This is a genomic window from Xylanibacter caecicola (genome assembly GCF_013166515.1).
In the GTDB taxonomy this organism is placed as follows: Bacteria; Bacteroidota; Bacteroidia; order Bacteroidales; family Bacteroidaceae; genus Prevotella; species Prevotella caecicola.
The window spans coordinates 1-57,671 of the sequence record NZ_JABKKJ010000015.1 but is presented as its reverse complement, the minus strand read 5'-3'; the positions used below and the strand labels follow the sequence as shown (position 1 = coordinate 57,671).

The window sequence follows — 57,671 nt, the reverse complement described above, 5'->3', positions numbered from 1 at the left end:
TATATAAAGAGGAATTATCGAACTCATCCAACCTTGGCAGTGTATGATATCCGGTGCCCAACGAAGTTTCTTTACTGTCTCCAGCACGCCTCTTGCAAAAAACACGGCACGCTCTCCATTGTCCGTATACTCCACACCGTTCTCATCCTCTGCCATCAACCTTTTTGTAAAATAATCATCATTGTCTATAAAATAGACTTGTATCCGTGTTGCAGGTATGGACGCAACCTTTATAATCAGCGGATGATCCGTCTCGTCTATGATAAGCATCATGCGCGACAGGCGTATTACTTCATGAAGCTGCCCGCGACGCTCATTGATGTTACCCCATTTAGGCATGAAAGTCCTTATTTCATATCCTTTTTCTTGTATACTTTGGGGAAGATATCTTCCCATGTGCGACAATTCGCTTTCAGGAACATAGGGAACTATCTCTTGATTGATAAATAAAACTTTCTTTGCCGTCATGATAGTAAATATTTAAACTCTGCAAAGATACAAAAAAACTTTGTAAAGAAGACAACTTTTTACTTTATTTACGGAAATGTACAGGATTGCAGATATCTTTTTAAAGATATTCTTTCTCATTTAAGAAAAATGTTGTTATTTTGCACCCTTAATTGAAATTAAGACGTCAAAATCAAGAATAATGAAAGTTTTTCGTAAAATTGTTGATTTGCAAAACGAGCTGTTTGAAGCACGTAAAAAGAAACAATCCATAGGTCTTGTTCCCACTATGGGCGCATTACATGAGGGACACGCCTCGCTTGTAAGGCGCAGCGTGAAAGAAAATGACATAACTGTCGTTTCTGTTTTTCTTAATCCCACACAGTTCAACAACCCCAACGACTTGGCTACATATCCGCGTACATTGGAGAAAGACTGTGACTTACTGGAAAAGAACGGTGCGGACTATGTCTTTGCACCGACAGCAGAAGAGATGTACCCTACACCGGACAAGCGTCAGTTTGAGTTTCCGCCGGTATCTACCGTTATGGAAGGCAAGCACAGACCGGGGCATTTCAACGGTGTATGTCAGGTTGTAAGCCGTTTGTTTTATATCACTCGTCCGCAACGTGCATATTTCGGAGAAAAAGACTGGCAACAGATAGCTGTAGTAAAGGCTATGGTAAAACGCCTCAAACTGAACATAGACATCGTCGAATGCCCCATAATAAGGGAAAGCGACGGGCTTGCACTTTCTTCGAGAAACACGCTGCTTGCTCCGGAAGAAAGAGCCATCGCGCCCAATATATTCAAATATCTTAATGAAAGTATAGAGTTTGCAAAGACCCACAGCCTTAAGGATACTCACAATCAGGTCGTGTCTCAGATTAATGCGACAGACGGACTGGAGGTCGAATATTTCTCCATCGTAGACGGAAACACCCTGCAAGACATCGAAAAGTGGGAGGATTCCAACTACATTGTAGGATGTATCACTGTATATTGCGGAAAGAAACCGGTGCGCCTTATCGACCATATCAAATATAAAGAATATTAGTATTATCCCCTTAAAAAGGGCAAAACAATACAACTATGATGATTGAAGTTCTGAAAAGCAAGCTCCATTGCGTCAAGATAACGGAAGCTAATCTCAACTATATGGGAAGCATCACGATCGATGAAGACTTGATGGATGCGGCAAACCTCATTGCAGGAGAAAAAGTTCAGATTGTAAACAACAACAACGGTGAACGTATTGAGACGTATATAATAAAAGGTGAACGCGGAAGCGGTTGTATCTGCCTTAACGGTGCGGCGGCACGCAAGTGCGTTGTCGGCGACACAGTCATAATAATCGCCTATGCACTTATGGATTTTGAAGAGGCAAATACTTTCAAACCGACAGTGGTGTTTCCTGAAAACAACAAAATTGTAAAATAAGAACACGGCAAAACAAACCGCCATACAAAATAAAAGGTCTGCAGTTATAATCAAACTTGCAGACCTTTATTATAAAGTCTTCCGGACTTTTGTTCTAACATTATTTATTCAATCACCACCAGAGGAGTGTCTTCCATTACACTTTCACCCTCCTGTACCAATATAGAAGTAACCTTTCCGCCCTTTTCCGCTTCAAGATTATTAGCCATTTTCATTGCCTCAAGCACAACAACAGTATCTCCGGCTTTAACATCGTCGCCGACATTCACTTTTATCTCAGTGATAATACCCGGAAGTGGAGACTTGAGAGCATTGCTCATGTTCGCTCTCGGATTGTTTGTATTGACCGGAGCGGCAGGCTGTGCCACCGGCTTTACCACAACTTTTTTCTTTTCAGGTTCCGGTTCTTTTTCCATTTCCACCTTGAACACTTCACCGTTTACAGTAACATCGGCAATGTTATCAACGATGTCGCCTATGGCAACTTCATATTTATTTCCGTTGATTGTATATTTATAATCTTTCATATCTTGGGCTTTTATTTAGGACTGTCCGTCATTTTAAGCATGTGCGACTCCCAGTCAGAACGTCTGTTCTTTATCGTAATGACTCCGGACTCCTTGTCGTGTACGTTGTTTCCCTTAAACTCGTGCATTGCCAAGGCAATGGCTGCATACACTTCATTGTTAATCTTTCCCATACTTAATATTGTTAAACAGCATCCCTGCAGGGCGTCCGGAATGGACGCCCGACACCGGATACCATATTTTACATAGGAATATTACCGTGCTTCTTTGCAGGCAGACCGTCACGCTTCGTAGCAAGCTGTGCCAATGCGCGACAGATACGGAAACGTGTGTTCCGCGGTTCGATGACATCATCTATATAGCCATACTTGGCTGCCTGATACGGATTGGCAAACATTTCGGTATATTCTTCCTCTTTCTTTGCAAGGAAAGCCTTGGGGTCTTCCTGCTCTTTTGCCTCCTTTGCACTAAGCACGGCTACGGCTCCGCTTGCTCCCATTACGGCAATCTCGGCAGAGGGCCATGCATAGTTTACATCCGTACGCAACTGCTTGCATCCCATCACGATATGACTTCCGCCATAGCTCTTACGCAGTGTAACGGTAACCTTTGGCACTGTAGCCTCGCCGTAAGCGTAAAGCAGCTTGGCACCGTGCAGGATTACAGCATTGTACTCCTGACCCGTGCCCGGCAGGAAGCCCGGAACATCCACAAGACTTACGATAGGTATGTTGAACGCATCGCAGAAACGAACGAAACGTGCTCCCTTGCGGCTTGCATTAACGTCAAGCACACCGGCATAGCACGAAGGCTGGTTTGCAACAATACCGACACTCTGACCGTTGAAGCGGGCAAAACCTACGATGATGTTCTTTGCAAACTTAGGCTGTACCTCGAAGAACTCGCCGTTATCGGTGATGGCACCTATAACCTTGTACATGTCGTATGCCATGTTCGGGTCTTCCGGAATTATCTCGTTCAGGAGATCTTCCATACGGTTTATAGGGTCATCGCATTCCTTACGCGGAGTTTCCTCCATGTTGTTCGACGGAATATAGCTCATCAGAGTCTTTATCATCTCCATTGCTTCCTCTTCTGTCGATGCCGTGAAATGCGTCACACCGCTCTTTGTCGAGTGAACACTCGCACCACCAAGATGCTCCTGGTCGATATCTTCACCTGTAACGGTCTTGACAACCTTCGGTCCGGTGAGGAACATGTACGAAGTGTTCTCCATCATAAGAGTAAAGTCTGTCAACGCCGGAGAGTAAACAGCGCCACCGGCACACGGTCCGAATATACCGCTGATCTGCGGAATTACGCCCGAAGCAAGTATGTTGCGCTCAAAAATCTCGGCATATCCTGCAAGCGCGCAGATACCTTCCTGTATACGTGCGCCACCCGAGTCGTTGATACCTATCACCGGAGCACCCATCTTCATAGCCATATCCATGACCTTGCAGATTTTCTGTGCCATCGTTTCAGAAAGCGAACCTCCGTTTACGGTGAAGTCCTGTGCAAAGATATATACAAGACGACCGTCTATCGTACCGCTTCCGGCAACTACACCATCACCGAGGAACTGCTTCTTTTCCATACCGAAGTTTGTACAACGGTGCAGTTTGAACATATCAACTTCCTCGAAACTGCCTTCATCGAGAAGCATGTCTATACGCTCGCGGGCTGTATATTTGCCACGTGCATGCTGCTTGTCGATGGCTTTTTCTCCGCCACCGAGACGTGCCTGTTCACGTTTGGCGATAAGCTCTTTGATTTTTTCTAATTGCTTGCTCATAACTATTATGATTATGTATTGTCTTTTTCTTGTTCTTTTATCTTATTTAATGCTCGCAAAGCTCTGTAAGAATGCCGCATGTAGATTTCGGATGCAAGAATGCTATGTTAAGGTTCTCCGCACCTTTGCGCGGTGCTTTGTCTATAAGACGCACACCCTTGCCGTCGCACTCTGCCAGTGCATTTGCCACTCCGTCTTCTACACAGAATGCTACGTGGTGAACACCGTGGTTGCCTTTGTCCAGCCACTTCTGTATTGTACTGTCCGGAGATGTCGGTTCGAGCAGTTCGATCTTCACTTCTCCGCACTTAAGGAAAGCAGTCTTCACCTTCTGGTCGGCTACTTCCTCCACTGCATAACAGTCCAGACCCAATATTTCCTTGAAATAAGGCAAAGCCTCTTCAATGCTGGGAACAGCTATTCCCAAATGTTCGATGTGTGAAATTTTCATATAGTACGTATATATTATTATAATTTATGCAAAGTTACATATTTTATTCCAATGCACAAATATTTTATTTGTTTTTAGCAACCTGCCCACTACCTTGCATGAAACGGTATGCTGCCGCCTATAAAAGTGTCAGAACTCCACAAGCACCTTGGCGTTTATCTGTCTTCCCGTCAGATAGTTCGGCACGGCATACTGGTGGTTTGTAACGTCGGTTATCCAGTAATACGAGTTGACATTGTTTATGCCGAGAAGGTTAAGGCAGTCTGCACCGAGCCAGATGTTCTTGAACACGGACTTGCGTTCGCGCTTTTCGTTGTTCAACAGACGGTAACTCATACCTATGTCGGCACGCTTGTATGCCGGCGCACGGAACGGCTGCACGTCGAGACTGCGGTGTGGAGGACCGAAAGGCAGACCGTCGGCGAAGGCAAGTTTGAGAGACATCTTCCATTTGTCCGTGCCGGGGAAATAGTCCGTGAAGAAAAGGTTCAGCGAATAACGCTGGTCCGAAGGCATGGGGATGCTTTTTCCGCGAAGGTTCATCTTGGTATTCATCACAGACAGGCTCACCCACGAGTCGGTACCGGGCACAAACTCGCCGTAAAGCTTCACATCGACTCCCGCGATGTGTCCGCTGCACTGCTCGCTTGCGTCGTAAACCACCTTCACATTGTTCACGCTGTAAGGCACAAGATTGGACAGAGCCTTGTAATATGCCTCTGCCGTGAACTTGAACGGGCGCGAGTTCACCTTGAAACGGTAGTCCATTCCTGCAATGAAATGAATGGAACGCTGGCTCTTTATCTTGTCGTTCAGCCTTGCGTATGTCACCCCGTCCACCGTAGATGTGTCGCGCAACTCCTTGAAGAACGGCGCCTGATAATACAGTCCTGCCGCAAGACGTATCGTCATGTCGTGATTGAACGCCGGTACAATGCCAAGCGAAACGCGCGGACTGACGATGCTCTCACGGTTGAAGTTCCAGTGGCTGAAACGTATACCGTAGTTCAGCGTGAAGAAAGTGTGCTCGCCCTTGCTGCTGAACTTGTACGTATCCTGTACGTATGTCTCAAAGCGGTTGGCGTCGAGCGTGTTTCTTGCACTCAGCGTGTAGATGAGATTAAGGTTCTCGCCCGTATGCGGAATGTTGTAACCGCTCGAGTCGCGCATCTCATACTCCTTGCTCTTCTCCGCTATATGCTCCATTTTATATGTCAGTCCGGCAAGGATGTTATGTCTTTTGGTCTTATGGCTAAGGGCAAGTTTCACGCTTTTTACCGTTGCCTTGAGATAGTTGCGGGCATGCTCCATGTAGGTTCCCACACCGAGATTCTCGCTTGTCTCGGTCTGTGTAAGCCAATACTGCCCCTGTATGTCATACTTCTCCTGCTCGTCGGTCTTGAATGCCGAGGCTATAAGCGACAGTTTCGTCTTCTCTCCGAAGTTGCGTGTGACGCTCAACGTGCCGAAGAACGTGCGGAAAAGGTCTTTCTCCTTACCGTCGAAATAGACACGGAACGACTTTACGTTTTCCATCGTACCGAACTTTGTCTCACGGTCTTCGGGCGTAAAGTTGTAGTGATTGTCCGATATGTCGCCGATAAAGTCTATCGTCCAACGCTTGTTGGGACTGTATCTCAGGAATGTCTGATAGTCGAGGAAGTTGGGATTGTACTCTCCTTTCGTGTCGAGCGAACCGAGAAGATAGCGGTTTGTCTTGTATCTTATGCCGTTGCTCCATGAAAACTTCTTCGTGCTGAAACCCACGTATGCACTTGCGCCGAGAAGACTTGCCGCAACATTGGCTTCGAACTTCTTGGGTGTCTTGTACGTAATGTCCAGCGCCGAGGACATCTTGTCGCCGTATTTTGCCTCGAAACCGCCCGTAGAGAAACCTATCGACTCCACCATATCGGGGTTTATTATGGACAATCCTTCCTGCTGACCGCTGCGGACAAGGAACGGACGGTATATCTCCACATTATTTATATATACACTGTTCTCGTCGAAGCTACCTCCACGGACATTGTATTGTGATGACAACTCGCTGTGCGTTGACACTCCCGCCTGCGACTGTATAAGCTCTTCAACGGCGTTTCCTGTTGCCGACGGCGTGCTCTTGGCGTTCTTTATGTCAAGCTGTTCCGTAGTTCCGGTCTGACGCTTCCGCTCTACCACCATCACTTCTCCCAACTGATTGTCGCTGTACAGTTGTATCTGGAGTGTCTGTCTGCCTTTGGGTCTGCGCAAAACTCGTGTCTTGGTCTTGTAACCCACCATGGAGAACCTCACGACCACACTGTCTGCCGAGTGCAACTGTATGGAGAACTCTCCTTTAAGATTGGTCATGGCGATCTTTCCCTGCTTGACCACAGCGACAGTGGCAAGCTCGAGAGGGTTCATCTCCTCGTCCATCACCTTTCCCTGTAGGGTAAACGACTGTGCATTAAGCCCTGTAATGCACGCAAATATTATGATTATCGTAAGAAATATTTTCCGTTCCATCTTGTATATAACGCTTTCCGCCTTTATATATTGTATGCACGCTTTTTATAGATTTCCATTAACGCCGTCAAACAGCAGCATCGGCGGCTTATAAGGTGGCTCGCTTCACCATATATCACAATGTCATCATTTGCGCAATATTCCTTTCTTTATGACATTACGCAAGCCCCAAATAAGCGGGGTTCTTGAAAATAATTTATCTCTTGCCGCAAATTCCTCACGTATTTATGTGCAACCACAAGTCATTGTGCATCAGATTATTACAAACATTATTGCTAATATGTGCAATAAAACAAGAGAAATAAGACCTTAAAAACGCCGTTTTCTACCGTAAAGTATGCCATTTTGGGTCGTTAATGTACGCATTTAGCACCCGTAAGTGTGCCACTTATGAATGCAAAGTGCGCCACTTTCCACTCAAAAACGGCATACTTAGCATCGTTTTCATGCAAAATTCCACTATGAAACGGCAGTCTAAACATTCTTTAACATCTCTTTCAACAAAACAGAACGATGTTTTTTACGTGACATTATGTCATGTATTTCAAGCATATACATTGCATACTGTTATTTCTTTACAAGAAGATAAGGGGAGATATACAGGAAGATAAAGGGGAGATAAAGGACGTATGCCTTGTTGTTTATCACAAAACATTTGTCCTTTATCTCCCCTTTATCTCCTTATTTATCTTCCCCTATCTCCTTATAAAATCACTTCAAGCTGCTCAAACGCGCTATATATTTGCCTAAAATATCAAACTCGATGTTCACAACCGTTCCGCACTTTATGTCACAGAAGTTGGTATGCTCCATTGTATATGGTATTATTGCAACCTTGAACGTGCTCTCCGTGGGATTGCATACGGTAAGAGACACGCCGTTTACGGTGACGCTTCCCTTGTCAACCGTGAAGTATCCGCGCTCCGCCATAGCCTTGTCGTAGTCATACTTGAACGTGAAATAACTGCTTCCGTCCGCATCTTCAATGTCTATGCAACGTGCCGTACGATCCACATGTCCCTGCACGATGTGCCCGTCAAGCCGTCCGTTCATCATCATCGAACGCTCTACATTTACACGACTGCCCTCTTCAAGCTGCCCGAGATTTGAGCAGCGCAGCGTCTCTTTCATTGCCGTAACCGTATATCTGCCGTCCTTTATGTCCACAACCGTCAGACATACGCCGTTATGGCTCACGCTCTGGTCTATTTTAAGTTCGTCGGCAAACCTACATTCAAGCGTAATATCCACATTCTCGCCGTTTCTTTTCATCGAAACGACGGTTGCCATTTCTTCTACAATTCCGGAAAACATTATGATTTATATTTATGGTGTTTATAATTTACGGGGCTAAGCCCGGATAAGTATCATCAAAGTATTGTCAACACGGCAGAGAATAAAAAAATGGAACGTACCGGTGATGCGATGAAACTCCGAGTATTATATGATTTGAGAGCTCTTCGCCTTTGTAATCCACCGGCTTTACAGCTATACCTTTATGATATTGTGGCCCGCCATCAGCAAAAGAAGTCTTCTCGGTTTTCTGTTTTAATTTGATGAGTATCCCAATCTAACCGATACGCTCCAATGTCTATGCCTTAAAAGTGTCGCTGCACGTCATGCAAAATAAAACTTGCATAAGAATACAGGAACGACTTTTCTTTATGCAAAGATACTAAGATATTCTTTAAATACAAAAATATCACCGCATCTTTTCCTGTATCTTATGCAAGTTAAATATATATAAGTACGGCACAAGCCGTAACACTTATTTATTTAATCAGTGACACTGAACGCTTTATGAACGTATCGAGAGCCGCACCCTTCAGCATTCCGTTCTGCAACAGGGCAAGGTCTATAAGCTGATGCACGATGTCATTGCCCTTGGCATAGTCTTTCAGCACCGTCTCTCTCTTCTCGTTCTGCTCCGTTATCGCCTTCTCCGTAGCCTGCAAGTCGTCCTTTTCCTCCTGACTTATCTCCTCGGGCTTCTTGTCTTTCTGCGACTGGTTGAGTGCATCCCTGCGCGCTTTAAGTCCCTTTATCTCGCTGTCGATGGGTTTAAGAGCCTCCGCACATGCGTTCTCTTCGTCTTTCAGCACGCTCTTTATAAGCTCATGGCTGCTGTTAAGCACCAGGCTGTAGCTGTCCGGCATCTGCGAATAGAACTCCATACCGCTCTGCAGGCGGCTCATTTCCTTCATACGACGCATATATTCGCTTTGGGTAATAACGATGGGCTGTGCCGTTTCGCCCAGTGCCTGCACCTCCACGTTGAAGTTAGCCTTGTCGATGGCAGGCATCTGAGAGCGGAACACGAGTGACAAATTGTCACACTCGTCCTTGCCAAGTTCCTGCTTCGGCGCATCTTCCTTCACGATGAGACGCTCCACGATGTCAGAGTCTACACGTGTAAAGCGGCTCTTCTCCAGTTTCTGCTCCAGCATTGAAACGACGTGAACATCCAATTGCCCGTCGAGCAACAGCACGCTGTAGCCCTTTGCCTTTGCAGCCTCTATATACGAGTACTGCTCTTCGCGGTCCGTGGCATAGAGATATACAAGCTGTCCGTCCTTGTCTGTCTGTCCGTCTTTTATGAGTTGTCTGTATTCATCAAACGTGAAATACTTGCCGTCAACGTCCTTCATCAGCGCAAAGTCCTTCGCACGGTCGTAGAAATCTTCCTGAGACAGCATTCCGTAGTTGATGAAAATCTTCAGATTGTCCCACTTCTCCTCATAGTCCTTGCGGTTTTCCTTGAATATTCCGTTAAGACGGTCAGCCACTTTCTTTGTTATATATGTCGATATCTTCTTTACGTCGCGGTCGCTCTGCAGGTAACTTCTGCTTACATTCAGCGGAATGTCGGGCGAGTCTATCACACCATGCAGAAGTGTAAGGAAGTCCGGCACGATGCCTTCCACCTGATCTGTGACAAACACCTGGTTGCAATACAGCTGTATCTTGTTGCGCTGCAGGTCGAGATTGGACTGCACGCGCGGGAAATAGAGTATTCCCGTGAGGTTGAACGGATAGTCCACGTTAAGGTGTATCCAGAACAAAGGCTCGTCCTGCATGGGATACAGTTCGCGATAGAAACTCTTATAGTCCTCGTCCTTAAGCGTGCTCGGTGTCTTTGTCCACAGCGGTTCCACCTTATTTATAATGTTATCTTCGGCTGTTTCCACCTGCTTGCCGTCCTTCCACTCGGTCTTCTTGCCAAATGCCACGGCAACAGGCATGAACTTGCAATACTTGTTAAGCAGCGTTTCTATACGTGCTTTCTCAAGAAACTCCTTGCAGTCATCGTCTATATATAATATAATGTCAGAACCGTGCTCAGCCCTTTCGGCATTGTCTATCTCAAATTCGGGACTTCCGTCGCAGCTCCACTTCACTGCCTGTGCGCCCTCTTTATAGCTCTTTGTCACAATCTCTACTTTCTTGCTTACCATGAACGAACTGTAGAAGCCCAATCCGAAGTGTCCTATTATAGAGCTTGCGTTGTCCTTATATTTGTCAAGGAAGTCGTTTACACCGGAGAATGCAATCTGATTGATATACCTGTTTATCTCGTCTTCGGTCATTCCGATACCGTGATCGTTTATCGTAAGCGTACCCTTGTCGGCATCGAGAGATATGCGCACCGTCAGATCGCCAAGCTCTCCCTTGAACTCTCCCTTGTCGGCAAGCGTCTTCATCTTCTGCGTTGCATCCACTGCGTTGCTCACCATCTCGCGGAGAAATATCTCATGATCAGAATACAAGAACTTTTTTATTACGGGGAAAATGTTCTCGGTCGTAACCCCGATATTACCTTTCTGCATAGTTTTATTGTTTTATTTATAATGTCTACAATGCCATTATGCAAATAATGTGCCAAAAAACAAAGACACCGGAAATGGCATAAAACGGCATTTCCGTATATGAATTGTTATCAAAAAAGTATGAAAATAGTGCAGAGCGTATAAATTATTGCATTTCTATAAACCTCCTATTCGGAAAATTCAGTATCTTTGCGATGCTTAACAAACTGAAAAACATCCATACAAGACATGGAAAACTTAAAACCTGATTTTACTGTCATTGCAGACTTCTACACCTGTCATTATGAAGAACTGGTGGCTTTTGTAAGCAGCCGCATCCTTAATAATGAAGAGGCGGAGGATATTGTACAGAATGTCTTTATGAGACTATTGAACACCGACAAGATGATTACCGTCGTCACACTGCCCAACCTTGTATATACAATAGCACGGAACATGATATACGACTATTGGCGCCACCGCAAGTCGGTGGACGAATACGAACACTACATCGCATGCCGGATGTTGCAGGAACGCAACAACTACATGTCGGTATATTCGATTAATGACATAGCGGAAGTGCTTGAACGCGGAATTGCCAGATTGGCAGACAAGCAACAGGTGATATACAGAATGAGTATATACGGCGGACTTAAGATTTCCGAAATATCGGATACTCTGGATATAAACTACAAGAGTGCTGAAAACAGGTTGGGACTTGCACGCAAGGAAATCAGACGCTACATGGCGCGAATGTTGGCATAAACAAATTAAGGTTAATTATATTTGGTAAATTACATTAAGGTTAATCATTCAATAGGTTTTTAAGGTATAAGCTCCTGCCTGCGTAGTGATACGCCGGGCAGGAGCGTCTTTTTATCTCCTCTTTTTACCGGGTCTGTTCCCTGCTTTCTTCAGTGCCTGATGGTGGAAACGGTGCTCTGCCTTCAACACATCATACACCTTTCCTGCCGGAAGTATCTTCATAAACTTATTGTGATACTGGCGCTCAAGCTCCTTTATCTGCAGGTCAAGCTCGTCGGTCTTTTGTATCACTCTCTTGCATTCTTCGTCCGTAGCCGGCTTTGAATGCCTGTAAGTCTTCATCTTATCGAAAAGTGCACGTTTCTTTTTGTGCAGTTCGGTATATAAAGGAAAGAACCTGGCAGCCTCTTTAGGCGTAAGCCTTGCCTCTTTGGTGATGAATTTCTGCAACTCGGCATGGAACTGCTGCGGATTGAAATTGCCGTTCCTTGCATTTACGCATACCGCACAAATCATCAAAACCAATATAAATGTAATCTTTTTCATAATAACAGTATTTATTCACCCGACAGATAAGAATACAGATCCTGATTATCCAGCATGGCGTAGTCTGCCACTTCTTCAATATATGTGTCTTCATTATACATATATTGTGACTTAACGTTCGTGGCATCCGCCACTGCACCGGCATCACGAGACATGTAATATGCCGAGCCTACGCACAGAACACCGCACATACATGCGGCTGCGGCAAGCAGGCGCAGACGTCTTTTCCTGTTTGCAGTGCCTGACGTCAGGCGCACCTCGCACGCAGGAAGAGCCTCCGTAATACGCCCGGAAAGGCTGTCAAAATATCCTTCGGGCACCTTGAAAGGCTGTTTATCACCCACAGCCTGCCTTAACAGTTCTTCTTCTTTCATTGTCGTTTTCTTTGTATCTATGACATTATAAACCATAAAAGGTTTAATCCTTCTATACTGCAAAATCGCCTTTTTCCGCAAGATAGTCGTGTATTTTCTTCACAGCAATGTGATATGACGCTTTAAGAGCGCCTTCCGAAGTGGAAAGCATGCGGCTCATCTCACTGTATTTCATCTCGTCGAAATAGCGCAGGTTGAACACCGTCCGCTGCACATCAGGCAACAGCGACACGGCTTCATACAGCAGTGCCTGTGCTTTGTCGCCGTCAAAATAATCATCGGCAACGAGCTTTTCGGCAACAGAAACACCGCTCATGGCTTCTTCCTCACGCTTCTTCTTACCCACATGGTTAAGAGATTCGTTTATCGCTATGCTGAAAAGCCAAGTCGAAAGTTTTGACTTGCCATGAAAGCTGTCAAGGTTTTTCCATGCTTTCATAAAAGTGTTCTGAAGCACATCGTCGGCGTCTTCATGATACAACACAAAGTGCCGTATCTTCCAATACAGGCTTTCGCCATACTCCCTGACTATCATATCAAAAGCACGGCGGTAGTTTTTCTTGTCCGAAAGCAGTCCGACAATAATGCTGTCTTTGTTTTCTTCCATGTCACTACCTGATATAAGGACGAAGCTGCTCTGCCGTCACATCGTCAAAACCATAAATATCTTCATAGGAAACAAGCCTTCCGCCACTGCCGTAATACACGGTATAATAGGTTATGAACAGCGGTATCTGCGGGTCTATCCTGACATTGTTTATCTTTTTCTTCCTGTCAATCACAGGCTTTCCGCCTGACTTGTCATCAGGATCAAGGCTCATCGTATACTTTATTCTTTCTGCCAAAGAACTGTTCTTGTCTGAAAGCATGAACACGGCAAGGTCGTAAGGACGCTCCACACGCACACATCCATGACTTACGGCACGCATCGCCGACTTGAAAAGCCATGGTGCCGACGTGTCATGAAGAAACACGGAAAAGTTGTTTTCAAAGCGGAATATTATACGTCCGAGCGAGTTTTTAGGTCCTCCCTCCTGCACAATATATTGCTCTCCTTGGGTTATCTTTGAATAGGAAGCCTCCTCCGGCGGCAGTTTTCCGAGTTTCTTGTCATATACAAACATTCCCTGCGAGTACATATATCCGGTTCTTCCCACGTATCCCACAGCTATACTCTTGGGCACAATCCACTGCGGATTGACATCCATACGCATCAACGAACTTGAAAGCAGCGGCGTCTTTGTCTTCTTTGCACCGCAGCAAACACGCATTGAGAGCACACTGTCGCCGTCGACCGCACGCAGGCTATATGACGGAATGTTCACCGACACATGCTTACGTGTGTCATCCGGCATGACGGCAAGCCGCCACCGGCAACGCTCTATGTTGCACAATGTCTTCATACGTTCGGCTGTTGTCAGACTGCCGTCGTTGAGATGATTTACAAGCATGCCGTAGAGTTCACCCTTGGGAAGAAGTCCCGAGATATAAATTCCCATACTGTCCGTATCGATACAAGCAAGCGACCTTGCACAAAAAGCGCTGTCCGGACGCTTCACACGCAAGTCGCAGAGCCTCTTCCATTTCAATCCGGCAGAGTCGTTTGACAGTGTGTCAAGCCTGTTATACAGCATGTTGGGATTAAGAAAGCCGAAGTGCTGGCATGATACATACCGCAGATACGAGCGCGTAAGATTATATTCAAGCCGTGCAAGTATACGGTTTATCGGTCGCGACACGCCGTCAACGTCGAGTGTTCTTACGGTCTCAAGGTCGGCGACAATCTGTTCCGCACGGAAAAGACGCGGGTTTATACCGCTTTTATCCACATCGGCAAGATATTCAAGAAGAGTGTCGGCACTCGCCGTAATGCCGCCGTAACTTATCCACATAAAAGGCTTGTCGCCCCCATAATACTTGCGCACGAACCTGTCAGACGGCAACGACTGACCGTCGGCACGCATCATGTCGGCAATATATGCCCTGATACTGTCGCTGTCTATAAATAAACGATTGTCCTTAAAGCCGGAAAAAGCCTCAACGGTTATGTCCTTGTTCGGGTTGTCATCACCAATTTTGCACGACGAAAAGCATGCCGACAAGAAAATAAGAAAATATGCAAACCTTGACAAAATACAGAGAGAAAACTATTTTACAGATATCTTCCGTGCCGTATTTCCTACCTTGACAATATAACAGCCTTTGGGAAAATTCAACTCGTAACGGCGGTCTGCCCCATCAACTTTTATTGTCATCACCCTGACACCTGCCACATTATATATATGCAGAACCTGTCCGTTGGCCCCCACAACGTGAAGTGTGGAACCCTTTACGGATATGACTATATTCTGATAATCGTTGTCGATTATCTCAACCGCAGTACCGGCATTGCCTGCAAGGGGACATATCCCCATCAAAGCAACTGCAAATATTATAGCAAATAATCTCTTTGTCATCGCATATAGTTTTCCTTTGGCAAAGATAATAAATTGTCATGACCCCACAAAATTTAAGAAGTCTTTTTTGCTTTTCAGCGGTTCCGAATGCCGGCAAATATCATTCCCGCATGGCAAAACACCGGAAATGAGCATTTCTAAACGTCAAAAAATTTCATCTCCGATGCCAGAAAAGTATTTGGAAAAACATCACAGGCTTCTTTAAGAAGCACCTCCTCGTTGTTGTAACGTGCAGAGAAGTGCCCCAATATCAGTTTGCCAGCACCGGCGTCTTTAGCCACCTGTGCCGCCTGACGCGCCGTACTGTGATAATAAAGCGCTGCGCGTTTGATATCTTCCTCGCAGTATGTGGCTTCATGATACAGCATATCGACGCCTTTCAAGTGCTCGTGCAGCGTCGGAATATACTTTGTATCCGAGCAATAGGCATACGCACGCGGCTTGTCGGCAGGAGCCGTAAGACGGATGTTTGGAACAACCGTGCCGTCCGGCAACGTCCAGTCTGCACCGTTTTTGATGTTGTTGAGATAGCATTGCGGTATGCCGTAGAAGTCGGTCATATCCCTGCGGATGTGCGGAAGCGACGGTTTCTCACGGAAAACAAAGCCGCAACAGTTTGTCCTGTGATTAAGAGGAACGGTCGTCACCGTAAGACTGCGGTCGTCGTATATGGTATCCGACACGGTCGTATCAACTCCGTGAAACACCACATTATAGTCCATACGGTTACAGAACATGTCAAGTTGCATGGTGAAAAGCAGCTCATACTCTGCCGGAGCATATACATGCAACGGAGCCGTGCGCCCAAGCATGCCGAGAGTGGAAATCATTCCCAACAGACCGAAGCAATGATCGCCATGCAGATGTGATATGAACACGGCGGCAATCTTGTTGAAATGTACATGAGCACGACGCAACTGCACCTGCGTACCCTCACCACAGTCTATCATAAATGTCTTTCCCCGCAGTTCCACAACCTGCGAGGAAGCGTAGTGCTTTTGTGTAGGCAGCGCACTTCCGCATCCCAATATCTTGACTGTAAACGGTTGCATGGATTGTACAATTAATCTGTTTTCACGACGCTCACCTACTTTATCATCCTCTTATAGGCATAAATGCCCTTGTTGTTTTCAAGACAGAGTGAATCCGGACCCAACGAATAGATGTCGAAAGTATCTGCCGAAATCACCAGTCTGCCGTTATGTATGCTCCATTCGGTATACGGATGGGGTTCTGTAACGTTACTTATCACAGCTCCTCCCTCCTGAAGTTCAAAGCGCCGGTCTATGCTTGTCCATGTTCCGAGCAACGTTGTAAGGTTCAGAACCCTTGACGCCACGTTGTCTCCGTCGGCATTTCTGAACGCAGTCACGGCAAGGCGGTCGCCTACAAGCAGTCCTCCACGCACAACGTCCTCGCCGTCTTCCGTATCGACAGCCAGTGTCAGCGTGTCGCCTTTGTCGGTGATGAGTTCGAGCGTGTGCATGGCTGTACCCTCACCGCATCTGCCGTAAATGGTGGTATCCTCAACTTCCACGGCTTCTGTAACAAACTCCGGACCTCCGGCAGGCTTGTTCTTCGTGTCGTTACACGCAACGACCAAAAGCGCAAACACCGGGAATGCCAACATCCATTTTACATTTTTCATCGTTCTACGGTTTTAGTGTTCCTTCTCTTTTGCCTCATTCCAAAGGGCATCCATCTCTGCAAGCGTCATGTCTTTCAGCGGTTTGCCCATCTTTATACTGTGCTCCTCAATATAGTTGAATCGACTGATGAACTTGCGGTTGGTCTTCTCGAGCGCCGTATCAGGGTTCAGTTTATAAAGCCGTCCGGCATTTATGATACTGAAGATAAAGTCGCCCAATTCTTCGAGCGAGCGTTCCTTGTCACCCTTTGCAAGCTCCGCCTCCAGTTCGCCAAGTTCTTCACGCACCTTGTTCCATACATCGCCGCGGTCTTCCCAATCAAATCCCACGTTCCGTGCCTTATCCTGTATTCGGTAAGCCTTTATCAACGAAGGCAGCGCATCGGGCACTCCGGACAGCACGCTCTTGTTTCCGTCTTTTTCTTTCAGTTTTATCTGTTCCCAGTTCTCTATCACCTGCTGCGCCGTATTAGCCTCCGGCGTGTCCGAACCGGCGCCGTCTGCACCGTATGGAAGTGGACGAGGGGCTGGAGAACCTATCTGCGACGGGTGGTATACATGTGGATGACGGAATATCAACTTGTCGGTAAGTTTGTTGCATACATCCGCCATATCAAACTGTTCCTGCTCGCTGCCGATCTTTGCATAGAAGCATACGTGCAGCAAAACGTCGCCAAGTTCCTTGCATATATTCATATTATCATTACGGGAAAGGGCGTCGCACAGCTCGTAAGTCTCCTCTATCGTATTGGGTCTCAGGCTTTCGTTCGTCTGTTTCTTGTCCCACGGACACTTCTCACGCAACTCATCGAGAACATCCAGCAGGCGCCCGAAAGCTTCCATTTTCTCCTGTCTTGTGTGCATAAATAGCTGTTCAATATTAAACGTATATATATGTTATTATTCTCCAAAGGTACTGCTATTTTGTGAAACATCACACCAAAACAGATATATTTTGCATTATTTTACGAACAACGAGATAGGTGAAAAGGAGATAAATGAAGATATGGGGAGATAAGAGGAGATAGAAGACAAATGTCAGGATGACATCCCCTGTTTTCTGATATGCCACCTTTCGGCTTCCAAAAGGGTACCTTTCAGACTCCCAAAGGTGCCCTTTTAGAAGCTGAAAGACGGCATATTGGAGCGTAAAAGGTATCATTCTGATTATCAAGACTTTAAAAAGCGACACTAACGGGGCGTATAAACGGTTCTCAACAGCCGCTGTGTCTGCCGAAAATCACAACTTTTCGGACAATGCGCAACAAACCGTAAACAGCAAAGACAAGTGCATATATCATCCAAACCTGCACCGGCTGTATGCTTATATCAGATATGTCGCCTCCGGGAAGTGCCGACAAGCGTTCGACGGCGGTGTTCATAAAAGAAACCACAAAAGACAATACACCGACTGCAAAATGCTGCACCACCGGGACAAACGGCACGACAAACAGCAACATGGCACCGTAGAGAACGACTGTGGCGATAGGAACGACAATAAAATTGGCAAGAAGGAAGTATATGGAGATACGCCCGAAACAAAGCATCACAAGCGGTGCCACGCCTGCCTGTGCCGCAACGGAGACTGCCGTCATCTGCCACAAACGCCGTGTAAAGGCATTACTGCGCCATCCGACCGGCACATTATTATATATACGACCATAAAAGACAAGGATAAAAAAGACTGCCATGAAAGACATCTGAAAGCCCAAATCGAAAAGATCCGACGGGCAGACGGCAAGCATAATGAGGGCTGCGGCTGAGAGAGCATTGAGCGACATGCGTTCGCGAGAGGATATAACGGCAAGGGCATATATGGTAACCATAACGGCGGAACGTATTGCCGACGGCGGCATGCCCGTAACAAACACATACACCCATACGGCAGACAGCACCAGCAGATGACCCGAAGCACGGAAGCGGTGCCATACGAACAGGCATGACAATATGGCATATATTATACCTATATGCAAACCTGAAAGGGCAAGGATGTGGGAGGCTCCTGCCGCAGAATAGTGCTCGCGCAACTCTTGGGACATGTCTTCCTTTGCCCCGAGTGTCATTGCCGACACCACGGCAAGCACGTCACCGTCAAGTCCGAGCTGCCTGTAACGCAGGAGCAGGCGCGCTCTGTATTTCAAGGCAATGAGCCGTGCACGGTCTATGAACGAAAGTTTCCCGATATCGGCATGCGCCCGTTGCCATCCGGTCTTGTATATGAAAGTCTGTCCCGAATATCCGTGATGCACCAAATAGCGGGCATAGTCGAACGTCGCACCGGCATAGTTACGAGGTTTCTCGATGACAGACGATGCCACGATACCGTCTCCGACACGCAGCGAACAGGCATCGGCATCGCGCAGAATGTTTGCCTTCAGCTTTATCGGGCGCGGCATGCTTGTAACAAGAATGTCGCATCTCACCACCTTTCCTCTCGCAACAGGAGCGCTTGCAACCACAGCGCGGTAGCACGTATTGCCCGCATTGAAACCACAGTCTTGTGTAAAAAGGCGTACCGAAAGCATGCTGCCGCCTGCGAAAAAGCTCGATACGAAGATGAAGAATGTCTGCCACACGGCATGACGGAACAGCAGAACGGAGATGCAAAGAGAGCAAAAGGCAGCGGCTATCCACATCCAAGATGCTGCAAGCTCCATGCAACGGTCGCTTGTCATGATGCCAAGTGCAAAGAACAAGGTTATGCGGAGAATAGGAAAAAGCTGCAACTTTCCGTTTGTTTTCATAGCCGGATTATTAATGTAGGTTACATGGATAACACCTGCCTGTCGCGGACGGAACTGCCTGAAATGACGGAAAAAGCTTATCCTGATACAAAGATAATTGAAATATTGACATTTATCACTGAAACAGAGATATTTTTTTGATTATCCGAAAATTAGCATTACTTTTGCAACATGATATTTTATTTATCCGGAACAGGCAATACACACTGGGCGGCAAGCTATATATGCGATGCCACCGGCGACAGAATGGTGAACATTGCGGATGCCATTAAGGGTAACAATACATATACACTCGACAAGGACGAACGCATCGGTTTCTGCTTTCCGGTGCACGGCTGGCGACCGCCGGTGCTTGTCCGCAGGTTCATTGAAGACCTTAATATCGTCAATCCCGACGGACATTTCTGCTATGCCTTATGCACGGCAGGCGACAATATAGGCGAGACAATAGACATTCTGCGTGCCGATCTGAAAAAGAAAGGCATAAAAATAGACAGTGCTTTCTCGCTGATAATGCCCGAGTCGTATGTGGGTCTGCCGTTCATGGACGTGGACACTCCGGAGAAAGAACGGCAGAAGAAAGAGCTGGCGGCAAAGGAGCTGGAGGAATATACACCTTATATATTATATAGAAGGAGTGGTTTTGAACATCTTGACATCGGGCGTTGGCCCCGCATCAACAGCAGGGTCATAGGCGGTTTCTTCACCAATTTTCTCATCACCGACAAGCCTTTCCGCGTGGACACACGACGATGTATTGAATGCGGAACCTGTGCCGGGGTGTGTCCGGTAGGCGACATAAAAGGCGGAAAGGGGCTTATGCCCGAGTGGCGGCACAACGGTTTGTGCCTTACATGTCTTAGCTGTTATCACCATTGTCCAGTACACGCCATCGAATTTGGCGGCAGAACAAAGAATAAAGGACAATACTATTTTGACAAGAACAAACAATAAATAAAATAAAACACGAGATGAAAAGATTTACTTTATTTATCTTATTATCACTGTATGTCATCTGCGGACGTGCGGCAAAGGCTCACAGTCTGCCTGTAACGGTGACACAGAGCGACGGAACGCAGCTCACCGTGATATGTCACGGTGATGAGGACTTTCACTATTACACAACCGTTGACGGTGTGATATTGCATCAAATCGGTACAAGTTTCTACATCGCAGCCATCGACGAGAAGGACGAAAGGATGTCCACCGGGCAGCTTGCGCACAACAAAGAGATGCGCAGCACCGTGGAAACAAGACTGATAGAAAAACAGAACAGGGAGATGTTCTACAAAAAGGCGGATGTATTGAAAAAGAAAGCGCGTGTGATGAGAGAGCCTATACAAGGCGGAACAAGACTGTTTCCGCACACCGGCAAACCGCGCACGCTGGTGATTCTCGCCGAGTTCAGCGACACACCTTTCAAAATAAATTCGCCTAAAGAGGCGTTTAATGAGTATCTTAACGCCGAAGGAGAACTGAAAGACTATGGCAACTTCAATCATAAGAACTACGGAAGTGTAAGGAAATACTTCAAGGACATGAGCTTCGGACAGTTCGAACCGCAGTTCGATGTGTACGGACCGGTGAAGCTTGACAATCCGTTGGCTTACTACGGAGAGGACACAAATAACAGAACCGACCGTATGGACAGGCTCATTCCGGATGTCTGCAAGGCGGCAGACGGACTTGTGGACTTCAGCGACTATGATGCAGACGGAGACGGTTACGTTGACCTTATATATATAATATATGCCGGATATGCACAAAGTATAACAGGCAACAGCAGCGATTGTATATGGCCCAAGTCAGGTTCGGGAAGTTTCAGCGGCACATACGACAACAAAAAGATATACCGCTATGGGGTAAGCAACGAGCTTAGCGACACCCCGGCTAAAGACTATACGAGAATTAACGGCATCGGACTGTTCTGCCATGAGTTCTCACACACGATGGGAATGCCCGATCTTTATGCAACAAATAAAGTGTGTCAGAATGCAGACAACCAGCAGCTTGAATACTGGAGCATCATGGACGGCGGCACATATACTGCCAACGGACGTGTCCCGACGGCATATACGGCTTGGGAAAGAGAGGCATTCGGATGGTTTGAGATAGGCACCCTCGAAAACAAAGGGAGCGTAAGTCTCAGCACTATTGACAATGGCGGAAAGGCTTACCGCATAATGAACGATAACGACAAGACGGGCAATGAATATCTCATCGTGCAGAATATACAGAAGGAAGGCTGGAACAGTCAGCAGTTGGGACACGGCATGCTGGTGTTTCATGTGGACTACGACGCAAACGCGTTCAACATCTCTTACAACAGCGTAAACAACACTCTCGGACACCCGAGAATGACAATCATACCGGCAGACGGCAGACTCATGACACAGGCAAGTGCCACAGCCGAGGCTACCAAGGATGTTTCCGCCGCCACTTTATACAAGACGAGCATGGAAGCCGACCCGTTCCCCGGCACAAAAAACGTGACATCGCTCACTGACGAGGCTCCGGTAAAACCGCTCGTATATACTTCACAACCGCTAAACAAGCCTCTTCTGAACATAAAGGAGAATACAGAAACGGGCGTGGTGACGTTCGATTTCATTGAGGCAGGCGACCCTACTGGCATAGACAAGCCGACTGTATCCGAGCAGAAGGACATCGACAAGCGCATATTCTCCGTCGACGGACGGTATGTCGGGACGGACAATAACGGTCTGAAAAAGGGCATATACATCCGAAACGGCAAGAAGATAGTCGTGAGATAATATGCTGCGACATGATAAAGGACAACAACTGACAAGGAAATTAAAATAAGGAGATAGAGGGAGATAGTAGAAGTTAGCGGCTAAAGCCGCGGAAGATAGATGACAACTGTCTTATAATAAGTAACAAGACATACGTCTTTTATCTTCCTTTATCTACTAATATCTCCCTCTATCTCCTTTTTATATAAAGACGTTTGTCTTTATATCATATTATAAAAGGTATCAATACTCTCGCGGACCGAATATCCCCGTGCCGACACGAATCATCGTACTGCGGCATTTTATGGCAATATTGTAATCGTCGCTCATGCCCCACGAACGCTCGCAGAAGTAATCGGCATCGGCAAAATACATTCCTTTCAACTCGTCAAAGAGGTCTGCCGCCACTGTGAACTCACGCGCAATCTGCTCTTCATCATCCACATTGGACGCCATAGTCATAAGTCCGCATATCCTGACATGCTCCAATTGGCGCCACTCCCCTGCCGCAAGCATCTCACGACAGGCATCGGGCGAGAAACCGTACTTCGTATCTTCTTCCGCCACATGCAGCTCAAGAAGCACGTCAATGGTCCGTTCATGCCGCGCGGCATGCTTGTCTATTTCCTTCAAAAGTTTATACGAGTCCACCGCATCTATCATCGACACGTATGGCGCAATATACTTCACCTTGTTTGTCTGCAAGTGTCCTATGAAGTGCCACTGTATGTCCTGCGGCAGAGAAACATGCTTCTTTTCCAGCTCCTGCACATGGCTTTCGCCGAAAACACGCTGCCCGCAGGCGTAGGCTTCCTCTATATGCTCCGCGGAATGATACTTGCTGACAGCCACAAGGGCAACTCCCTCGGGCAGACCGGCAGCGACACGGCGCAGATTATCAGCTATATCGGTAGCCATCATGCCTCTGCCCCCTGTGCAGGTTCATCCTGTTCATATTCAGGGCGGTCGTCGGTCTCTTTCTTCTTCAGGGCGTTCTTATGCTCATAAACGTCCATTATCTGTGTCTCTGCCACAGAAGCGATGACATAGTCTATGAGCGTTGTGCCCATAACCTCGTTGATGTTCTTCACCGCATCCTCAAGCGTTGCGGCATGAACAAGGTAGTTTACGTTTGAACGCTTCTCCTTTTCGGTCTTCTCATCGATAGTTATAAACTGGAGTTTTGCCTTATACCAGCGGTCGGCAGACGGCGACTCGCTGAAGAACACCTCGCCGTATGCAGCCTTCTTGATGTCCTTAACCTCAAACTCACCACTTATATAAGAGGACATTTCCTCTATTATACTTGCCTCCGCCTCGGTAAAACTGAGTGCATCGACAGTGTAAAGCTCGGTCACTTTCTTCTGCATACCGTCTTCCATTGTCTTCTCATAACGTATCTTACACTCAAACCAGGTTGCTGTTCTACTTCTCATTGCTGTTTTATTTATATTAAACTGTTTTTAAATACATATCAATCCCTACACCGGAAACATTCCGTCCGGCACACAATAAATACTGCCTTACAACCTCACTTGCCGTATCCCGCACATATATCAAGAAACAACGAGGGGTCTGCAGCTATGGCATCCCACATCTTTCTGCCACCTTTCAGTATCTTCTTGTCCACGTAATCGACAAATGCAGGGTCCTTCTTCTTGTACAAAATGCGCATGGCATTGAGACTGATGACATTCCCCGTCATAAAAGGAATTATCACATCATCACCCGAAAGGCACACTCCGTAAATCGTAGAGATGCCTATCTGCCCCAGCTGCATGCGCTGCGAGTCGTAGCCGTTCCACCAGTATATTGTCCCGGCAGCGGTATGTGCCTCCGCATAGACAAACTGGCGCCTTACCTTTCCGGGCTTGAACGTGGAAGGGTTGGCAACAAGACGTGACTCCAGACGGGGATAATAAGCACCGTTCTCGCCACGTTTCAGGAACTCGACGCTTTTCACATCATCTGCCGTATACTCCTTTATGTCACTGCCGGAAGGCGTGGAAGACATCTTGAACTTGCGGTTTGACTTGCTGAACATCTTGCCGTCAAACCAATACTGCCTTATATATCCCTCGACCGAGGTACCGTCACTGAGCGTCACCACCACATGGTCGCGCTCACTGTCGGCGCCGTCCGCCAAAAGCGGAAGAGCCGGAACAAATGCCAATAAGACAAAAACAATCTTTCTTAAAATCATTTATACTCCTTTATTCTTTATAATAACAGACCAACAGAAACGAGCAACCCGTAGACAAACATATTCCGGGCTGTGTCTCCAAGCACGGCGTTAAGACCGCTCCCCTTGTCTATACGCACCATTTTGCGGTATGTAACAACATGCAAAACGAGATATATCAGCGGGAGAGCAAACGCAAACGGGTGTCCGGTAAAAAGGAAACAAGCCCCCAAGACACACGCGCCGACACCGACATAAAGATACATGCGGCGACCGGCAGCTGCCCCGAGACGTACGACAAGCGTGCATTTGCCCGCACGGCGGTCGTTGTCAATGTCACGATAGTTGTTTACCAACAGCAGGGTATCTATCACAAAACCGCATGCAAGCGATACAACAAACACGGAAGAAGTAACCGTTCCGGTCTGCAGATAGTATGTTGCGCAAACCGGCACAATACCGAAGAAAAGCACTACAAGCACGTCTCCCATACCGATATAAGAAAGGTGTGTGGTATATAGGAAACAGAAAATTACACAAAAGACACCAATAAGTATCATCTCGGTGCCCCCATAGATAATCAACGGAAAGCCAGCCATGCACGCAAGAAACGTCGTCACGGCTATGGCATATCTCATGTTTTCCACCTTTATCCACCCTTGTGCACAGGCACGTTTGGGTCCCAAGCGTGTCTCATCATCGTTTCCGTTAATGTAGTCGAAACAGTCGTTGATGAAGTTTGCGTCTATCTGCATGAGAAAAGCAAACAGAAAGCACAGCAGCGCCGGCACGATATTGAAGCCATAAAGCGCCCTGTCCGCATAGGCAAGGGCAACGCCTATCATCACAGGAACGGCTGCTCCGGAAAGCGTTTTCGGACGCGCGGCAAGCCACCATGCCTTTAACGAATTTGGCTTTATCGTCTTTTCTTCCATATTGTGCTCCATTTTTTATCATTAAACATATTGCCGCAGCATGCTATAGGACATTAAAACTCTTGCAAAAGTAAACATTATATCGTATATTTGCAAAAAATTACACGTTTTATATGATAGACAATAACGTAAGTCTGGATCTCATGGAGTTCATAGAAACAGACATACTGCCACGCTATACCTCGTTTGACAAAGCACACAACCTTACTCATGCCACACGCGTAATAAACCGTTCGCTGGCGCTGGCAAGGCACATCGGGGCTGACATAAACATGGCATACGCCACGGCTGCATACCACGACCTGGGATTGGAGGGACCGCGTGCCATACATCACATAACGAGTGGCAAGATACTTGCAGCGGATATAAGGCTGCGCAAGTGGTTCTCGGCAGATCAGATAAAGATAATGAAAGAGGCGGTTGAAGACCATCGGGCATCGGCATCGCATGCTCCGCGCAGCATATACGGCAAGATTGTGGCTGAGGCAGACCGCGACCTTGAACCGGAAATTGTATTCACAAGAACCATAGAGTTCGGCATCGACCACTATCCGGAGAAGGACAAGGAAGGGCAATGGGCACGTTTCAGAGAGCATCTCGATAACAAATACTCCACCAACGGATACATAAAGCTATGGATACCGGGTGCGGAAAACGAGAGAAACCTTAAGAGAATAAGAGAATATATCAACAATTCTGCGGAACTGAGAAAGGTTTTCGACAGGCTATACGATAGTCTTACGAAGAACAAATAAAAGGCATATGGGGCTGTGTCAAAATAAGTAATCGTCCTCTTGTAGAGACATATTCTTGTATTTGTCCGGTATATAACCACTGATTTTAAGACTGTTACGGGCGGACAAATACAAGAATATGTCCCTACAAGCAGCAACTGTTGAATTTTGACACAGCCTCATATACCCAATTAAATGACCGTATCACCTATTATATAGGTATAGAACTATACTTTTTAATACAATTCTCTCCCCTATCCTACTGCCTTATATACATATAATATACGGCGGCAAGCACCGCAATGATTACTGCAAGCACTATCGTCTTTATAAGACAACCTGCCACTTTCTTAACGATGAAGAAGGCAACGATAAATGCTATGAGGCAGAATATGTAGTATCCGAAGTTTTCCATATATACAAATTACATCCTTTTTACTTGAACAGATGGCGGAACTGCGCCGGTATCATCGTCTCAAACTCCATTCGTTCGCGCGTAACGGGGTGCCAGAAACACAGCACGTAAGCATGTAGGCACAGGCGGTGAAGAGGGTCGTCGCCGTTACCATACTTCACGTCTCCGCACACGGGATGCCCCATATCCGCCGAGTGTACGCGTATCTGGTTCTTGCGTCCCGTCTCCAGACAGTATTCCACAAGACTGTGTTCCGTGGTTCTTGCCAGCGTATGGAAATGTGTCACGGCATACTTTCCGCCGTTGTCCACGGGCGATGAGTATGTCACATACGCCTTGTTGTCCTTCAGCCAGTTGGCAATGGTGCCGCCGTCCTCTTCCATTTCGCCGCTTACCACAGCCACATAACGGCGGTCGTACACTATGTCGTGCCAGTTGTGTTCGAGTATCTGCTCCGTCTCGATGTCCTTTGCATAGATCATCAGTCCGCTGGTGTCGCGGTCAAGACGGTGAACAACATGGGCGGTGCAGCGCTGACGCGTCTTGCGAAAATAGTCGTCGAGCACGGCTTTCACGTTGAGCGAGCGCCCTCCGGCAGCCATTGAGAGTATACCGACATTCTTCTCCACCACCACAAGGTAGCGGTCTTCGTATACAATCTTGACATAACGGCTCTTCAATGTGTCATTGTTCCGCTTGGTCTTGCTTACGGATACCTTCATGCCCGGCTGCAAAGGATAGTCGAACTGCGTGACAACTTTGCCGTTAACCTTTATTCCCTTGCCCTGAAGTGTGGCTTTTATCTTGCTTCTGCTCTCACTGTTTATGTTGGAAAGCAGCCACTCGAGCAGCGGCTTTTCCTCATTAACGGTGTAATGAGCATATTGTTCCTGACTGTTATAATTGTTCTTCATCGACAACATATCGTTTAATTCGTGTGCAAATATACGCCTAATTGGCGAACATACCAAATTAAAGCGACATATTCGGTGCATTTGACAGAGAGACGATGCCATATGGTATACGGTACATATAATTCCGTTTTACGTGTGCATGCGGCTGTTATAACAAGACAAATCACGGTGTCACGATTTTCAACTTTTGGCTTTCACTTTGATTTTCCATAACCCTTAAATAAGGCGGAGTGTTTAAAATAAAAGTCTCAAAACGCAAAGACGGCGAAAATCCACGTGCAACAGTAAAATATTCTGTATCAATATGTTATGCATTTTACGGCATATCTGTGCAATAAATCATGGAGATAAAATACGTAAATACGCCAAATTCCATAGGAAAGTACGCCACTTTTGTGGCTAAAACAGCATGGTTTGTGATGCCAAGTGCCGCATATTGCACCCTGAAACACGGCATTTCAGAGTCTTAAACACGGCATTTCACATCACAAAAGGTGCCCTTTCGGCAAGCAAAACGAGTGTCAACGACCTTTTCAACATCTCGTTTGACAAAAAAGAGGAGCGTTTTTGTATTGACACTTTGCTATCATTCAAACCCGATAACGTATCATATTGTCATCGCAAGTGCACATCCAAAGACGTGCGTCAGCCATTATAAGCACCCTCTACGGTACATTTATATTCATCACGCCATGAAGCATAAATCGTTGTTATGTACGGTTTTATTTGTGCACATCAAATAAAATTAGTACTTTTGCAGCCGTTTTTTAATATATATAAGGTATAAGATACAATGATAACAGTTTCCAATCTTGCAATCCAATTCGGTAAGAGGGTGCTTTACAAAGACGTAAACATCAAGTTCACCAACGGTAACATCTACGGAGTGATAGGCGCAAACGGCGCCGGAAAGTCAACACTGCTTAAAGCCATAAGCGGAGAACTGGAGCCCAACAAGGGCACCGTGGAACTCGGACCGGGCGAGCGTCTGTCGGTATTGGACCAGGACCACTTCAAATACGACGCATTCAACGTGCTCGACACCGTGCTGATGGGACATCAGCCCCTGTGGGAAAACATGAAAGAGCGCGAAGCTCTTTACTCTAAAGACGAGATGACCGAGGCTGAAGGCAACCGCGCGGCAGACCTTGAACTTAAGTTTGCCGAGATGGACGGCTGGAACGCCGAGAGCGACGCGGCACAAATGCTGTCGAACCTCGGCATAAAGGAAGACATGCACTACAAACAGATGAGCGAACTGTCGAACAGCGAGAAGGTTCGCGTGATGCTTGCGAAGGCTCTCTTTGGCAATCCGGACAACCTTTTGCTTGACGAGCCTACCAACGACCTTGACCTTGACACCGTGCAATGGCTTGAAACATATCTCAGCAACGTAGAACAGACAGTGCTTGTCGTGAGCCACGACCGTCACTTCCTTGATGCCGTGAGCACACAGACCGTGGATATCGACTTCGGCAAGGTGACAGTGTTCTCCGGCAACTACTCGTTCTGGTACGAGAGTTCGCAACTTGCCCTGCGCCAGGCACAGAACCAGCGTCAGAAAGCCGAGGAAAAGCGCAAGGAACTTGAAGAGTTCATACGCCGTTTCTCTGCCAATGTGGCAAAGAGCAAGCAGACAACAAGCCGCAAGAAGATGCTTGAGAAACTGAACGTGGAGGAGATACGCCCGTCGTCGAGGAAATATCCGGGAATAATATTCCAGATGGAACGCGAGCCGGGCAACCAGATACTCGAGGTTGAAGGACTGAAAGCGGTGGACACCGACGGCACGGTGCTCTTCGACAACGTAAACTTCAATGTGGAGAAAGGCGAAAAGGTGGTTTTCCTCAGCCACAACCCCAAGGCGATGACCGCCCTTTTCGAGATAATAAACGGCAACAGGCAGGCAGACGCCGGCACATACAAGTGGGGCGTGACGATAACAACAGCCTATCTGCCGCTTGACAACACCGAGTTCTTCGACAGCGACATGAACCTTGTAGACTGGCTCAGCCAGTTCGGTGCGGGCAACGAGGTGCAGATGAAAGGCTATCTCGGTCGCATGCTCTTCAGCGGCGAAGAGGTATTGAAGAAGGTAAACGTATTGAGCGGAGGCGAAAAGATGCGTTGTATGATTGCACGCATGCAGTTGAAAAACGCCAACTGCATCATCCTTGACACGCCTACCAACCACCTCGACCTTGAAAGCATACAGGCTTTCAACAACAATCTTGTGGGCTTCAAGGGCAACGTACTATTCAGCAGCCACGACCACGAGTTCATACAGACCGTGGCAAACCGCATCATCGAACTTACACCGAAGGGCACGATAGACAAGCTGATGCAGTATGACGATTACATTTACGACGAGCAGTTGAAGGCACAACGTGCCAAAATGTACGAATAATTGCATAAAACACAATATTGGCAAGGTTTTTGTTAGACCGTTTGTAAAAACATATCAAATCTTATGAGCAAGGACAAGGACTTTAAAATAGAAGAAAACAACGAGGCTGTTAACAACGGCTGCAATGAGGAAGAGAACATAAACGGCACCGACAACGGCGCAACAGCCGACCGGGAGGATGCCGACAAGGCGGAAGGCGACGCGACAAACGACGCGGAACAGGAGCAGGAAGAGGAGAAGACTCCGCTTGAAAAAGCCGAAGAGGAGATAGCATCACTGAAGGACAAGTATCTCCGCTCGGTCGCAGAGTTTGACAACTATCGCAAAAGAACGCTGAAAGAGAAGACAGAACTGATACTCAACGGTTCGGAAAAGGCTGTCACAGCCATTCTTCCCATACTCGACGATATGGAGCGCGCCATGGAAAACTCTGCCAAAACAGACGACCCTGCCGTGCTGAAAGAAGGCATGGAGCTGATACAGCAGAAGTTTTTAAAGACACTGGAGGGCTTGGGAGTGAAGAAGATAGACACTGCCGACGCCGACTTCAGCACCGACTTCCACGAGGCTATAGCAATGGTTCCGGGCATGGGCGACGACAAGAAAGGCAAAGTTCTCGACTGCGTACAGACCGGATACACGTTGAACGACAAGGTCATCAGACATGCCAAAGTGGCAGTAGGTCAGTAAGAAGAGAGTTAGAAGTGAACGATTAAAAGCTAAGATTACATATAATAATGGCTGAGAAGAGAGATTACTATGAAGTGCTTGGTGTAGACAAGAACGCTTCTGAAGACGAAATAAAGAAGGCGTATCGCAAGATAGCCATCAAGTATCACCCCGACCGCAACCCCGACAACAAGGAGGCTGAGGCTAAGTTCAAGGAGGCGGCCGAGGCATACGACGTGCTTCACGACCCGCAGAAACGCCAGCAATACGACCAGTTCGGCTTCAACGGTCCGGCGGGAGCAGGCGGTTTCGGAGGCTTCAGCAGTGCGGGAGGCTTCAGCATGGACGACATTTTCTCCATGTTCGGCGACGTTTTCGGCGGACGCGGAGGCTTCGGAGGCTTTGGCGGAGGCGGTCAGCATCGCCCCACACAGCACCGCGGGTCTGACCTTAGACTGAAAGTACGCCTCTCGTTAAACGAGATTTCTACGGGAGTAACCAAGAAGTTCAAGGTAAAGAAAGACATACAGTGCAGCCATTGTCACGGCAGCGGTGCCGAAGCAGGCAGCGGAACAGAGACATGTCCGACATGTCATGGCAGCGGAGTTGTGACGCGAACCACGCAGAGCCTGTTCGGAATGATGCAGACACAGAGCGTCTGCCCTACCTGCGGAGGCGAGGGAAAGGTCATAAAGAACAAGTGTCATGAGTGCGGCGGAAGCGGTGTTGTAAAGGGAGAAGAAGTCGTGGAGATAAACATTCCGGCAGGAGTTGAGGAAGGAATGGTGGTAAACGTTCCCGGAAAAGGCAACGCCGGAAAGCACAACGGCATTCCCGGCAACATACAGGTATATATAGAAGAGGAGCCAAACGACACATTCGTGCGCGACGGCAACAACCTTATATATAATCTGCTGCTGAGTTTCCCAACGGCGGCGTTGGGCGGAAACGTTGAGATTCCGACCATCGACGGGCACAAGGTGCGCATAAAGATAGAGCCGGGAACACAGCCGGGAAAGACACTCAGACTGCGCGGCAAGGGACTTCCTGCCGTACAGGGCTATGGAAGAGGCATGGGCGACCTTGTGGTGAACATCAGCATATACGTGCCGAAGACACTGAGCAAGGACGAGAAACAAGCCCTTGAGAAGATGCAGAAGAGCGACAACTTCGAGGGAGACGTGTCTACAAAACAGACAATCTTCCAGAAATTCAAGAATTACTTCAACTAAGACATCAAGGAAAGTCTTATGACTTACGAAGAGACAATCCGATATCTATACGACAGCGTCCCCATGTTTCACAAGGTGGGCGCTGTCGCTTATAAGGAGGGACTGGCAAACACGCACGCCTTAGACAGGCACTTCGGACATCCGCACAGGCAGTTCCGCACAATACACGTTGCCGGAACAAACGGCAAAGGCTCGTGCTCGCACACCCTTGCCGCCATGCTGCAGGCTGAAGGATACCGCGTGGGACTGTACACATCGCCGCATCTCGTAAGTTTCCGCGAACGTATAAAGGTGAACGGTGTCCCCGTAAGCGAGGATTACGTGGTGCGTTTTGTCGAAAGCGAACGCCCGTTTTTCGAGCCGTTGCACCCCAGTTTCTTTGAACTTACCACAGCCCTCGCCTTCAAATACTTTGCAGATCGCCGTGTCGACATAGCCGTTATAGAGGTGGGACTGGGCGGAAGACTGGACTGCACGAACATCATCAGTCCGGTTCTGTCGGTCATAACAAACATCAGTCTCGACCACACACAGTTTCTCGGAGACACACTTGCAAAGATCGCATCGGAGAAAGCAGGCATAATAAAGCCGCACACCCCCGTGGTAATAGGAGAACATACCGACGAGACAAGGGCGGTTTTCACGGCAAAGGCACATCAAGAGCAGGCACCGATATACTTTGCGGAAGACGAAAAGGAAATTGTATCCGCCGAGCCGCAGGCAGCCGGCGGCATGTCATACACGACAAAACGGTATGGAAAAATAGAGGGAGAGCTTGGCGGAATATATCAGACAAAGAACACTGCCACGGTGCTCTGCGCCGCAAAACGTCTGCTTGACGCAGGCATACTGACGGACAGCGGAAGAATAACAACCGGAATAGCAAAGGCGGCAAGTCTCACCGGACTGTCGGGAAGGTGGCAGAAGATACAGGAAAGCCCCACCGTGGTATGCGACACGGGGCACAACACGGGCGGCTGGATGTATCTCGGCAAGCAGCTGGAGATGCAGAAATGCCGGCAGATGCGCATCGTTTTCGGCATGGTGGACGACAAGGACATAGACAGCGTGATGTCTCTTATGCCGCTCAATGCCGTGTATTATTTTACAAAGGCATCGACACACAGGGCTATAAACGAGCGGGATGTGTGCAGGCATGGCGAGGCACACGGGCTGAAAGGCACATGCCACACCGACGTGAAGAGTGCATATACGGCGGCAAAGGCTGATGCAGGTGCCGATGATTTCATATTCGTAGGCGGCAGCAGCTATGTGGTTGCCGACTTTCTGACATATTGTGTTTAGGTGTTTTTAACACTCAAACCAATATGTTTTTTATTTGTTTCGTTCGTATATCTCGTTTTTTTTGACTTATTTTGCAGATAAGTCAAATACTTTAAACTCTAAAATATTATGAATACGAACGAGACTCCAAACCTCTGCGGTTTGAAAGCGGAAGACTTTCAAACCGTCATTGACGGAAAGCAGACAGACCTATACATACTCAAGAACAGAAATGGCAACGAGGTTGCGATAAGCAACTACGGCGGCGCGATAGTGGCGATAATGGTTCCGGACAAGAACGGCAAGCATGCCAACGTGATACAAAGCCACGACAACATACAGTCGCTGGTTAACAGCCCCGAACCTTATCTGTCAACGCTGATAGGACGCTACGGCAACCGTATATGCAAAGGGCGTTATCAGCTGAACGGTAAAGTGTATCAGTTGCCTGTCAACAACGGTCCAAACTCGCTGCACGGAGGCAACAGGGGATTTAACGCACGTGTATGGGACGCGCTGCTTATGAACGAAGAGACACTTATACTCAATTATGTGTCGTCATACGGCGAGGAAGGTTTCTCGGGCGAGCTGAAAGTGACCGTCGCCTATACTTTCAACGACAACAACGAGCTTGTAATAGAGTATATGGCAACGACAAACAAGAAGACAATCGTCAATCTTACCAGTCACGGTTTCTTCAGTCTGACCGGTACGGCAGACCCTACCCCGACCATAGACAGCCTTATATGCGAGATAAACGCCGACTTCTATCTTCCGATAGACGAGACTTGTATCCCGACAGGCGAGATACGCATGGTAAAAGACACTCCGTTCGATTTCAGAACGCCCAAGACAGTAGGCAGGGATATCAATGCCGACAACGAACAAATAAGGAACGGAAACGGATATGACCACTGTTATGTGCTCAACAAGAACGAAGAAGGAGAACTGAGCTTTGCCGCACGCATCACAGAACCGGAAAGCGGACGCACAATGGAGGTATACACTACAGAACCGGGCATGCAACTGTATACAGACAACTGGGCAGACGGATACAAGGGACAGCACGGTGCAACGTTCCCAAAACGCAGCGGTATCTGCTTCGAAGCACAACACTTCCCCGATTCTCCCAACCGTCCTTACTTCCCGACAGTGGTGTTACGTCCGGGAGAGCAATACAAACAGACAACGATATACAGGTTCGGAGTGACAGAATGACAGCACAACAGGCAAACAATTCATAAGCATAAGACCATGGATATAGAATTTGTAAGAAGCCGTTTTATAAAACATTTCGACGGCAAGACAGGAAACATATACCACTCTCCGGGTCGCATCAACCTCATCGGAGAGCACACCGACTATAACGGAGGATTTGTTTTTCCCGGTGCGGTGGACAAAGGAATAATGTGCGAGATACGCCCCAACGGCACGGGAAAGGTGCTGGCATACGCCATAGACCTTAAAGACAAGGTGGAATTCGGCGTAGACGACGAAACGGTACCGCGCACAAGTTGGGCACGATATCTTTACGGGATAGTACAGGAAATGAAGAAACGCGGCGTGGACGTGAAAGGTTTCAACACCGCATTTGCAGGCGATGTGCCGCTGGGAACAGGCATGTCATCGTCTGCAGCGCTTGAAAGCTGTTACGCATACGCCATAAACGACCTCTTCGGCGACAACAAGGTAAGCAAATGGGACATAGTTCTCGCCGGACAGGCAACGGAACACAACTACTGCGGAGTGAAGTGCGGCATAATGGATCAGTTTGCAAGCGTATTCGGAAAGGCAGGGAAACTGATGTGTCTGGACTGCCGCAGCCACGAGTTCGAATATTTCCCGTTCGAGATGAAAGGCTACAAACTGGTGCTATTGGACTCGGGTGTAAAACACGAACTGGCATCGTCGGCATACAACGACCGCCGCAAAAGCTGCGAGAACGTGCTGGAAGCGCTGAAACAGAGATATCCGGAAAAGAACATGGAAACACTTCGTGATGCCGACTGGGACATGCTTGTAAGTGTAAAAGACATTGTAAGCGAGGAAGACATGAGGCGCGCCGTATTCGTTCTCGGAGAGAAAGACCGTGTGCAGGCAGTATGTAAGGCTCTTACGGAGAACGACTTCGAAACCGTTGGAAAGAAAATGTACGAAACACACCGCGGACTAAGCGAAGACTATGAGGTGTCATGCGAAGAGCTTGACTATCTCAACAGCATCGCCAACGACAATGGTGTGACCGGCAGCCGCATCATGGGAGGAGGCTTCGGAGGCTGTACAATAAACCTTGTAAAGGAAGAAATATACGACAGTTTCATAGCCGATGCAAAGGATAAATATATGAACCGATACGGCAAACAGCTGAAGGTGTATGACGTGGTAATAGGCGACGGCTCACGAAAAATTTGCTGACAGACGACTGAGATAGTCTTTATATAAAAGAAGATAAAGGGAGATAGAGGAAGATATGTGGCTTGCGCCACAGAAGATAAAGGACAATAGCCTTGAAACAAGCAACGAGGCTATCGTCCTTTATCTCCTCCTATCTCCCTTTATCTTCTTTTATCTCCCTTTTCCCATCTCTCACAAACTCTCCACACACCAACAAGGCTAACGCCTTTTATCACCCTTTTTCTTATCGTCAATATCCATTGATATTCTTTTACTTTGGCGTATAAAATACAATTAATCCGCATTTTTTTTATTGTTATATATTTTTTTAGTATCTTTGAAGGCATAAATTTATAAGTCACCACATGGGAAACATGCTCGATTAAAAGCATGCAAAATACGAAAAACGGCATGAACTATTCTGAAAAGACATACACAATACCGATAAAACACATAAACCTCGGCAAATGTAACAAAACGTTATACGTTTATACTTGAGTTTGAGAAAAATGTATTAACTTTACATGCAATTTATGAAACTATAACTTATTAACCCCAACAAATATATGAAAAACCTAAAATCAGTGATTTTCGGAACAGGAATTGCAGTTGCAATACTGTCGATGAGCTGCTCCGACAAAGTTCAGAAGACTACGGCATCGGGACTAAATCCGACAGCATTTGACACAGTAATCAATGAGAAGCCTATAAAATTATATACGCTTAAGAATGCAGGCAACATGGAGGTGTGCATAACAAACTTCGGCGGACGCGTGGTTTCCATCGTTGTTCCGGACAAGAACGGTACGCCTACGGACGTTGTATTGGGTTATGACAACATAGCGCAATATGCCGACAGCGTGAACAGTCCGAGCGACTTCGGGGCTGCAATAGGCAGATATGCAAACCGTATAAAGAACGGACAGATAACGATTGACGGCAAGACAACACAACTGCCGACCAACAATTTCGGGCATTGTCTGCACGGCGGTCCCTCCGGCTGGCAATATCAGGTATATGATGCAAAACAACTTAACGACTCCACCCTTGAGCTTACGATGAACTCGAAAGACGGAGACAACAACTTTCCGGGCAACGTGACGGCTGTGGTTACATACACTGTGAAAGGCGACAACAGCCTTGATATAAAATATACGGCAACGACAGACAAGAAGACGGTTGTAAACATGACAAACCACTCGTATTTCAACCTGAACGGAGACCCGACAAAAGACATTAAGAACTGCCTGCTATACGTAAATGCCGACAACTATACACCTACCGACACCACATATATGACAACAGGCGAGACTGCCAAAGTGGAAAACACGCCAATGGACTTCCGCAAGCCTACAGCAATAGGAAAGGATGTGGATAACTTCGGATTTGCACAGATAAAGGGTGCAAACGGATTTGACCATAACTGGTGCCTGAACACTTATAAAGACGGCAAGGGTGATGACACTCAAGTGGCGGCAAGCCTTTATTCGCCGCTAACAGGTATAAAGCTTGAGGTTTATACCAACGAGCCCGGCATACAGGTATATACCGGAAACTTCCTTAACGGAACGGTAAAAGGAAAGAAAGGCATTGCATACGACAAGCAGGCAGGATGCTGTCTTGAAACACAGAAATATCCGGACAGCCCCAATAAGACACAGTGGCCGTCGCCGATACTTGCACCGGGACAGCAATACAACTCACATTGTGTATTTAAATTCAGTGTGGAATAACATTATTACCTTATAATAATACTAACTTATAAAAAAAGAAACAAACAATGAAAGTAATCGAAGCATTACAGAACAATGGATTTGAAGCGGTGGACTACATCGTGTTTGCCGCATATATCGTAATCCTTGTCGGTATGGGTATATTCCTCTCACGTAACAAAAAAGGAGAAGAGAAGTCGTCTACCGACTATTTCCTTGCCGGAAACACACTGACATGGTGGGCAGTCGGAGCATCGCTCATCGCGGCAAATATCTCAGCAGAACAGTTTATCGGAATGTCGGGATCGGCATTTGCATCGGGCATAGCACAGGCTGCATACGAACTTATGGCTGCGGCTACACTTATCGTAGTGGGAAAATTCCTGCTTCCACTGATGATAGAGAAGAAGATTTTCACTATACCGCAGTTCCTGCGCGAACGTTATAATTGGGGCGTCGGACTGGCATTCTCAATGCTTTGGCTTTTCCTTTATGTATTCGTAAACCTTACATCCGTGGCTTGGCTCGGCGCACTTGCCATACAGCAAATCCTCGGTTTGCCGACAGACATGATAATCAACTTTGGCGGCATGGAGATAGATCAGGTGAGAATGGTAATCATTGTCGTGCTTTTCGTCATAGCCGGTCTTTATTCAATCTACGGTGGTCTTGCCTCTGTTGCATGGACCGATGTAATGCAGGTTACATTCCTTGTGGGCGGCGGTCTTATCACGGCATATGCCGCTCTCTCCGTTATCGGTGCCGAAGTATGGGGATGCGGTGCATTGGAGGCTCTCGGGAATATATATAGTTGGTGCATAGACCAAGCCGGTGACAAGCACTTCAATCTTGTTGTCACAAGAAACGAGGAACTGTATCCTGTGATTAACGGTGTTGTGGAGAACGGTGCAACCATACAGAAAGAGGATCCGTTCTTTACCAATCCGGGCATTGTGCTGATATTCGGTGCTCTCTGGCTTACAAACCTCGGCTATTGGGGCTTCAACCAGTATATCATTCAGAAAGGTCTGGCTGCAAAATCACTTTCCGAAGCAAAGAAGGGTATGATATTCGCAGCATTCCTTAAGATTCTCATTCCTTTCATTGTATGTATTCCCGGTGTATGTGCATTCTATATCATGCAGGGAGACGGCGCAGCACTCGAGGCTCTTCGCCACACGCTTGCCGGAGGTATTGAGCGTTCGGACGATGCTTATCCGTTCCTTATACGCAACTTCACCCCGACATTTGTAAAAGGTTTGTCGTTTGCCGCCCTTGCAGCAGCGGTTATCTCTTCACTTGCTTCCATGTTCAACTCTACATCCACACTGTTCACCATGGATATCTACAAGCAGTTCATCAACAAGAACGCAAGTGAAACAAGACTTGTCAATGTGGGTCGTCTGACATCCGTAAGCGCCCTCGTCATAGCTCTTATTGCCGTATATCCTCTTATGGGAGGCATAGACCAGGCATTCCAGTTCATACAGGAATACTCGGCATTCGTATATCCGGGCGTAGTGGTAATATTCGGTCTTGGACTTCTTTGGAAACGTGCATCGGGAGCAGCGGCAGTAGCAGCGGCATTCGGAACATTCCTGTTCTCGATACTGTTCAAGTTCACAATGCCTGAAGTTCCGTTCCTGATACGTTCAGGATATGTGTTCATCGCACTTGTAGTGATGTTCGTTGGAATCTCTCTCTACAGCAATAAGGCAGTGAAGGCAGATGTTCTTGATGAAAAGACAATAAAGACACAGCTTTTCTGGAGCAGGATATTCTACTGTACTGCAGCCGTATCCATCGCAATATTCGTATTGTCGTTCTTTAACAGTACACTTGCCATACACGGCGTGCAGGGAGCAATGATATTCTTTGCGGCAATGACGGCGACAATCGGTTTCTATCTTCGTTCCAATGCCCTTGACAAGGTGCAGGATCCGAAACTTGTAGCCATCGATCTCGAAATATTCAGAACAGACAAGGCTTTCAACATTGGTGCTGCCGGCGTGATAATCATACTTACGTTGTTGTACATCATTCTGTGGTAATAATATAAATAAGGTGTATCTGCCTCGAGACGAAAGGCAGGTACACCTCTTGGTTTACATAAAAAAGCTCAAAGACTTAACATATAAAAAATGACTACCTATTATAGCGAACATACTAAAGCATACGTTGCAGTAGACTGTATAATATTCGGCTTTGATGAAAACAGGCTGAAACTGCTCATCGGAAAACGTAATATGGATCCGGGACGTGGAGAATGGTCTCTTTATGGCGGTTTTGTAGAGAAAGACGAATGTCTGGACGATGCGGCAAACAGAGTACTGTTGGAACTTACCGGACTGAAAGAAATATACATGAAACAGGTTGGAGCATTCGGAGCAATAGAACGTGATCCGGGCGAACGCGTCATATCCGTGGCATATTGTGCACTGATAAACGTTAATGACTACAACGAGGAATTGCGTAAACAACATGGTGTCGAGTGGGTCAGCATAAACGAACTGCCACAATTGTACTCCGACCATAACGATATGGTGAAGAAAGCCATCACATTATTACACAGAAGAATATCAACGGAACCGCTGAGTTTCAACCTACTCCCCGACCTCTTCACACTGACACAATTACAGCATGTATATGAGGCGGTGCTCGGAGAAGAGATAGACAAGCGTAATTTCCGCAAGCGCATAAAGACAATAGAATTTATAGAGAAAACCGAATTCATAGATAAAATGACATCAAAGCGTGGTGCTGCCATGTATCGTTTCAATAAGAACGCATATCTGGAAGACCCGTGTTTTAAACTATAAGAATTATGTTAGAAGAACTCAAAGAAAAGGTATTTCGTGCCAATCTCGATTTGGTGAAACACAATCTGGTGATTTTCACATGGGGAAACGTATCGGGTATAGACCGTGAAAAGGGTCTTGTGGTAATAAAACCATCAGGTGTCAGCTACGATGACATGAAAGCATCGGACATGGTCGTTGTGGACTTGAACACCGGAAAAGTAGTGGAAGGAGACCTAAATCCTTCATCCGACACTCCGACACACCTTGTTTTATATAAAGCATTTCCCGAAATCGGCGGTATCGTGCATACACATTCTACATACGCTACGGCATGGTCGCAGGCAGGAAAAGATATTCCGAACATCGGAACTACACATGCAGACTATTTCCACGACTGCATTCCATGCACGGAAGATATGACAGAAGAGCAGATGCCTGAATATGAGAAAGAAACAGGAACCGTAATTGTAAACAGGTTCAAGAACATGAACTACATACACACACCGGGTGTATTGGTCAAGAACCACGGTCCGTTCTCATGGGGAAAGGATCCAGACAATGCAGTTTACAATGCCGTTGTAATGGAACAGGTGGCAAAGATGGCATTCATCTCATTCTGCGTAAATCCGGAAACAACAATGAACAAACTGCTTATAGAGAAACACTTCAGTCGCAAACACGGTCCTAATGCATATTACGGACAGAAGAAACACTAATGCAGACTATAGAGTAACAAAGATTATATAATACCAATTATAAAAAAATAATACGACTATGATAAAAGCATTTGAGAATTTAGAGGTATGGTTTGTAACCGGAGCACAGCTTCTTTACGGAGGCGACGCCGTGACACAAGTGGACGGACACTCTAAGAAGATGGTGGACGGACTTAACGAGTCGGGCAATCTGCCGATAAAAGTGGTATATAAAGGTACTGCCAATAGCAGCAAGGAAGTTGTAGACATCTTCTCTGCTGCCAACAATGACAAGAAGTGCGTGGGCGTGATAACATGGATGCACACGTTCTCTCCGGCAAAGATGTGGATACACGGTCTGCAGATTCTTCATAAACCGCTTCTACATCTGCACACACAGTTCAATGCAGAGATACCATGGAACGACATTGACATGGATTTCATGAACCTTAACCAGAGTGCACACGGCGACCGTGAGTTCGGTCATATCGTATCACGCATGCGTGTACGCCGCAAGTTGGTTGTAGGTCACTGGCAGGAAGAAAGCACACAGAAGCATATAGCTGTATGGGAAAGAGTCTGTGCAGGATGGGCAGACTCGCAGGACATGTTGATATTGCGCTTCGGCGACCAGATGAACAACGTGGCTGTTACCGACGGAGATAAGGTTGCCGCAGAACAAGTTTTGGGTTATCATGTAGACTATTGCCCGTTCAATGAGGTAATGGAATACTTCAATAAAATCGAAGATAAAGATGTTGATGCACTTGTAGAAACATACTTCAAAGAGTACGACCACGACGCAGAACTGGAGGACAAATCATCCGAAGCATACCGCAAAGTGTGGAATGCGGCAAAGGCTGAACTGTCAATCCGCGCCATACTGGAAGCAAAAGGAGCAAAAGGCTTCACTACAAACTTTGACGACCTTGGCGATGCTGACATAGAAGCAACAGGTATGGGCTTTGACCAAATACCGGGATTGGCTTCACAGCGTCTCATGGCTGAAGGATATGGATTTGGAGGAGAAGGTGACTGGAAGACTGCAGCTCTTTACCGTACGATATGGGTAATGACACAGGGGCTTCCCAACGGATGTTCATTCCTTGAGGACTATACATTGAACTTCAACGGCGAGCAAAGTTCCATACTCCAGTCGCACATGCTTGAAGTATGTCCGCTGATTGCAGCATCAAAGCCACGCCTTGAACTACACTATCTCGGTATAGGATACCGCAAGAGTCAGACGGCGCGTCTCGTATTCACATCAAAAGAAGGCAAAGGCGTAACGGCAACTGTTGTGGACATGGGCAACCGCTTCCGCCTTATCGTCAACGATGTAGAGTGCATTAAACCGAAACCACTGCCCAAACTGCCGGTGGCATCGGCATTATGGATACCGCAGCCCAACTTTGAGATAGGTGCAGGATGCTGGATTTATGCCGGCGGAACGCATCACAGTGCATTCTCATACGATCTCACTGACGAATACTGGCAGGACTTTGCAGAGATTGCCGGCATAGAATGCCTTCTCATCAATAAAGACACTAAGATAGACGAGTTCCGCAAGGAACTGCGCTTCAACGAAGTATACTACATGTTGAACAAAGCATTACTTTAATTCCACATTATGTGTATGGATGCAAAATCAACAATACAGGCAGGTAAAGCCATTCTCGGTATAGAGTTTGGCTCTACCCGCATAAAGGCTGTGCTCATAGACGGAGAAAACAAGCCTATAGCACAAGGCAGCTACGAATGGGAAAACCAACTTGTGGACGGGCTGTGGACATACAGTATCGACACGGTATGGACAGGATTGCATGCATGTTATGCCGACCTGCGCACCAATGTAAACAGGCAATACGGCATAGAAATAACCTCACTGGCATCTATCGGCATCAGTGCAATGATGCACGGATATATGGCTTTCGGTGACGGAGAAGACATACTGGTACCTTTCCGTACGTGGCGCAATACCAATACAGGTGAGGCCGCCGCTGCCCTTTCTTCACTCTTCGTATACAACATACCGCTAAGGTGGAGCATATCTCACCTATACCAAGCCATATTGAACGGTGAGGAACATGTCAAGGATATCAAATATCTGACAACACTTGCCGGATATATCCACTGGAAACTTACCGGACGGAAAGTATTGGGAATAGGCGACGCATCGGGAATGCTGCCAATCGACCCGATTACAAAAAACTATTCGGCAGACATGGTGAGCAAATTCAACGGTCTGATTGCCCCAAAGGGTTTCAACTGGAAACTCGATGACATACTGCCGGAAGTGCTTGTCGCAGGAGAAGATGCAGGAACACTTACAGCAAAAGGTGCAGAGATGCTCGACGTATCAGGTAATCTTAAGGCAGGAATACCACTGTGCCCGCCGGAAGGTGACGCAGGAACAGGCATGGTTGCCACAAACGCCGTAAAACAACGCACGGGCAACGTTTCAGCCGGAACGTCTTCTTTCTCAATGATTGTCCTTGAGAAAGAACTGAGCAAACCCTACGAAATGATTGACATGGTTACTACTCCCGACGGCAGTCCGGTTGCCATGGTACACTGCAATAACTGCACGTCAGACCTGAATGCCTGGGTTGGTCTTTTCAGAGAATATCAGGAACTGTTGGGCATAAAGGTTGACATGAACGAGATATACGGCAAACTTTACAACAACGCGCTCAACGGCGATGCCGACTGCGGAGGACTTATCTCATATAACTATATATCGGGAGAGCCTGTAGCCGGACTGTCGGAGGGACGTCCTTTGTTTGTACGTTCTGCCAACGACAAGTTCAACCTTGCCAACTTCATGCGCGTGCATCTCTATGGTTCTGTAGGTGTGCTTAAGTTGGGCAACGACATTCTCTTCAATGAAGAAAAGATAACAGTTGACCGTATCACAGGTCATGGTGGTCTGTTCAAGACAAAGGGAGTCGGTCAGCGCATTCTTGCAGCAGCATTGAACTCACCTATTTCTGTAATGGAAACAGCCGGCGAAGGCGGAGCATGGGGCATTGCACTGCTTGCAGCATACCTTGTCAACAACGACAAGCAACAATCACTATCCGACTTCCTTGACGAGAAAGTCTTTGCAGGGGCTGAAGGAGTGGAAATAGCACCGACAGAAGAAGACGTGGCAGGCTTCAATTCATACATAGAAAACTATAAGGCAGGACTTGCAATAGAGCAAGCTGCTGTTGACAACAAAAAGCAATAAGAACAAACAAACATATAAAGAAGATATGAACGAAAAGAAATTGATGAACAGAGCTGCGGACAACATACGTATCCTTGCAGCATCGATGGTAGAGAAAGCAAACTCCGGTCACCCGGGCGGAGCCATGGGCGGTGCGGACTTTATAAACGTGCTCTTCTCCGAATTTCTGGTTTATGATCCTGAAAATCCCTCTTGGGAAGGACGCGACCGCTTCTTCCTCGACCCGGGACACATGTCACCCATGCTTTATTCGGCACTTGCCCTGCAAGGAAAGTTCACGCTTGACGAACTGGCACAGTTCCGCCAGTGGGACTCTCCCACTCCCGGACATCCCGAGCGTGACATCAATCGCGGAATAGAGAATACATCCGGTCCTCTCGGGCAGGGACATACATTCGCAGCAGGTGCAGCCGTTGCAGAGAAGTTCCTTCAGGCACGTCTCGGCAACGACATTATACAGCACAAGATATATGCTTATATCTCTGATGGCGGAATACAGGAGGAAATATCTCAAGGTACAGGACGTCTGGCAGGAAACCTCGGACTGAACAACCTCATCATGTTCTACGATTCAAACGACATACAGCTTTCCACCGAGTGCGGTGTCGTAATGAACGAGGACACTGAGGCAAAATATAAAGCATGGGGATGGAACGTGCTGAAAATCAACGGAAACGATGTCGATGAGATACGTGAGGCACTCAAAGCTGCACAGAAAGAAGAAACGCGCCCGACACTTATTATCGGTAAGACCGTAATGGGTAAAGGAGCACTCAAGGAAGACGGCTCAAGCTATGAGCGCAGCATAAAGACACACGGTGCTCCCCTTGGCGGCGAGGCTTATGTAAAGACAATCAACAATCTTGGCGGCGATCCTACCAATCCATTCCAGATATTCCCCGAGGTGGCAGAGCTTTATGCAAAGCGCGCCGAAGAATTAAAGAAGATCGTTGCAGAGCGCCACGCTGCGGAAGCAGAATGGGCAAAGGCAAATCCAGAAAAGGCTGCCATGATGAAAGAATGGTTCAGCGGCAATGCTCCCAAGGTAGACTGGAGCGTATGCGTACAGAAAGAGAACTCAGCAACGCGTGCTGCTTCTGCAGCATGTCTCGGCGTTCTGGCAGAACAGGTTCCCAACATGATATGCTCTTCTGCCGACCTGTCCAACAGCGACAAGACCGACGGTTTCCTTAAGAAGACAACATCAATGGTACGCGGCGACTTCAGCGGTGCGTTCTTCCAGGCAGGCGTAAGCGAACTTACAATGGCATGTATGTGCATCGGTATGTACCTGCATGGCGGTGTAATTCCGGCATGCGGAACATTCTTCGTATTCTCCGACTACATGAAACCGGCTGTACGCATGGCTGCTCTTATGGAAGTTCCAATCAAATTTATATGGACGCACGACGCATTCCGTGTAGGCGAAGACGGACCTACCCATGAGCCGGTGGAGCAGGAAGCACAGATACGCCTTATGGAAAAACTGAAGAACCACCACGGCAAGGACAGCGTACGCGTGTTCCGTCCCGCCGATGCCGACGAGACAACCGTTTGCTGGGCAATGGCAATGGAAAACATGGAGACCCCGACGGCTCTCATCTTCTCTCGCCAGAACATCACGAAGCTGCCTGCCGGAACGGACTATGAGCAGGCACGCAAGGGTGCATATATCGTTGCCGGTTCTGACGAGGAGTTTGACGTAATCCTCGTTGCCGACGGTTCTGAGGTTGCCACTCTCGTAGCCGGAGCCGAACTTCTGCGCAAGGACGGCATGAAGATACGCATTGTAAGCGTGCCGAGCGAAGGACTGTTCCGTTCGCAGAGCAAAGAATATCAGGAAAGCATACTGCCTAAGGGAAGCAAGATATTCGGCATGACAGCCGGACTTCCCGTTACACTCGAAGGTCTTGTAGGTGCCAACGGAAAGGTATTCGGCATGCCGAGCTTCGGTTTCTCGGCACCATACAAGGTGCTTGACGAGAAACTTGGATATACGGCAGAGAACGTGTACAATCAGGTAAAGGCTTTCATGGCTGAATAAAAAAACAATAATGCAGGGACGTGACAGCGTTTCCGTCCCTGCATCTTAAATCAAATAACCCGCAGAAACGGGACACGCTGGTCCATACTGCAAAAACCTAATTACCTATGGAAATAAAGACTATCGGCTTAGCCTGCGATCACGCCGGCTTCCCACTTAAGAAGTATGTAATACAGTATCTCGAAGAACACGGTTATCCCTACAAGGACTATGGAACGTACAGCGACATGAGTTGCGACTATCCCGACTTCGGTCATGCACTTGCAGAAGGCATCGAGAGCGGCGAGGTTTATCCCGGCATAGGCATCTGCGGAAGCGGACAGGGAATAAGCATGGTTCTGAACAAGCACAACGGCGTACGTGCCGGAGTTGCATGGGAACCGGAAATAGCACGCCTCATACGTCAGCACAATGATGCCAATGTGCTCGTTATGCCCGGACGCTTCGTAGACAACAAGACAGCCGCAAAGATTATGGACGAGTTCTTCAAGGTTCCGTTCGAAGGCGGACGTCATCAGCGCCGTGTAGAGAAAATACCCGCAGTGAAGGAATAACGACATATATGCAAACCGGACAAACCGAAATCCCTACATAAAAGAGGAAGACGGAACCGTAAAACAAGAATATCATGAAGAGTATGACAAGCCCTTGAAAGGTGTCATACTCTTCATTTTTTCTTCAGGAACTTAGAATTGCATCAATACTCTGATTGTCCGGTATCCATTTACATGCTATCATACATAGCCCATATTTATTTGCATCATTGTCAAACACTCCCCTTAAATCCAAAGAACCGGCATAAGGGCGGTCAAGAGGGAACATCTGATTGACGAAAAGGCGCTCGATGACAGTATTAGTATTTAATGTTCGACGAATTTATTCTTCTTGTTAACCCTCGGAAAGTGTATGAGAGCTTTAAACACGCTGTACGGATTTCTACGGCATATAGTACAGGAATCTGTAGCATATAGTAGAGAAAGCTGTACTATATAGTAGAGAAAGCTGTACTATATAGTAGAGAAAGCTGTACTATATAGTAGAGAAAGCTGTACTATATAGTAGAGAAAGCTGTACTATATAGTAGAGAAAGCTATCGCATATGAGATACAAACGTAACGCATATGAGATACAAACGTAACGCATATGAGATACAAACGTAACGCATATGAGATACAAACGTAACGCATATGAGATACAAACGTAACGCATATGAGATACAAAGCTATCACATATCATCGTAATCTTTTACAGAGGACGGACACACATTAGAACATCCGCCCTCCGTATTAATCTAATCTACAATCCTCATAAATCCCCACTTATTGTTCTCTTTATAACACACCATTGCTTCGTCTTCATTGATTGTCAACGCCTGATATGCAGCAGGCAACAACATATTGCCCTCTGCATCAACCAGTCCCCATTTGCTATTTTGCTTTACCAAGAAGTATGAATGGGATTTTGTGCCAACAATCTGATTGTATTCGGCGGGAATTACATTCCTTCCGGTCTTGTCAATAACGCCCCACTTGCCTTTGTGCATCATAACGGCACGGTCGTTTACGAACATGGGCACCCTATTCTGTGCACCGTTCACGTTGAAGAAGTCAGGAGTCTTGTCGAGAAATGTGCCGTTATCATATTCAAAAGGCACAATCGCCTTGCCCTCTTTGTCTATTACACCTACTTTCCCTGCTGTATAAAGGATGCAGGCACCGTCATTAAATCTCGGCATCACATTACCAACGACATCAGACTTATCGATATAAGGAATGACACTTTCTCCACGGGTATCGATAAACGCCACCATATACTTATGCTCCTTGTCCCTCACGGCGCACAAACCTTCATTGAATGTACCTACCTGCGAATATTTCAACGGAACAGCAACCTTGCCCCTTGTGTCAATAAAGCCATACGACCACGTGCCACTCTTTGTATCCAGTTTTCCCACAGCCTTAAGACCATCGCTGAAATCATCCTGCATGGAGTCATATTCCATAGGAGTGACCATATTGCCTTCTTTGTCAATAAGCCCGTATTTCATCTTGCCACTTTCTATCCGTCCCACCTTGGCAACGCCGTTGTAAAAAGGATAAGCCTCATCATATATCATCTGATGAACCACCGTTCCGTCCGTCTGTATATATCCGCCCTTTTTGTTTAGATAAACATTTATCAGACCTTCACTAACACCGCCCATAGCCTCATATACCGGAGAAACTACAACTTTACCTGAAGTGTCAGCCATACCCCACTTCATTGTGGGCAACAACTTGCTTCCCTCGAGTTTATAGACATGAAGCAATCCCTTATTGAAATGCTGAATAGGATTTGAATACACACCGTCCGGCAGTTCTGCCACCTTGTTGCCGTCCATATCAATCAACGTGCCGTGCCGTGTCTCCTTATTATAATAATACGCCACGCCATCAGGTCCGCTATACTCATTAACAACCGAGGGAGAAATGCACGGAAGTATCTCCTTTCCTTCAGAAGTAACTATTCCTCCCATACTTTCCTTGTTGAATACTACAATCCTTCCAAATAAAAATTTATTAACCTGGTAGTATGTCGGTTCTATAACCTTGACAAGTCTTTTCTTTGCATGTCCGTGGTTGGATGGACACAACAGACAAATGACAATAAGCACCCGCAGCATATCCACGGAAACCTTACTTAATCGCTTTGTTTTCATTTTATCAGATTCATTATATAATTAACGGGAACATAAATATATACGTAAAAAGAGCTGCAGCAGACCAATCTCTGCACTAATCCCTACGAATATTGACCTAAATACTGCAACTCTCATAAACAACCGCAGCTGCCGACCCTCATCAAGAACCTTAAGCACGGTTCAAACAATACATTATGCAAAATTTTACTCTATCCTTTCCATTGTATCGGTATACTCGGTTTCTATAAAAGAAGAGCCTTTTTCTTCCGTAACTTTATATTTAGCAACCAACTTTGTCTTGCTGAGAGACAATATTTGGGCATCCTCAAAGTCATTGCCCTCAAAAACAAAGACTCCGTTGCGTAGGTAAAAAGTTCCCTTACCGTCTTGATGCCATTTACTACCACCGTCATATTCAAGAAACTCAAAATTGCCATTAGCATAGAATACAAATCTGTTATGCTCGTCTGCCACATTTTCAGAACCCGTATCTGTAATCTTACCGTTCTCCCTGCGGGTGTACTTTGTATGTACAATCTCCCACGTGCCGACAAGGTCGCTCATCTTATATTCCATACCTTCATTGCCGCCATCATCACCACTTCCTCCGTCATCACTGCTACTGCATCCGATAAGGAAGCAAGAACAAAGGAATATAAATGACAACATGGCAAAACCCTTTAATAAATCTTTCAACATAATAATCCTTTCCTGTTTTAAATTATTTATAATTATCTGCAAAAATATGTCATTTTAAATGACGATACAAGTACAACTTAAATACGAAAACGCACAAAAGGGAATAATCTGTTACAAAAAGCAGGAATACACATATAACAAGGAATAAAAAAAGATACACACTATTAATTGTAAATATCTCAATATTTTTTCGCCCATTATTCTTTTGATATATTATTGTTTTTTGGTTATTTTTGTATCAAAAAATTAAATAATCTATGAATAATCCAACTAAATTACTATTATTCATCTTATCCGGAATATTGCTCACATCCTGCAACTTCCCACGCAGGAAAAACAAACTGACATTGACGGAATACGCTTTGCAAAGCGTGCAAGACTCAATGCGACAAGGACGTACCGGTGCGGCAGAACGAATTATCGGCAAAGAACTCGGCGAGGCTACCGACAGCAATGCCTATTATCTGTGGTTGTGCATGCGGGCGAAACGTTACTTCACAGAAATGAAAGCCGATTCGTTTCTAATGCTGAACAACCGTACCGGCGACTATCTGCGCCGCACCCCTTCTTCCGATTTCCACACCCGGCACCGGCTGGAGGTGGAGTGGCTTGTGGAACGCGGAGCATTCTATGCCAGCATGGCAGGCATTCCGGATTCGGCAATATTCTATAACAAGAAAGCCCTGGAAAGGATGGACGGGCTGACCAATGACATTCCTTACCGCATAATGGCTCTTACAAATATCGCCGACATATACCGTCAGAACGGACAGCCCGACCTGAGCGCCGACAGTTACATGCAGGCGCTGAACGTGGCAGACTCCGCCGAACTCCACAACGACACATACATTATTATATATATGGGTATAAGTTCCGTATATACCGCCATGGGGGATTTCAAGGAAAGCAAGATATGGTGGGAACGTACGAAGAGCCTCATGCCCTACATGACGCGGAACGACAAGTTCTTTTACTACAACAACCGCGGCAACGACTACTATCAGCAAGGACTGTACAAAGAGGCACGTACCTGCTTCGAGAATGCCGAGACTATGCTCGAAGGCAGCGCCGGAGCGGAATGGGACATCGCATTTGTACGGACAAACCTTGCCGACGTGTATATCAAACTCGGCATGGGCGATAAGGCAAGCAGGCTCATAGACGAGGCTGAGCGATACTTCCGGCAGGTCGGATTTGACATACCTCTCTATTATCTGGAGACGCAACGCATCGAACTTGCCCTGCTGAACGGAGACACGAAAGGTGCGGTCCGGCTGGCAGATGCCGCCGTCGAACGTCCCGACATGCTTCCCGAACAAAGGCTTATGAGGATGAAGGCCATTGAAAGCGCAGCAAGAATGAACGGTCAGTGGGAAAAGGCTTTCAATACGGCAGTAGGAATAAAGGCTCTTTAGCATCCATGAATGCCGTAACGCAGAGAGACACCGGCACACCGCCAATTATACTTGTGGTAAATGCCATCAACGAGCATCAGCCCCTGACACTTTATGACATTGGATATTTCCGGTATAACCAGGAAAGAAAACTGTGGGAGGTGGTATGTTGCGACGGACAGACACAGATCCTGAGAAGACACTCCACTGCCGACATCATCCTGAACTACTCTCCCTCTCTCGTACAGATACACAAGCGTTTTATTGTGAACATCGAACGTATAAAGAAAATCCAGGAATCAAGATGCATTCTCGATGCTCCGCTATCCCACATAAATGAACTGAAAATAAGCAAGAACTACAGACACAGTCTGATGCAGGCATTCTATAACCTGTGAAACGGAAATGAGACCAAGGTGCACAAGTGTTTTCTTATTGTCATGCCTTGGTCTCATTTCCGTTTCACAGGTTATATCTCAAAACAATCACTCCTCATTCGGCATGTGAAATCGATATGTCTGCCGGAACACGTCCGACACATTGTTTATTTCGAGGAACGTTGTTCCCCCACCCTCTCCGAAACTACCGCTCAGGTGGGCAACTTTGTCCTCCATGCCTATATATCCTTTCTGGCGCAACATGCGCAGAGCTGCAAGGAACTGCTCTTTAGGTCCTATCTTGTCATGCTGATATACCGGTATCACACCGTAGCTAAGGGCAAGCAGACGTTGTACTCTCTCCTTATAACATATGGCCAGCACCGGGTTCGGACCACGGAAAGCCGAAAGGTTGCGTGCCGTCTTGCCTGTCTTGCTGTCCGTTATGATACCTTTCACTCCAAGCCGCTCAGTCGACTCTATTGCCGATTTTGCAAGAAACTCGCTGATGTCACAGTCGTCACACAGCGGAATGTCTATGTCGTTCTCACGCATCTTGTCGTTCTCTGCCTGCTCGGCAATCGCAGCCATTGTCTGCACCGCCTCAAGAGGATACTTGCCTGACGCCGTCTCACCGCTCAGCATAAGCGCATCTGTACGATAGTATATGGCATTGGCAATATCCGTAACCTCGGCACGAGTAGGGCGAGGATAGTTTATCATCGAGTGAAGCATCTGCGTAGCCACTATCACCGGTGTCTTTGCAAGGATACACTTGCGTATAATCTTGCGCTGTATACCCGGTATACACTCTATCGGCACCTCTATTCCGAGATCGCCACGTGCAATCATTATACCGTATGAAACGTCTATTATCTCATCGATGTTGTCAACACCTTCCTGGTTCTCTATCTTCGAGATAATCTTTATCTCGCTGTTGTGCTCATCAAGAATCTGCTGTACAGCCATTACATCGCTCTTGCTGCGTACAAAAGAATGCGCGATGAAGTCTATGTCCTCCTCTATGGCAAGCAGTATATTCTTGCGGTCTTTCTCCGTGAGTGCCGGCAGGTCGATATGCTCGCCCGGCACGTTCACACTCTTGCGCGCCCCCAGTTTGCCGTCGTTCTGCACTTCGGCAATAAGCCTGTCAGCTTCCTTGCCTACAATCTTCATGTCCAGTTCTCCGTCGTCAAAGAGCACATCATCACCCACGTGCACATCTTTTACAAAGTCGGCATACGTAACATTCACCACATCGTGCGTGGTGTCGACATCAGGGTTTCCGCAAATGGCAACCTTCTCTCCTGCCTTGAACACTATAGGCTCTTCCGTATACGTACTGCGCACCTCCGGTCCCTTTGTGTCTATAAGTATGCCTATATGCCTTGACACCTTGCGAGTGTTGGCTATAATCGTCCTTATACCCTCCGGCGTGGCGTGCGCGGTGTTTATTCTTACCACGTTTATACCTGCCAGGAACAACTGGCGTATAAAGTCCACGCTACACCTGCGGTCGCTTATCGAAGCTACAATCTTTGTCTGTTTCATTGGGAAATATTAGTTTTAAATAATCTTCTTACCTCTTATTATTTGCAAATGTACAAAACTTATTCCATAAAAGCAAATTTAGGAGGAGAAGACAGAAGGTTATACTGTTAACAGTTATCAAACTCCTTGACCACAAAAAACTCATAGTCTACTTAAAATCCAGCTCTCCTTCAACCCACACACCACGCCTTTCATGTGTCGGAGGATTGGATACGCTCAAACCGATAAGCCGTATTGAGCGCAAAGACGAATACTCCACCTGCCCCATAAGCATCTTGGCAAGCGGCAGGATGTCGTTCTTGCTCTTCAGAATTTTCTTCTGCGTGGCACTGCGCGTTATCTGTTCAAAATCATGAAACTTGACCTTCAGCGTGAGCGTGCATCCTTCGAAACCGGTATGTCCGAGCCTCTCCACCAGTTCTGTCACCACATGATACAACTCTATCACCACTGCCGAGCGGCGGCTGATGTCCTCTTCCAGCGTATGTTCACATCCCACCGACTTCCTTATGCGCATGCTCTCGACCGGACGAAGGTCTATGCCGCGCGCAAAATCATAATACACGGCGCCCTGTTTGCCAAACACTTCAGTAAGATGTCGCAACGAGCACTGCCTCAGCTGCATGCCCGTAAATATCCCCATGCGGTGCATCTGCCGTGCCGTCTTGGGACCCACGCCCCAGAAATCCTCTATCCTCATGCCTGCAATAAAGTCCATCGCCTTGTCGGGATGTATCACAAACATACCGTCGGGCTTGCGAACCTCCGACGCCACCTTGGCAAGAAACTTGTTATACGACACGCCTGCCGATGCCGTAAGCGCCAGTCTGTCCCTTATTTTACACCTTATCTCCCGTGCAATATCAGTGGCAAGCTCCGCACCGGACTTGTTCTCGGTAACGTCGAGAAACGCCTCGTCGAGCGACAAAGGCTCTATAATATCGGTATACTCTCTGAATATATCATGCACACACCTCGACACTTCCTTATAATGCTCATAATGCGAAGGCACGACGACAAGCTCCGGACACAGCCTCTTTGCCTTTGCCATGGACATTGCCGACCGCACGCCGTAGCGCCGCGCCTCGTAACTGGCAGTGGAAACCACACCTCTTGGACCGTCAAAGCCCACGGCTATCGGTTTGCCGCGCAACGACACGTCGTCGCGTTGCTCCACCGATGCGAAGAAAGCATCCATGTCTACGTGTATGATCTTGCGGTTCATCATATAAATAGCGAATTAATAAATCACCACAGACAAAATAAAAAGAGTGACCTCATCACATACAATCCGTATTATTATAAACCAGCTATATGAATAGAGACTCATCAAGGATAGAATATAACAGAAAAACAAATCATATTAAAAAGGTAAATCATACGGTTCATCTTCGTTAACCTCATATCCACAATCAGCGAATGCCTTATTCTTCAAGTCCTTTATTTTTGAACGATAAAGCACATATTTATTGTAATCGTCAATTTCAAATTTCCTATTTCGACTAAGTTCCAAAAAAACTTGCTCATTATCTATGCCAAGAAAACGTCTCCCGACGAGGTTGGCAGCTATACCTGTTGTCGAAGAACCTGCAAAAGGATCCAGTATCCACGAATTAGGCTTTGTCGAGGCTAATATTATACGAACAAGCAAGGCTAACGGTTTCTGTGTCGGATGCTTTCCACAAGATTTCTCCCACGGTGCTATGGCTGGCAATCTCCATACGTCTGTCATCTGTTTTCCTTCATTCAGTTCTCTCATCAGCCTATAATTGAAATAATGCGGACATTTATGTGATTTGCGAGCCCATATTATGAACTCCGTGCTGTATGTAAAATACCGGCATGAAATATTTGGCGGCGGATTTGTCTTTGCCCATGTCACTACATTTAAAATCTTAAAATCAAGCTTAGTCAAAGCATTTGCCACAGAAAATATATTGTGATAAGTTCCGCTTATCCAAATAGTTCCGTTTTCTTTGAGTTTGTCACGACATAAAGATAACCATTTGTAATTAAAGTCGTTTACATCATCAAGATTTCTGCTCTTATCCCATTCACCTTTATTGACACATACAATTTTTCCACTTTGCACACTGATCCCCCCGTCAGACAGAAAATAGGGAGGGTCGGCAAATATCATATCAAAGTGAAATCTGAACTGAGACAACAGCTTTAAGCTATCACCATGAAGAAGAGTGAAAGCCCTGTCTGTTGATTTAAAAAAGGGGATAATCTTAGACATTTATCTTAAGTTCCTCCATAAAATCTTTTAATGTAGTTAAATTATACACACGTGGAATTGTATAAAATGCTTCTTGCAATTTATTCTTAGCCTTTTCCCATCCTTTTCCATCTGTAACCCAAACAAACTCAAATCCGGGAACTGCATTGATTTTTGGTCCTATCTCACTAAAAGAACGGGCTGTCTCATTCAACTTACTACCACCTCCACTATAGAAATTGACTTCCATTAGATAAACTTTGGCATCTGTATATATAACAAAGTCAAAACGTTTTTCATCAGTGCCCAAAGCATTGGTAATTTCCGACCATTCTTTAGATTTAACCTCCTTACGATAATTGAGCCCGGCACCATTTATTACAAGTTCAACGGTATCTTCCATTGCATCCCCACTTCTGTTTTTACGAGCATTTGAATCCAAGCCTACTTCTACTCCAAAGACGTAATCTACAAGATTCTTTACATTCTTATCTTGAAATATCCGGGCAAGTCCTGTAGCTGTTATAAACTCAAGAACTCCATCCAATGTTTCCATATATTGCTCAAGATATACAAATTCAGCATCGGCATTAATAACCTTTTTCCTGTCACGTTTACGACATGCAATGAGAATCTGCAAAACATCAAAAACACTTTTATCGTTATTCCAAAGTTCAATGACAGCTTTTTTGAGATCTTGTTTCCCAAGCAAATAATTTAATGTATTCAACTTTATTTCAATACCTGCCACATTTCTTTTTATCTTTTCGAAGTTTGTCCAAAAGCCCAATGTTGCATTTGTTTCAGACAATTGTGACAAGAAGGTATTAAACTGTTCTTCTGTGTGTATATTCATAATTATATTGCAGATTGTATGATTTTAGTTTTTACAGATGTTCTATAATTTCTTATGACAAGTTCTGTCAGTTTACCACGTTTGCTTGCCACAGCATTGACATAACGTGAAGCATATACTCTCCGGATATCAAAACCCTCATATATATTTTCAAAGAACAAATCCTTAGGGTTCTTGGCTGAACAGTCCGAGTTGCTTAGCATCCATAGACAATTGTCCCTTGCCGAAATCATACGGCAGAAATCTGCAAGCTCGCGTTGCTTGGCATCATTGAATGCCTCTTTTACATACGAATTGAAACTTGCTGTGGAACTTAGCGGACGGTAAGGAGGGTCAAAGTAAAAAAAGAACAAGTCTTGTTCATTGACATAGTTAAGCGTTTGAGAAAAATCACCGTTCAAAATATGGACATCGCATTTATTCATCAGCTCACTATCTGCATATATTACATCTTCATTACATATTGTAGGATTAGTATATTTACCAAATGGTACGTTAAACCTGCCGGCAGAGTTTTCACGATACAGACCATTAAAACATGTCTTATTCAGAAACATAAAAAATGCGCTCCTATCTAACTCGGACAAATCATATTCATTAAATCTGCTGCGTATCATTAAGAAAAAATCTTTTCTCGATTCTTCATCTCTAAGAGCCTTATATTCTTTGTCCAAATACTTAAGTTTTAGAACAAGTCCATCCGGACAACTTTTTATCATCTTATAAGTATCCGTCAAGTTCTTGTTTATATCGTTTATGATAACACGCTTTATATTGGAAAATCTCTGAAGCATAAAGAACAACATTGCCCCACCACCAACAAACGGCTCTACATATGTAAAACTGTCTGTATCAAGCTCTATCGGCAGAATCCTCTCAAGTTGAGAAAGAAGTTGTCCCTTCCCTCCTACCCATTTTACGAAAGGTCTCGCACTATATGATGTAAACATATTATATATTCTATTAAAAACAGTAAATGCAAATATACGGATTTTCTTTCATAATAAAGGTCTGTATTGCATATAAAACATACCTTATACAAGGTAAAAGAGACAAAAAGAGATAAACAAAAACTATTTATTATAAAAAAGTTCTTACGTAACAACTGAGCAAATTACAACAAAAGACATACAAGAATAGCCCCAAACATTTTCATCTATATATTGATTAAACAAACCGAGTGTGTTTAAACAAACAGAAGTATAGCTAAATCAATAAACTACAATGTAATATGAAAATCATGCTAACGCGAAACTTCTCTCCTGCAATCATGCCATGCTAAAGACTTGCCAGTACTCCGCAAAATGACATTTTGCCACATAAAAAACTAATAATGATGTCATAGCGTCACGCAAAAAACATCACCGGAAAGTTTCATTCTACGTGTCCGGAATGACAAATAATGACCTCGGAACTTCAAAAAACGCATGTTTCGGATGTAAAACACGTAGCTTTTACCTTCAAAACACGTAGCTTTAGGGTCCAAAGATGCCACCTTTGAGGGTCTAAAATGCCGCCTTTTAGAAATAAAAATGCCGTTTTTTGCGGAAAAACAGGCTTTTTCTCCGCAAAAAACATGCACACTCTTAGACACTCTGTCTATAACTCATTATTACAATGCACATTACGCCTGCACACAAAATTAGGGCATATTTACGTCCGTAGGATTATTTTTTCGAACCAAGCCGTTTTTCACGCACATTCAGAAATCAAATAGTAAGCAAACGTAACGAATTTATAACCGGATGAAATCTCCCGTCTTTGATAATCTTAAACAAAAATATATAAACAGCCACGAGAAAACAAGTTTAGACACCGAAGACGATGAAGACGGAGCTTTTTCGCTATTGCAACATACTTGTGAAGATTCCAAATCGAAGTGCAAAATTTTGATTTAGGAATTACCTCTTTCAGAGTATTGTCCGTCCTCTCTTGGGGGCGCGCCCCCAAGAGAGGACGGAGCCAAAGTTTTTAACTGACAAAACA

At 46.3% G+C, this 57,671-nt stretch carries 52 protein-coding genes (1 of these 52 running past the window's edge); 22 read left to right on the top strand and 30 right to left on the bottom strand.

Annotation, left to right across the window (positions count from 1 at the left end; translation table 11 throughout):
* Positions 1–468, bottom strand: partial view of a glycogen/starch synthase gene (locus HPS54_RS09205; RefSeq protein WP_172345155.1) — the 5' portion only. 351 nt of this gene lie to the left of the window's left edge; only the first 468 of its 819 coding nucleotides appear in the window; it begins with the start codon at positions 466–468; the stop codon falls past the left edge of the window.
* Positions 469–649: 181 nt separating this feature from the next.
* On the opposite strand from HPS54_RS09205, the gene panC reads away from it, so the two are divergent.
* Both panC and panD read left to right on the top strand, forming a co-directional pair.
* Positions 650–1,504: a pantoate--beta-alanine ligase gene (gene panC, locus HPS54_RS09200; protein ID WP_172345154.1), complete on the top strand. Its 855-nt coding sequence runs from the start codon at positions 650–652 to the stop codon at positions 1,502–1,504.
* A gap of 35 nt (positions 1,505–1,539) precedes the next feature.
* On the top strand, positions 1,540–1,887 hold the full coding sequence (panD, locus tag HPS54_RS09195; RefSeq protein WP_172345153.1) for an aspartate 1-decarboxylase: 348 nt from the start codon (positions 1,540–1,542) through the stop codon (positions 1,885–1,887).
* Positions 1,888–1,991: 104 nt separating this feature from the next.
* Here the strand turns inward: panD and HPS54_RS09190 are convergent, their stop codons facing one another.
* The 7 genes from HPS54_RS09190 to htpG all read right to left on the bottom strand — a co-directional run bounded on the left by HPS54_RS09190 (position 1,992) and on the right by htpG (position 10,992).
* Positions 1,992–2,414 carry a biotin/lipoyl-containing protein gene (locus tag HPS54_RS09190; protein WP_172345152.1) on the bottom strand — a complete coding sequence of 141 codons (423 nt, stop codon included), beginning with the start codon at positions 2,412–2,414 and terminating at the stop codon, positions 1,992–1,994.
* A gap of 11 nt (positions 2,415–2,425) precedes the next feature.
* Complete coding sequence (locus HPS54_RS09185) at positions 2,426–2,587, bottom strand: hypothetical protein (RefSeq protein ID WP_172345151.1); 162 nt, start codon at positions 2,585–2,587, stop codon at positions 2,426–2,428.
* A gap of 68 nt (positions 2,588–2,655) precedes the next feature.
* Complete coding sequence (locus tag HPS54_RS09180) at positions 2,656–4,209, bottom strand: acyl-CoA carboxylase subunit beta (RefSeq protein WP_172345150.1); 1,554 nt, start codon at positions 4,207–4,209, stop codon at positions 2,656–2,658.
* Positions 4,210–4,255: 46 nt separating this feature from the next.
* Positions 4,256–4,660 carry a methylmalonyl-CoA epimerase gene (gene mce / locus HPS54_RS09175; RefSeq protein ID WP_172345149.1) on the bottom strand — a complete coding sequence of 135 codons (405 nt, stop codon included), beginning with the start codon at positions 4,658–4,660 and terminating at the stop codon, positions 4,256–4,258.
* Between the two features lie 129 nt (positions 4,661–4,789).
* Positions 4,790–7,165 carry a TonB-dependent receptor gene (locus HPS54_RS09170; protein ID WP_172345148.1) on the bottom strand — a complete coding sequence of 792 codons (2,376 nt, stop codon included), beginning with the start codon at positions 7,163–7,165 and terminating at the stop codon, positions 4,790–4,792.
* Between the two features lie 711 nt (positions 7,166–7,876).
* On the bottom strand, positions 7,877–8,479 hold the full coding sequence (locus tag HPS54_RS09165; RefSeq protein WP_172345147.1) for a riboflavin synthase: 603 nt from the start codon (positions 8,477–8,479) through the stop codon (positions 7,877–7,879).
* Positions 8,480–8,937: 458 nt separating this feature from the next.
* Positions 8,938–10,992 carry a molecular chaperone HtpG gene (gene htpG, locus HPS54_RS09160; RefSeq protein ID WP_172345146.1) on the bottom strand — a complete coding sequence of 685 codons (2,055 nt, stop codon included), beginning with the start codon at positions 10,990–10,992 and terminating at the stop codon, positions 8,938–8,940.
* A gap of 228 nt (positions 10,993–11,220) precedes the next feature.
* Between htpG and HPS54_RS09155 the strand changes: the two genes are divergently transcribed.
* Positions 11,221–11,736 carry an RNA polymerase sigma factor gene (locus HPS54_RS09155; RefSeq protein ID WP_172345145.1) on the top strand — a complete coding sequence of 172 codons (516 nt, stop codon included), beginning with the start codon at positions 11,221–11,223 and terminating at the stop codon, positions 11,734–11,736.
* Between the two features lie 111 nt (positions 11,737–11,847).
* On the opposite strand, the gene HPS54_RS09150 is transcribed toward HPS54_RS09155, so the two are convergent.
* The 9 genes from HPS54_RS09150 to HPS54_RS09110 all read right to left on the bottom strand — a co-directional run bounded on the left by HPS54_RS09150 (position 11,848) and on the right by HPS54_RS09110 (position 19,504).
* Positions 11,848–12,282 carry a hypothetical protein gene (locus HPS54_RS09150; RefSeq protein ID WP_172345144.1) on the bottom strand — a complete coding sequence of 145 codons (435 nt, stop codon included), beginning with the start codon at positions 12,280–12,282 and terminating at the stop codon, positions 11,848–11,850.
* An 11-nt stretch (positions 12,283–12,293) separates the two neighbouring features.
* Positions 12,294–12,656, bottom strand: coding sequence for a hypothetical protein (locus HPS54_RS09145; protein ID WP_172345143.1), 363 nt, complete (start codon positions 12,654–12,656; stop codon positions 12,294–12,296).
* A 52-nt stretch (positions 12,657–12,708) separates the two neighbouring features.
* On the bottom strand, positions 12,709–13,263 hold the full coding sequence (locus HPS54_RS09140) for an RNA polymerase sigma factor (protein ID WP_172345142.1): 555 nt from the start codon (positions 13,261–13,263) through the stop codon (positions 12,709–12,711).
* Positions 13,264–13,267: 4 nt separating this feature from the next.
* Complete coding sequence (locus tag HPS54_RS09135; protein WP_216653064.1) at positions 13,268–14,758, bottom strand: L,D-transpeptidase family protein; 1,491 nt, start codon at positions 14,756–14,758, stop codon at positions 13,268–13,270.
* A gap of 45 nt (positions 14,759–14,803) precedes the next feature.
* On the bottom strand, positions 14,804–15,112 hold the full coding sequence (locus tag HPS54_RS09130; protein ID WP_172345140.1) for a T9SS type A sorting domain-containing protein: 309 nt from the start codon (positions 15,110–15,112) through the stop codon (positions 14,804–14,806).
* A 137-nt stretch (positions 15,113–15,249) separates the two neighbouring features.
* Positions 15,250–16,164 carry a ribonuclease Z gene (locus tag HPS54_RS09125; RefSeq protein ID WP_172345139.1) on the bottom strand — a complete coding sequence of 305 codons (915 nt, stop codon included), beginning with the start codon at positions 16,162–16,164 and terminating at the stop codon, positions 15,250–15,252.
* A 35-nt stretch (positions 16,165–16,199) separates the two neighbouring features.
* Positions 16,200–16,760 carry a lipocalin-like domain-containing protein gene (locus HPS54_RS09120; RefSeq protein ID WP_172345138.1) on the bottom strand — a complete coding sequence of 187 codons (561 nt, stop codon included), beginning with the start codon at positions 16,758–16,760 and terminating at the stop codon, positions 16,200–16,202.
* 12 nt (positions 16,761–16,772) lie between these two features.
* A complete protein-coding gene (gene mazG / locus HPS54_RS09115; RefSeq protein ID WP_172345137.1) occupies positions 16,773–17,624 on the bottom strand; it encodes a nucleoside triphosphate pyrophosphohydrolase in 852 nt (283 codons plus the stop codon).
* A gap of 350 nt (positions 17,625–17,974) precedes the next feature.
* Entirely contained in the window at positions 17,975–19,504 is a 1,530-nt protein-coding gene (locus HPS54_RS09110) for a ComEC/Rec2 family competence protein (protein WP_172345136.1), read from the bottom strand.
* Positions 19,505–19,675: 171 nt separating this feature from the next.
* Here HPS54_RS09110 and HPS54_RS09105 point away from each other — a divergent pair, with 171 nt between their 5' ends.
* Both HPS54_RS09105 and HPS54_RS09100 read left to right on the top strand, forming a co-directional pair.
* Positions 19,676–20,458, top strand: coding sequence for an EFR1 family ferrodoxin (locus HPS54_RS09105; protein ID WP_172345135.1), 783 nt, complete (start codon positions 19,676–19,678; stop codon positions 20,456–20,458).
* A 17-nt stretch (positions 20,459–20,475) separates the two neighbouring features.
* Entirely contained in the window at positions 20,476–22,278 is a 1,803-nt protein-coding gene (locus tag HPS54_RS09100) for a M6 family metalloprotease domain-containing protein (RefSeq protein WP_172345134.1), read from the top strand.
* A gap of 222 nt (positions 22,279–22,500) precedes the next feature.
* Here the strand turns inward: HPS54_RS09100 and HPS54_RS09095 are convergent, their stop codons facing one another.
* The 4 genes from HPS54_RS09095 to menA form a co-directional block, all read right to left on the bottom strand.
* Positions 22,501–23,175 (bottom strand): YggS family pyridoxal phosphate-dependent enzyme, encoded by a 675-nt coding sequence (locus HPS54_RS09095; RefSeq protein WP_172345165.1) that lies wholly within the window; start codon positions 23,173–23,175, stop codon positions 22,501–22,503.
* Positions 23,175–23,693 (bottom strand): DUF4494 domain-containing protein, encoded by a 519-nt coding sequence (locus HPS54_RS09090; RefSeq protein WP_172345133.1) that lies wholly within the window; start codon positions 23,691–23,693, stop codon positions 23,175–23,177. The genes HPS54_RS09095 and HPS54_RS09090 overlap by 1 nt, the downstream gene beginning before the upstream one ends.
* 95 nt (positions 23,694–23,788) lie before the next feature.
* Complete coding sequence (locus HPS54_RS09085; protein WP_172345132.1) at positions 23,789–24,460, bottom strand: hypothetical protein; 672 nt, start codon at positions 24,458–24,460, stop codon at positions 23,789–23,791.
* A 17-nt stretch (positions 24,461–24,477) separates the two neighbouring features.
* Complete coding sequence (gene menA / locus HPS54_RS09080; RefSeq protein ID WP_172345131.1) at positions 24,478–25,374, bottom strand: 1,4-dihydroxy-2-naphthoate octaprenyltransferase; 897 nt, start codon at positions 25,372–25,374, stop codon at positions 24,478–24,480.
* Positions 25,375–25,487: 113 nt separating this feature from the next.
* Here menA and HPS54_RS09075 point away from each other — a divergent pair, with 113 nt between their 5' ends.
* Positions 25,488–26,129: an HD domain-containing protein gene (locus HPS54_RS09075; protein ID WP_172345130.1), complete on the top strand. Its 642-nt coding sequence runs from the start codon at positions 25,488–25,490 to the stop codon at positions 26,127–26,129.
* A gap of 238 nt (positions 26,130–26,367) precedes the next feature.
* Here HPS54_RS09075 and HPS54_RS09070 read toward each other — a convergent pair whose 3' ends face one another.
* Positions 26,368–26,523, bottom strand: coding sequence for a hypothetical protein (locus HPS54_RS09070; RefSeq protein WP_172345129.1), 156 nt, complete (start codon positions 26,521–26,523; stop codon positions 26,368–26,370).
* Positions 26,524–26,543: 20 nt separating this feature from the next.
* Entirely contained in the window at positions 26,544–27,437 is an 894-nt protein-coding gene (locus HPS54_RS09065) for an RluA family pseudouridine synthase (RefSeq protein ID WP_420907319.1), read from the bottom strand.
* A 793-nt stretch (positions 27,438–28,230) separates the two neighbouring features.
* On the opposite strand from HPS54_RS09065, the gene HPS54_RS09060 reads away from it, so the two are divergent.
* The 14 genes from HPS54_RS09060 (at position 28,231) to HPS54_RS08995 (ending at position 46,461) form a co-directional block, all read left to right on the top strand.
* Entirely contained in the window at positions 28,231–29,844 is a 1,614-nt protein-coding gene (locus tag HPS54_RS09060) for an ABC-F family ATP-binding cassette domain-containing protein (protein ID WP_172345128.1), read from the top strand.
* A 63-nt stretch (positions 29,845–29,907) separates the two neighbouring features.
* Complete coding sequence (locus tag HPS54_RS09055; protein WP_172345127.1) at positions 29,908–30,534, top strand: nucleotide exchange factor GrpE; 627 nt, start codon at positions 29,908–29,910, stop codon at positions 30,532–30,534.
* A 47-nt stretch (positions 30,535–30,581) separates the two neighbouring features.
* Positions 30,582–31,745: a molecular chaperone DnaJ gene (dnaJ, locus tag HPS54_RS09050; protein ID WP_172345126.1), complete on the top strand. Its 1,164-nt coding sequence runs from the start codon at positions 30,582–30,584 to the stop codon at positions 31,743–31,745.
* Positions 31,746–31,763: 18 nt separating this feature from the next.
* On the top strand, positions 31,764–33,050 hold the full coding sequence (locus tag HPS54_RS09045; RefSeq protein ID WP_172345125.1) for a bifunctional folylpolyglutamate synthase/dihydrofolate synthase: 1,287 nt from the start codon (positions 31,764–31,766) through the stop codon (positions 33,048–33,050).
* 108 nt (positions 33,051–33,158) lie between these two features.
* Positions 33,159–34,247, top strand: a complete 1,089-nt coding sequence (locus HPS54_RS09040) for an aldose epimerase family protein (protein WP_216653063.1) — start codon at positions 33,159–33,161, stop codon at positions 34,245–34,247.
* A 36-nt stretch (positions 34,248–34,283) separates the two neighbouring features.
* Positions 34,284–35,444, top strand: coding sequence for a galactokinase (gene galK / locus HPS54_RS09035; protein ID WP_172345124.1), 1,161 nt, complete (start codon positions 34,284–34,286; stop codon positions 35,442–35,444).
* Positions 35,445–35,989: 545 nt separating this feature from the next.
* Positions 35,990–37,156, top strand: coding sequence for an aldose epimerase family protein (locus tag HPS54_RS09030; RefSeq protein WP_172345123.1), 1,167 nt, complete (start codon positions 35,990–35,992; stop codon positions 37,154–37,156).
* Between the two features lie 47 nt (positions 37,157–37,203).
* Complete coding sequence (locus HPS54_RS09025; RefSeq protein WP_172345122.1) at positions 37,204–39,186, top strand: sodium:solute symporter family transporter; 1,983 nt, start codon at positions 37,204–37,206, stop codon at positions 39,184–39,186.
* Positions 39,187–39,276: 90 nt separating this feature from the next.
* A complete protein-coding gene (locus HPS54_RS09020; RefSeq protein ID WP_172345121.1) occupies positions 39,277–39,954 on the top strand; it encodes an NUDIX hydrolase in 678 nt (225 codons plus the stop codon).
* Between the two features lie 5 nt (positions 39,955–39,959).
* Positions 39,960–40,652, top strand: a complete 693-nt coding sequence (locus tag HPS54_RS09015) for an L-ribulose-5-phosphate 4-epimerase (RefSeq protein WP_172345120.1) — start codon at positions 39,960–39,962, stop codon at positions 40,650–40,652.
* A 58-nt stretch (positions 40,653–40,710) separates the two neighbouring features.
* Positions 40,711–42,252, top strand: coding sequence for an L-arabinose isomerase (araA, locus tag HPS54_RS09010; RefSeq protein ID WP_172345119.1), 1,542 nt, complete (start codon positions 40,711–40,713; stop codon positions 42,250–42,252).
* 9 nt (positions 42,253–42,261) lie between these two features.
* Positions 42,262–43,863 (top strand): xylulokinase, encoded by a 1,602-nt coding sequence (locus tag HPS54_RS09005; RefSeq protein ID WP_172345118.1) that lies wholly within the window; start codon positions 42,262–42,264, stop codon positions 43,861–43,863.
* 25 nt (positions 43,864–43,888) lie between these two features.
* Positions 43,889–45,907 carry a transketolase family protein gene (locus tag HPS54_RS09000; RefSeq protein ID WP_172345117.1) on the top strand — a complete coding sequence of 673 codons (2,019 nt, stop codon included), beginning with the start codon at positions 43,889–43,891 and terminating at the stop codon, positions 45,905–45,907.
* Positions 45,908–46,014: 107 nt separating this feature from the next.
* Positions 46,015–46,461 (top strand): RpiB/LacA/LacB family sugar-phosphate isomerase, encoded by a 447-nt coding sequence (locus HPS54_RS08995; protein WP_172345116.1) that lies wholly within the window; start codon positions 46,015–46,017, stop codon positions 46,459–46,461.
* A gap of 737 nt (positions 46,462–47,198) precedes the next feature.
* Here HPS54_RS08995 and HPS54_RS08990 read toward each other — a convergent pair.
* Together HPS54_RS08990 and HPS54_RS08985 are read right to left on the bottom strand one after the other, a co-directional pair.
* Positions 47,199–48,605: a WG repeat-containing protein gene (locus tag HPS54_RS08990; protein WP_172345115.1), complete on the bottom strand. Its 1,407-nt coding sequence runs from the start codon at positions 48,603–48,605 to the stop codon at positions 47,199–47,201.
* A gap of 186 nt (positions 48,606–48,791) precedes the next feature.
* Complete coding sequence (locus tag HPS54_RS08985; protein ID WP_172345114.1) at positions 48,792–49,256, bottom strand: lipocalin family protein; 465 nt, start codon at positions 49,254–49,256, stop codon at positions 48,792–48,794.
* A gap of 287 nt (positions 49,257–49,543) precedes the next feature.
* Between HPS54_RS08985 and HPS54_RS08980 the strand changes: the two genes are divergently transcribed.
* Entirely contained in the window at positions 49,544–50,701 is a 1,158-nt protein-coding gene (locus HPS54_RS08980; RefSeq protein ID WP_172345113.1) for a tetratricopeptide repeat protein, read from the top strand.
* A 5-nt stretch (positions 50,702–50,706) separates the two neighbouring features.
* Entirely contained in the window at positions 50,707–51,078 is a 372-nt protein-coding gene (locus HPS54_RS08975; RefSeq protein ID WP_172345112.1) for a LytTR family transcriptional regulator DNA-binding domain-containing protein, read from the top strand.
* An 87-nt stretch (positions 51,079–51,165) separates the two neighbouring features.
* On the opposite strand, the gene pyk is transcribed toward HPS54_RS08975, so the two are convergent.
* The 5 genes from pyk to HPS54_RS08950 all read right to left on the bottom strand — a co-directional run bounded on the left by pyk (position 51,166) and on the right by HPS54_RS08950 (position 56,635).
* Positions 51,166–52,608: a pyruvate kinase gene (pyk, locus tag HPS54_RS08970; protein WP_172345111.1), complete on the bottom strand. Its 1,443-nt coding sequence runs from the start codon at positions 52,606–52,608 to the stop codon at positions 51,166–51,168.
* A 148-nt stretch (positions 52,609–52,756) separates the two neighbouring features.
* Entirely contained in the window at positions 52,757–53,836 is a 1,080-nt protein-coding gene (dinB, locus tag HPS54_RS08965; RefSeq protein WP_172345110.1) for a DNA polymerase IV, read from the bottom strand.
* A gap of 135 nt (positions 53,837–53,971) precedes the next feature.
* Positions 53,972–54,850: a DNA-methyltransferase gene (locus HPS54_RS08960; RefSeq protein WP_172345109.1), complete on the bottom strand. Its 879-nt coding sequence runs from the start codon at positions 54,848–54,850 to the stop codon at positions 53,972–53,974.
* Entirely contained in the window at positions 54,843–55,685 is an 843-nt protein-coding gene (locus tag HPS54_RS08955; protein WP_172345108.1) for a type II restriction endonuclease, read from the bottom strand. The genes HPS54_RS08960 and HPS54_RS08955 overlap by 8 nt, the downstream gene beginning before the upstream one ends.
* Before the next feature lie 2 nt (positions 55,686–55,687).
* Complete coding sequence (locus tag HPS54_RS08950; protein ID WP_172345107.1) at positions 55,688–56,635, bottom strand: DNA adenine methylase; 948 nt, start codon at positions 56,633–56,635, stop codon at positions 55,688–55,690.
* Between the last annotated feature and the right edge of the window lie 1,036 nt (positions 56,636–57,671).

What these genes read in the sequence shown, in the direction of transcription:
- panC (WP_172345154.1), top strand. Translation starts at nt 650, where the DNA reads ATGAAAGTTTTTCGTAAAATTGTTGATTTGCAAAACGAGCTGTTTGAA.
- panD (WP_172345153.1), top strand. Translation starts at nt 1,540, where the DNA reads ATGATGATTGAAGTTCTGAAAAGCAAGCTCCATTGCGTCAAGATAACG.
- HPS54_RS09190 (WP_172345152.1), bottom strand. Translation starts at nt 2,414, where the DNA reads ATGAAAGATTATAAATATACAATCAACGGAAATAAATATGAAGTTGCC.
- HPS54_RS09185 (WP_172345151.1), bottom strand. Translation starts at nt 2,587, where the DNA reads ATGGGAAAGATTAACAATGAAGTGTATGCAGCCATTGCCTTGGCAATG.
- HPS54_RS09180 (WP_172345150.1), bottom strand. Translation starts at nt 4,209, where the DNA reads ATGAGCAAGCAATTAGAAAAAATCAAAGAGCTTATCGCCAAACGTGAA.
- mce (WP_172345149.1), bottom strand. Translation starts at nt 4,660, where the DNA reads ATGAAAATTTCACACATCGAACATTTGGGAATAGCTGTTCCCAGCATT.
- HPS54_RS09170 (WP_172345148.1), bottom strand. Translation starts at nt 7,165, where the DNA reads ATGGAACGGAAAATATTTCTTACGATAATCATAATATTTGCGTGCATT.
- HPS54_RS09165 (WP_172345147.1), bottom strand. Translation starts at nt 8,479, where the DNA reads ATGTTTTCCGGAATTGTAGAAGAAATGGCAACCGTCGTTTCGATGAAA.
- htpG (WP_172345146.1), bottom strand. Translation starts at nt 10,992, where the DNA reads ATGCAGAAAGGTAATATCGGGGTTACGACCGAGAACATTTTCCCCGTA.
- HPS54_RS09155 (WP_172345145.1), top strand. Translation starts at nt 11,221, where the DNA reads ATGGAAAACTTAAAACCTGATTTTACTGTCATTGCAGACTTCTACACC.
- HPS54_RS09150 (WP_172345144.1), bottom strand. Translation starts at nt 12,282, where the DNA reads ATGAAAAAGATTACATTTATATTGGTTTTGATGATTTGTGCGGTATGC.
- HPS54_RS09145 (WP_172345143.1), bottom strand. Translation starts at nt 12,656, where the DNA reads ATGAAAGAAGAAGAACTGTTAAGGCAGGCTGTGGGTGATAAACAGCCT.
- HPS54_RS09140 (WP_172345142.1), bottom strand. Translation starts at nt 13,263, where the DNA reads ATGGAAGAAAACAAAGACAGCATTATTGTCGGACTGCTTTCGGACAAG.
- HPS54_RS09130 (WP_172345140.1), bottom strand. Translation starts at nt 15,112, where the DNA reads ATGACAAAGAGATTATTTGCTATAATATTTGCAGTTGCTTTGATGGGG.
- HPS54_RS09125 (WP_172345139.1), bottom strand. Translation starts at nt 16,164, where the DNA reads ATGCAACCGTTTACAGTCAAGATATTGGGATGCGGAAGTGCGCTGCCT.
- HPS54_RS09120 (WP_172345138.1), bottom strand. Translation starts at nt 16,760, where the DNA reads ATGAAAAATGTAAAATGGATGTTGGCATTCCCGGTGTTTGCGCTTTTG.
- mazG (WP_172345137.1), bottom strand. Translation starts at nt 17,624, where the DNA reads ATGCACACAAGACAGGAGAAAATGGAAGCTTTCGGGCGCCTGCTGGAT.
- HPS54_RS09110 (WP_172345136.1), bottom strand. Translation starts at nt 19,504, where the DNA reads ATGAAAACAAACGGAAAGTTGCAGCTTTTTCCTATTCTCCGCATAACC.
- HPS54_RS09105 (WP_172345135.1), top strand. Translation starts at nt 19,676, where the DNA reads ATGATATTTTATTTATCCGGAACAGGCAATACACACTGGGCGGCAAGC.
- HPS54_RS09100 (WP_172345134.1), top strand. Translation starts at nt 20,476, where the DNA reads ATGAAAAGATTTACTTTATTTATCTTATTATCACTGTATGTCATCTGC.
- HPS54_RS09095 (WP_172345165.1), bottom strand. Translation starts at nt 23,175, where the DNA reads ATGGCTACCGATATAGCTGATAATCTGCGCCGTGTCGCTGCCGGTCTG.
- HPS54_RS09090 (WP_172345133.1), bottom strand. Translation starts at nt 23,693, where the DNA reads ATGAGAAGTAGAACAGCAACCTGGTTTGAGTGTAAGATACGTTATGAG.
- HPS54_RS09085 (WP_172345132.1), bottom strand. Translation starts at nt 24,460, where the DNA reads ATGATTTTAAGAAAGATTGTTTTTGTCTTATTGGCATTTGTTCCGGCT.
- menA (WP_172345131.1), bottom strand. Translation starts at nt 25,374, where the DNA reads ATGGAAGAAAAGACGATAAAGCCAAATTCGTTAAAGGCATGGTGGCTT.
- HPS54_RS09075 (WP_172345130.1), top strand. Translation starts at nt 25,488, where the DNA reads ATGATAGACAATAACGTAAGTCTGGATCTCATGGAGTTCATAGAAACA.
- HPS54_RS09070 (WP_172345129.1), bottom strand. Translation starts at nt 26,523, where the DNA reads ATGGAAAACTTCGGATACTACATATTCTGCCTCATAGCATTTATCGTT.
- HPS54_RS09065 (WP_420907319.1), bottom strand. Translation starts at nt 27,437, where the DNA reads ATGAAGAACAATTATAACAGTCAGGAACAATATGCTCATTACACCGTT.
- HPS54_RS09060 (WP_172345128.1), top strand. Translation starts at nt 28,231, where the DNA reads ATGATAACAGTTTCCAATCTTGCAATCCAATTCGGTAAGAGGGTGCTT.
- HPS54_RS09055 (WP_172345127.1), top strand. Translation starts at nt 29,908, where the DNA reads ATGAGCAAGGACAAGGACTTTAAAATAGAAGAAAACAACGAGGCTGTT.
- dnaJ (WP_172345126.1), top strand. Translation starts at nt 30,582, where the DNA reads ATGGCTGAGAAGAGAGATTACTATGAAGTGCTTGGTGTAGACAAGAAC.
- HPS54_RS09045 (WP_172345125.1), top strand. Translation starts at nt 31,764, where the DNA reads ATGACTTACGAAGAGACAATCCGATATCTATACGACAGCGTCCCCATG.
- HPS54_RS09040 (WP_216653063.1), top strand. Translation starts at nt 33,159, where the DNA reads ATGAATACGAACGAGACTCCAAACCTCTGCGGTTTGAAAGCGGAAGAC.
- galK (WP_172345124.1), top strand. Translation starts at nt 34,284, where the DNA reads ATGGATATAGAATTTGTAAGAAGCCGTTTTATAAAACATTTCGACGGC.
- HPS54_RS09030 (WP_172345123.1), top strand. Translation starts at nt 35,990, where the DNA reads ATGAAAAACCTAAAATCAGTGATTTTCGGAACAGGAATTGCAGTTGCA.
- HPS54_RS09025 (WP_172345122.1), top strand. Translation starts at nt 37,204, where the DNA reads ATGAAAGTAATCGAAGCATTACAGAACAATGGATTTGAAGCGGTGGAC.
- HPS54_RS09020 (WP_172345121.1), top strand. Translation starts at nt 39,277, where the DNA reads ATGACTACCTATTATAGCGAACATACTAAAGCATACGTTGCAGTAGAC.
- HPS54_RS09015 (WP_172345120.1), top strand. Translation starts at nt 39,960, where the DNA reads ATGTTAGAAGAACTCAAAGAAAAGGTATTTCGTGCCAATCTCGATTTG.
- araA (WP_172345119.1), top strand. Translation starts at nt 40,711, where the DNA reads ATGATAAAAGCATTTGAGAATTTAGAGGTATGGTTTGTAACCGGAGCA.
- HPS54_RS09005 (WP_172345118.1), top strand. Translation starts at nt 42,262, where the DNA reads ATGTGTATGGATGCAAAATCAACAATACAGGCAGGTAAAGCCATTCTC.
- HPS54_RS09000 (WP_172345117.1), top strand. Translation starts at nt 43,889, where the DNA reads ATGAACGAAAAGAAATTGATGAACAGAGCTGCGGACAACATACGTATC.
- HPS54_RS08995 (WP_172345116.1), top strand. Translation starts at nt 46,015, where the DNA reads ATGGAAATAAAGACTATCGGCTTAGCCTGCGATCACGCCGGCTTCCCA.
- HPS54_RS08990 (WP_172345115.1), bottom strand. Translation starts at nt 48,605, where the DNA reads ATGAAAACAAAGCGATTAAGTAAGGTTTCCGTGGATATGCTGCGGGTG.
- HPS54_RS08985 (WP_172345114.1), bottom strand. Translation starts at nt 49,256, where the DNA reads ATGTTGTCATTTATATTCCTTTGTTCTTGCTTCCTTATCGGATGCAGT.
- HPS54_RS08980 (WP_172345113.1), top strand. Translation starts at nt 49,544, where the DNA reads ATGAATAATCCAACTAAATTACTATTATTCATCTTATCCGGAATATTG.
- HPS54_RS08975 (WP_172345112.1), top strand. Translation starts at nt 50,707, where the DNA reads ATGAATGCCGTAACGCAGAGAGACACCGGCACACCGCCAATTATACTT.
- pyk (WP_172345111.1), bottom strand. Translation starts at nt 52,608, where the DNA reads ATGAAACAGACAAAGATTGTAGCTTCGATAAGCGACCGCAGGTGTAGC.
- dinB (WP_172345110.1), bottom strand. Translation starts at nt 53,836, where the DNA reads ATGATGAACCGCAAGATCATACACGTAGACATGGATGCTTTCTTCGCA.
- HPS54_RS08960 (WP_172345109.1), bottom strand. Translation starts at nt 54,850, where the DNA reads ATGTCTAAGATTATCCCCTTTTTTAAATCAACAGACAGGGCTTTCACT.
- HPS54_RS08955 (WP_172345108.1), bottom strand. Translation starts at nt 55,685, where the DNA reads ATGAATATACACACAGAAGAACAGTTTAATACCTTCTTGTCACAATTG.
- HPS54_RS08950 (WP_172345107.1), bottom strand. Translation starts at nt 56,635, where the DNA reads ATGTTTACATCATATAGTGCGAGACCTTTCGTAAAATGGGTAGGAGGG.